Source organism: Luteimonas viscosa (assembly GCF_008244685.1).
Classification (GTDB): domain Bacteria; phylum Pseudomonadota; class Gammaproteobacteria; order Xanthomonadales; family Xanthomonadaceae; genus Luteimonas; species Luteimonas viscosa.
The window spans coordinates 289,248-345,437 of record NZ_VTFT01000001.1; the positions used below are offsets into that span (position 1 = coordinate 289,248).

Here is a 56,190-nt window from a genome sequence, read left to right on the forward strand (position 1 = left end):
GCAGCCACGCGCTGTGCGCGTGGGCGGGAGACGGCGTCGCCGCCTGGGGAGATCCCTCGCCTGCGGCCCGGGATGACGCAACGGCAGCCACGCGCTGTGCGCGTGGGCGGGAGACGGCGTCGCCGCCTGGGGGATCCCTCGCCTGCGGCCCGGGATGACGCAACGGCAGCCACGCGCTGTGCGCGTGGGCGGGAGACGGCGTCGCCGCCTGGGGAGATCCCTCGCCTGCGGCCCGGGATGACGCAACGGCAGCCACGCGCTGTGCGCGTGGGCGGGAGACGGCGTCGCCGCCTGGGGAGATCCCTCGCCTGCGGCTCGGGATGACGCAACGGCAGCCACGCGCTGTGCGCGTGGGCGGGAGACGGCGTCGCCGCCTGGGGAGATCCCTCGCCTGCGGCTCGGGATGACGCAACGGCAGCCACGCGCTGTGCGCGTGGGCCGTTGCGTCACTTCACGCGGCTGACGTAGTCGCCGGAGCGGGTATCGACCTTGATCACTTCGTCCTGGCCGACGAACAGCGGCACGCGCACCACGGCGCCGGTTTCGAGCTTGGCCGGCTTGCCGCCGCCGCCCGAGGTATCGCCGCGCACGCCCGGATCGGTCTCGGTGATCTTCAGTTCGACGAAATTGGGCGGGGTCACCATGATCGGGGTGCCGTTCCACAGCGTGACCACGCAGGTCTCCTCGCCCTTGAGCCACTTCTCGGCGCCGCCCATGCCGGCTTCGTCGGCCTGCACCTGCTCGAAGCTCTCGGGATTCATGAAATGCCAGTACTCGCCGTCGCTGTACAGGTACTGCATGTCGGTGTCGACCACGTCGGCGGCTTCCACCGAATCGGTGGACTTCATGGTGATTTCCTGCACCCGGCCGGACTTGATCAGGCGGTAGCGCACGCGGGTGAAGGCCTGGCCCTTGCCGGGCTTGACGTAGTCCGTCTCGGTGATGATCGCCGGTTCGTTGTTGACCAGGATCTTCTGGCCGTTCTTGACGTCGTTCATGCCCAAAGTGGCCATGGGGTCTCCTGCTGGACCGCCCGCGGGCGGCTAGAATGTGGGAATCGGAAGGTCCGGCGCGGCCGGGCGAAGACATGCAAACCACCATGATACCTGCTGCCCCCGCCCGGCTGCAGCCGACCGGCTGGCAGCAGCACTGGCGCGAAGCCATCCGCGACCCGCGCGAACTGCTGTCACTGCTTGGCCTGCAGGCGCTGGCGGGCGTGTCGGAAGCCGCGGCCGCGCAGTTCCCGCTGCGCGTGCCACGCGGGTTCGCGGCCCGCATGCGCCACGGCGACCCGCACGATCCCCTGCTCCGCCAGGTGCTGCCGCTGGACGCGGAACTGCGCCCGGCCCCCGGTTTTTCGCTGGACGCGGTGGGCGACGCCGCCGCCCGCGCCGGCCACGGCGTGCTCCACAAGTACGCCGGACGTGCGCTGCTGGTCGCCACCGGTAGTTGCGCGATCCATTGCCGCTACTGCTTCCGCCGCCACTTCCCCTATGCCGAGGAAACCGCCGCCGCCGCGGGCTGGCGCGCGGCCGTGGCCGCGATCCGCGCCGACCACTCGCTGCACGAGGTGATCCTGTCGGGCGGCGATCCGCTGTCGCTGGCCACGCCCAAGCTGGCCGAGCTGACCGACGCGCTGGCCGCCATTCCCCACGTCCGCCGCCTGCGCATCCACACCCGGCTGCCGGTGGTGCTGCCGGAACGGGTCGACGACGCCCTGCTCGCCTGGCTGTCGGCGCTGCCCTGGCCGGTCGTGGTGGTACTGCATGCCAACCACGCCAACGAGTTCGGCGCCGGAGTCGACGCGGCGACCGCGGCGCTGCGCGCCCGAGGCGCGACCCTGCTCAACCAGGCTGTCCTGCTGCGCGGGGTCAACGATTCGCTGGAAGCCCAGGCGGCGCTCCATGAACGCGGTTTCGCCGCTGGCGTGCTGCCCTACTACCTGCACCAGCTGGACCGGGTCGCCGGCGCCGCGCACTTCGAGGTTCCCGACGACGAGGCACGCGCCCTGCACGAGGCGATGCGCATGCGCCTGCCCGGCTACCTGCTGCCCCGGCTGGTGCGCGAGGTCGCCGGGGATGGGTCCAAGCGCCCACTGTGAACCCGCCGCGATGGACGCGACCCGCGGCGCCATGGCATAACCCCGCCTTCCACCGGAGGACCGCATGCCGAAGAAGCCCGACAACGCCCTGCGCCTGCTGATCGTCGACGAGCGCGTCGAGGATGCGGAGGCTCTGGTCAGCGGCCTGCGCAATGCCGGGATCGCGGTGCGCCCGGTGCGCGCCGCCACTCCGGATGAACTCGCCGCGGCGCTGACGGGCCCCGCCGACCTCGTGCTGGCGGCGCTGGCGGCGCAGTCGCTGACGTTCGACGACACCATGAACCTGGTCACCGGCACCGGCAAGGACCTGCCGGTGATCGCGATCGCGGAACGACTCGACGAGACCCAGTACGACGAGGTCCTGAGCGCCGGCGCGCGCGCGGTCGCGCTCCGCCACCGGCCGCAGCAGGTCCTGTCGCAGGTCCGCAACGAGTGGGACGACCTCGAGGCGCGCCGCGCCCAGCGCCGCCTGGAGGCGCGCCTGCGCGAGACCGAACGCCGCTGCGACTCGCTGATCGAATCCTCGCGCGACCCCATCGCCTACGTGCACGAAGGCATGCACATCCGCGCCAACAGCGCGTACCTGGAGATGTTCGGCTACGACAGCTTCGAGGACATCGAGGGCATGTCGCTGCTGGACATGGTCGGATCGCAGCACGTGGAGGACTTCAAGCAGTTGCTCAAGTCGCTGGCTCGCGGCGAGCCACCGCCGCCGCGCTACGAACTCGAGGCCCGCGACCTCGAGGGCAACGCGTTCCCGGCCTCGATGGAGTTCACCCAGGCCCAGTACGAGGGCGAACCCTGCCTGCAGGTCGTGCTGCGTCGCCAGGAGTTCGACCCGGAACTGGCCCAGGAACTGGAAGAACTGCGCCAGCGCGACCAGGTGACCGGGCTGCTCAACCGCCCGACGTTCCTGCGGTCGCTGGAAGATGCGGTCGACGATGCCGGCCAGAACCATGGCCAGCACGGCCTGCTGCTGATCGAGCCCGACCACTACCACCGGCTGCTGCAGGACATCGGCCTGGACTCGGCGGATGCACTGCTGGCGGCGATCGGCGAGCGGCTGCAGGCGCTGCTGGGCGACGGCGACCTGGGCGGACGCGCGATCGGCGCGCGATTCTCCGAGCACACCCTGGCGGTGCTGCTGCGCGGCGGCGATTACGCGGGCACCTCGGCGCTGGCCGAGAAGGTCCTCGCCGCGTTCTCGGCGGACGTGTTCTCGATCGGCACGCGCTCGAGCGTGATCACCGCCAGCATCGGCGGCGTGCAGATCGGCGAGAAGATCGCCAGCGTGTCGCAGGTGCTGGCCAAGGCGACCCTGGGCGTGGAATCGTCCAGCGGGGTGGGCGGCAACCGCTACGAAATCTTCGATCCGGCCGCTATGGACCGGGCCGAGGAAGAGCACGTGCGCGCCTGGGTCGCACGCCTGCGCGATGCCCTCGACAACCAGCGGTTCGTGCTGCACTACCAGCCGATCATCAACCTGCAGGGGGATACCGGTGCGACCTACGAGACGCTGATGCGGCTGGACCCGGGCGACGGCCAGCTGGTCTCGCCCACCAACTTCATGCAGATCGCCGAGGAACACGGCCTGCTCGGCGAGATCGACCGTGCGGTGATCGGCCAGGCCATCTCGGTGCTCGGCCAGCGGATCGCTTCGAACCGCCCGACCACGCTGCTGGTCAAGGTGACCCAGGCCGCGCTCGACGACACCGGCCTGGCCGCGTTCATCGGCGACCAGCTGCAGGCGCACGGGGTGCCGGGCGAGTACCTGGTCCTGCAGCTGCCCGAGGCCAAGGTGTTCACCCACCTCAAGGCGACCCAGTCCTTCGCAGATGCGATCGGCCGCTTCGACTGCCGGCTCGCGCTGGAACAGTTCGGCGTCGGCCTGGATTCGTTCCAGCTGCTGGCCCACCTGAAGCCGAACATCCTCAAGATCGACCGCAGCTTCATCGAGGACCTGCCGCGCAACGAGGACAACCAGGCCCGGGTCCGCGACATCGCCAAGCGCGCGCGGGAACTGGGCATCCGCACCATCGCCGAGTACGTGCAGGACGCGGCCAGCATGTCGATCCTGTTCTCGTCGGGCGTGGACTACGTCGAGGGCCACTTCCTGGCCACCGCGAGTCCGGTGATGAACTACGACTTCGAATGATGGGTGATTGGTGACTGGTAATTCGTGATTGGTGATTGGTGATTCGAGAAAGCGAAAGGCGCGGAAGTCCGCGCCTTTCTACGTTTTCATCGATGAGGATTCACCTGGGTCCGGAGAGCCCAATCACCAAACACCAATCACGGCTTCTAGACCGCCACGCCCTCGCGCAGGGTCTCCGGCGGTGCGGCGCGCAGGGCGGCGATGCGCTCCTCCAGCGGCGGGTGGCTCATCAGCAGGCGCTTGAGGCCGTGGCCGATGCCGCCGCTGATGCCGAACGCGGCGATCTGCTTGGGCAGCGTGTTCTGGCCGTGGTTCTGCGCCAGCCGCTCCAGCGCGGCGATCATCTTGTGCCTGCCGGCCAGGGCCGCGCCACCGGCGTCGGCACGGAACTCTCGGTGGCGCGAGAACCACATCGCGATCATGCTCGCGAACAGGCCGAAGATCATGTCCAGCGCGAACACCACGGCGAAATACGCCATCCCGCCCATGTCGCGGCCCATGTACTGGCTCAGCGCACGGGCCACCACCCGCGCGAGCACGATCACGAAGGTGTTGAGCACGCCCTGCAACAGCGCCATCGTCACCATGTCGCCGTTGGCGACGTGCGCGACCTCGTGGCCGAGCACCGCCTCGGCCTCGTCGCGGTCCATCGAGCGCAGCAGGCCGGTGGAGACCGCGACCAGTGCGTTGTTGCGGTTGGCGCCGGTGGCGAAGGCGTTGATCTCTGGCGCGTCGTAGACCGCCACCTCGGGCATGCCGATGCCCGCGGCCTGCGCCTGGCGGCGCACGGTCTCGACCAGCCAGCGCTCGGTCTCGTTGCGCGGCTGCTCGATCACCTGCGCGCCGCTGAAGCGCTTGGCGGTCCATTTCGACAGGAACAGGGAGAGCAGCGAGCCGCCAAAACCGAACAGCGCGGCGAACACCAGCAGCCCGGCGAAGGTCGACGGATTCACGCCCAGGATCGACATGACGACACTGACCAGGGCCAGCACCGCGAGATTGGTGAGGAGGAACAGCGTGATGCGCTTGAACATGTGCGGATTCTCGGGGAGGAAGGCGGGCCGCGGGGGCGCCCGCCGTGGGTAACGGTTAGGGGTGCCGGGGATGAAATTCAAGTCGCGCGCGGCGATCATCAGCGCGGGCGGCGTCCGCCCGCCGAACCGTTCAGCCGCCGTCCATGCCCACGCCTTCCCTCCATCTCGGCCGCTTCGCGCCCTCGCCCACCGGACCGCTGCACCCCGGATCGCTGGTCGCCGCGCTCGGCAGCTGGCTGATGGCGCGGCGCGCAGGTGGCCGGTGGCTGGTGCGGGTCGAGGACCTCGACCCGCCGCGCGAGCAACCCGGTGCGGCACTGGCGCAGTTGCGAACGCTGGCTGCCTTCGGCCTCCACGGCGACGGCCCGGTGCTGTGGCAGGGAGCACGGGGCGCCGCGTATGCCGAAGCGCTGGAGCGGCTCCTGGACGGCGGCGACGCGTTCGTCTGCCACTGCAGTCGCGCCGCGCTGGCGGAGACCGCTGGCATCCACCGGCAGTGCGTGCCGGGCGCACGGCGCCCCGATCCCGCCATCCGCCTGCGTGTCCCTGCCGGCAGCAGCATCGGGTTCGAGGACGCAATCCACGGCCATGTCCACCAGGACGTGGCCAGCACGGTCGGCGATTTCGTCCTGCGCCGCACCGACGGCCTGTGGGCCTACCAGTTGGCGGTGGTGGTCGACGATGCTGCACAGGGCATCACCGACGTGGTCCGCGGCGCCGACCTGCTCGATTCGACGCCGCGCCAGATCCTGCTGCAGCAACGCCTCGGGCTGCCCACGCCACGCTACGCGCACCTGCCGCTGGTGCTCGACGACGCCGGCCGCAAGCTGTCGAAGTCGCAGGCCGCCTTCCCCGTGGACGATCGCGCGCCGATGCCGGCGCTGCACCTTGCCTGGCAGGTACTCGGCCAGGACCCGGGCGCGGTCGATACCGCCCGATCGCCTGACGGCTTCCTCGCGGCCGCGCTCGCCGCCTTCGATCCGGCGCGGATTCCGCGCGCGCCCACCGGCCTCCACGCCGCGATGCACAACACGACTGTCGCCCACGGCGACTAGACTGTCCGTGGTGCCGCGGCGGCGGCGAAACGAAAAGGAAGCGGGACATGACGACACGGGTGGCTCTGGTAACCGGTGGTACCGGCGGAATCGGCACGGCGATCTGCAAGAAGCTCGCGGACCAGGGCCACAAGGTGGCGACCAACTACCGCAGCGAGGAGAAGGCCAGGGCGTGGCAGTCGCAGATGAAGGCCGACGGCTACGAGTTCACCCTGGTCAAGGGCGACGTGACCTCGCCGGCGGAAGCCGAGGCGATGGTGCGCGAGGTCGAACGGGTCCTCGGCCCGGTCGACATCCTGGTCAACAACGCCGGCATCACCCGCGACGGCACCTTCCACAAGATGAAGGCCGAACAGTGGAACGACGTCATCAACACCAACCTCAACTCGGTGTTCAACGTCACCCGGCCGGTGATCGAGGGCATGCGTGACCGCAAGTGGGGCCGGATCATCCAGATCAGCTCGATCAACGGGCTCAAGGGCCAGTACGGCCAGGCCAACTACGCGGCGGCGAAGGCGGGCATGCACGGCTTCACCATTTCCCTGGCGCGCGAGAACGCCAAGCTGGGCATCACCGTGAACACGGTTTCGCCCGGCTACGTCGCCACCGACATGGTGATGGCGGTGCCCGAGGAAGTGCGCGCCAAGATCGCCGCCGACATCCCCACCGGGCGCCTCGGCAAGCCCGAGGAGATCGCCTACGCGGTGGCCTTCCTGGTCGACGACCAGGCCGCCTGGATCACCGGTTCCAACCTCGACATCAACGGCGGCCACCACATGGGCTGGTAGTCGCGCCCCTGCCGACCGCGGCGACAGCGAGAAGGCCGGTCATGCCGGCCTTTTTGTTGCGCATCCTGGTCCCGGACGCGTCCGTATGTTGCGCAGCACGCCTGCCCGCCCGACCGCACGACTAGACGCGGGCCGGGAGGCCTGAACGCGTCGGCTTGCAAGCCGTGCTGCGCTGCGCCATGCTGCGCGGCACCATCCTTCGGGCATCCGTTCCAATGGCTTCGACCCGGATCATCAAGAAGTACCCCAACCGCCGCCTGTACGACACCGAGATCTCGAGCTACATCACGATCGAGGACGTGCGCCAGCTGATCGTCGACGGCGAGGAGTTCGAGGTCCGCGACGCCAAGTCCGGCGACGACCTCACCCGTTCGGTCCTGCTGCAGATCATCGCCGAGCACGAGTCCGACGGCGAGCCGGTGCTGTCCACCCAGCTGCTGAGCCAGATCATCCGCTTCTACGGAGATTCGCTGCAGGGGTTCATGGGCAGCTACCTGGAACGTTCGATGCAGGCGTTCCTGGACCAGCAGCAGCAGTTCCGGCAGCAGATGGGCGGCATGCTCGGACAGACGCCGTGGGCGATGATGAACCAGCTGACCGAACGCAACATGGAACTCTGGAAGGAGTTCCAGAAGAACCTGACCGGCAGCGTCGGCCAGAAGCCGGATCCGGAGCGTCGCCCGCCGGACCCCAAGCGCGGCCGCTGACCGTCCGCGCCGCGGGGGCGTCCGATGGCCGCCCGATCCTTCTTCCCTTCCCCCCCATTCATCCCATGAACAAGCGCGTAGCCGTCGTCACCGGCGGCATCGGTGGACTCGGCACGGCCATCTGCATCGCCCTGGCGCGCGCCGGTCGCCGCGTCGTCGCCGCCGACCTGGGCGGCCATCCCGAGCGGGTGGCGCGCTTCGCCCATGAGGTCGAGGGCCACGACATCCACTTCGCGGCGCTGGACGTGTCCGACTTCGAGGCCTGCGAAGTCTTCGTGCGCGATACGGAGGCGGCGCACGGCCCGCTGGGCATCCTGGTCAATGCCGCCGGCATCACCCGCGACACCACGCTGCGCAAGATGGAGCGCGCGCAGTGGGACGCGGTGCTGTCGGTCAACCTCGACAGCGTGTTCAACCTGTGCCGGCACGCGATCGGGGGCATGGCCGAACGCGGCTTCGGCCGCATCGTCAACATCAGTTCGGTCAACGGCCAGACCGGCCAGTTCGGCCAGACCAACTATTCCGCCGCCAAGGCCGGCATGCACGGCTTCACCATGGCGCTGGCCCGCGAGGTGGCGCGCAAGGGCGTGACCGTCAATTCAATCTCCCCCGGATACTGCGAGACCGCGCTGGTGGCGGCGATTCCCGACGAGATCCGCCAGGACATCGTGGACAAGGTCCCGGTCGGCCGCCTCGGCCATCCGGACGAGATCGCGCGCACCGTCGAGTTCCTGAGCGACGACGCGGCCGGCTACATCACCGGCGCCAACATCCCGGTCAACGGCGGCCTGTACATGGCGTTCTGAGGCCGCCGGCGCGTCGGCGCGCCGGGTCCGACTGCCGCGCCGTTTGCCCGTCGATTACGGTCCAGGTCGCGAACACGCGCCAGGCACCTGCCCCGGGGTTGCGCGAGCGGGTATCGGGCCGATGCGCTGCAAGCCAGCGTGCGTCCGGCAACACCGACGTGCCGTGCGCCACCAGCGGGCGTACCGATCAATACAGGCAATGCCAGCGAGAGGGGCGGACGTGGCGCGCTAACGCGCGGCGCCCCCCGACTCCGTGCAGAAGCGCTTGCGGTACTCCAGCGCCTTGGGCATCAGCGACTGCAGGTTGGCGATGCGGGTGCCGGGGTTCGGATGGGTGGACGAGAACTCCGGCGGCGCCTGGCCGCCGCTGGCCGCGCCCATCCGCTCCCACAGCGGCACCGATTCCTGCGGGTCGAAGCAGGCCGCGGCGGCCAGCATCAACCCCACCTCGTCGGCCTGGGTTTCGTGCTTGCGCGCGTACGGCAGCAGGTAACCGTAACCCATCGCCGCCATGATCATCTGCTGCTGCTGAGGGTCCATGCCGCTCATCGCGCCGGCCATCTGCCCGACCTGGCTGAGCTTCTGCTGGGCCATGCGCTGGGCGCCGTGGCGCAGCAGCGCATGCGCGATCTCGTGGCCCATCACCACCGCCATCGCGTTCTCGTTCTGCGCCACCGGCACCAGGCCGGTGTAAACCGCCATCTTGCCGCCGGGCAGGCAGAAGGCATTGGCCTGCTCGGACTGGATGACGTTGACCTCCCACTCGAAACCGCGCGAGAACGTCGGCGCCGGCAGGTCGTGCTCGGCCGCGAGCGCGGCCTCCACCTCCGGCACCTTGGCGATCAGGCGCCGGGCGATGTCGCGCACCTGGCGGGCGATCTGGGAATTGGGGTCGACCGGCTGCTCCTGCGAGAGGATTTCCTCGTAGGCCTGCAGCCCGAGCGCCTTCTCGTCCTCGATCGACAGGCCCTTGTCGATCAGCACCGACTCGCCGGTGACCGCATCGACCGCCTGGTTGGAGAAGTAGTAGTAGACGCCGTAGCCGGCGAACAGCAGCAGGATGATGAAGCGCGGGTTGATGCCGCGCTTGCGCCCTGCGGGCTGTTGTCCGTGGCGGCCACCGAACGGGTCACGTCGCATCTCCCTGCCTCCGCTGCATCACAAGTCGCGCACGACGCGGAAGCCGAGTCGGGCATTGGTGGTGTCCACGTTCGCCGGGGCGCGCCACGCCGAGCGCGTCTGCGCCGGCGAGCTCGCCCAGGAACCTCCACGGATGACCTGGTCGCGGCAGCCGGGGTTAATCCAGGCCGAACCGTCCTTCGGTGCCCGCCGGTAGCCATCATGCCAGCAGTCGGCCATCCACTCGCTGACGTTGCCAGCCAGGTCGTGAAGGCCCCATGCATTCGGCGCCATCCGTCCGACCGGGGCCGGGCCCCAGTAGCCGTCTCCGTATCCGCTGAACGCGTTGGTCCAGGTCTTGCCCGCCGGCGAGCGGTCGAGCGCGCCGGTGGTGTTGGCCGCGCGCGGCGGCGGTTCGCCGTTTCCCCAGGGGTAGCGCCCGCTGCCGCCGGCGCGCAGCGCGTACTCGAATTCCGCCTCGCTCGGCAGCCGGTAGCGCTTGCCGGTCTGCGTCGCCAGCCACTCCGCGTAGGCCTGCGCATCGCGCGCGCTGACATGGACCACGGGCAGGCCGTCGTCCGCAGGGCGGCCCAGGTAGTCCGAATGCCAGTCCACGCCACTGCGGCGCACGAAGTTGCCGCTGCGCTCGTCGTAGACCATCGAGAAGCCGCGCCGCGCGGCGCGGGTGCGGTACCCGGTCGCGGCGATGAAGCGTCGGAACTGGCCGACGGTCACCTCGCGGATCGACATGCCGAAGCCGCGCTCGAAGCGGATCGGGTGCGCCGGGCGTTCGTAGTCGCTGGCGCCCGGTTCGCCGTCGGGCGCGCCCATCGTGAACGCCCCGTGGGGGACCACCGCCATCTGCGGGCCGCGCCCCCCGGTACCGAGCGCATCGGTGAACACCTGCCCCGGCGCATACAGGCCGTAATGGACCGCCAGGGTGATGCGTTCGCGCAACTCGGTGGCCGCCGGGTCGCCGGGTCGGGCGATGCGCAGCATCTCGGCCAGGTGGCGACGTGCGACGTCGACGCCGCCGAATTTCGGCAGCGCGGCGATGCCGAGGTCGCGCAGCCGCGCGATGCGGGTGGCGCGCAGCCCCGAGATGCGCGCGTGCGCATCGGCCACAGTTTCCAGTCCGGAATCCGGCCGCACCTCGGCCGCGTGCGCCAGCCAGCGCAGCGCCGCGTCGAAATCGGCGGATTCCGCCGCGTCCTCGGCCCGCCGGATCAACGCACTTTCCACCGCGGCCATTCCCTGCATGGCCCTGGGCTGCGCCGGCTGCAGCTCGAGCGCCTCGCGGAACGCGGCCAGCGCGCCACCCCCTTCCTCGCCGAGCTCCCCCTGCGCGAGCGCGCGTTCGCCGGCTTCGTCGAGCGCCCGGACGCGTTCGGCCACGTCGACCCGTTGCAGGAAGTCGAGCACCTTGCCGTCGCTGCCGTCGACGGTGCGCGCCACCGCCGCAAGCCTGCGGGCGCGATCGAGCGCGACCGGGTCGTCGCCGGCATCCGCAAGCGCCGCGTCGCCCTGGTCGAGCACGAGCCGCAGGGCGCGGCGCAGGCCCGCTTCGGCGAAACCGCTGTGCTCGGGCAGTGTCGACAGCGCCAGGTAGATCGGAATCGCGGCGTCGGCATCCTCGTGCAGGTGCCCATCCGCGAGTGCGGCGGTCGCCTTGCGCCGGAGCTCGTCCAGGTTCGCGCCTTCGAGTGCGACCGCCGGCACCTGCCAGGTCAGGCTCCCGGCCACGCTGTCGTCGCCGCTGATGGTGACGCTGCCGGCGCCTCCCGCGAGCGTGGCGTCGTCCGCGGCGACGGCTTGCGTGCCCGGGGCTTCCGGACCCGCCTGATCGCGCGCGCAGCCGGCGCAACACAGGGCGCCAACCGCCAGCGCGATCCAGGTCCCACGCAGAACGGACTTCCTCGACGGCATCCATACCAGATTAAGCCATCGCGACGCGCGGCGCGTGGCTCGAGGGCTCCCGCGGTCGCGGGCGTTGCAGGATTGCCATCGCGACCCGCCCACCGGTAGGCTGCCTTCCCATGTCGTCATCGCCAGTGTTCTGGGTCGCAGACCCCGCCGTCCTCCGTTCGCACCTCGCCACCGCGACCACGCGGGTCGCGATCGATACCGAGTTCATCCGCGAGCGGACCTACTGGCCGCAGCTGTCGCTGGTGCAGGTCGCGATCGAGGCGCCCGCGCCGGGAGCGCCGACGATCCTGCTGGTCGACATGCTCGCGGGCGGCATGGCCGACGCGCTGGCGCCGCTGCTGTCGGACCGGTCCATCGTCAAGGTCATGCACAGCGCCAGCGAGGATCTGGTCGCGCTGCGCCAGACCTGCGGCGTGGTGCCCGATCCGCTGTTCGACACCCAGATCGCATCGGCGCTGGCGGGCGTCGGCGCCGGCCTGGGCTACCAGCGGCTGGTGCAGGACCTGCTCGGGATCGCGGTCGACAAGGGCGAGACCCGCTCCGACTGGATGAAGCGCCCGCTCTCGCCGGCGCAGCTCGACTACGCCGCGGAGGACGTGCGCCACCTGTTCGCGCTGCACGACGTGCTGTCGGCGAAGCTGCGCGCGCTCGGACGAGAGGAATGGTTCGCCGAGGATTGCGCACGGCTGCTGGACGGCGCGCGCAACGACGAGGGCGAGCGCTGGCCGCACCTGTCCCTGCGCAGCGCGCAGTTCCTCGACGATGCCGCCCGGCGACGCCTGCTGCGGCTGCTGCGCTGGCGCGACGCGCAGGCGCGGCGCAGCGACCGGCCGCGCAACTGGGTGCTGGACAACGAGCTGGCGACCACACTGGCGCGCGAGGCGCCAGCCGACCGCGCCGCGCTCGAGCGCCTGTTCGACGCGCACCCCAAGGCCCCGCGCAAGCTCGCCGGGTCGGTGTGGAGCGCCCTGGAGACGCCGCTGCCGGACGAGGACGAGGCCCCGGAGCCGCGCACCAGCGAGCGCGACCGCAAGGCGCTGCGGCGGCTGCAGGACGCAGTCTCCGCGCGCAGCGTCGAACTGGGGCTGCCCGATGGCGTGCTGGCTTCGCGGCGCTGGCTGGAATCGCTGCTCGACGGCGAGGACTGGCCCGGCGTGCTCTCGGGCTGGCGCCGCGCCCAGCTCGAACCGTCGCTGTCGCCGCTGCTGGAGGCGGCTGGCGACACCGCCCCCACATCCGTATAATCGCGTCCGCCATGGGGCCATAGCTCAGCTGGGAGAGCGCGTCGTTCGCAATGACGAGGTCGGGAGTTCGATCCTCCCTGGCTCCACCAATCGACTTGCATTGAACAAGGCCGGGAAACCGGCCTTTTTCATGCCTGCACCCAGGCCGGCGCTCGCCATCGGCCGCTTCAGCTGGCGACAGGCCCGCGGCCGCTATCCTCGCTGCGCTCCCCGACGATGATCCGCATGCGCCCGATCCTGCCCGCGCCCTCCCCGTTCCCGCTCGCGCCGCTGCTGTTCCTGCTGCTGGCGGCCTGCGCCGGTCGCGATGCGCCGCGCGCGGACATGCCGCCGGCGCCCGTCCCGGTCGCACCCGCGGCACCGCCGCCCCCGCGCATCGGCCTGGCGCTCGGTGGCGGCGCGGCCAAGGGCTTCGCCCATATCGGCGCGATCAAGATGCTGGAGGCCAACGGCATCCGCGCCGACGTGGTCGCCGGCACCAGTGCCGGCAGCGTGGTGGGCGCGCTGTATGCCAGCGGCATGGATCCGTTCCGCATCCAGGAACGCGCGGTGGCGCTGGACGAATCGACCCTGCGCGACGTGCGCCTGTTCTCCGGCGGCCTGGTGCAGGGCCAGGCGCTGCAGGACTACGTGAACGCGGAGGTCGGCAGGCTGCCGATCGAACGGATGAAGAAGCCCTTCGCGGCGGTGGCGACGCGCCTGGACACCGGCGACCGCGTGGTCTTCGTGCGCGGCAACACCGGCCAGGCGGTGCGCGCATCGAGCAGCGTGCCGGGGGTGTTCGAACCGACCCGCATCGGCGGGCGCAGCTACGTCGACGGCGGCGTGGTCAGTCCGGTGCCGGTGGATGCGGCGCGCCAGCTCGGCGCCGACATCGTCATCGCCATCGACATCTCCAGCAAGGCCGGCGGCAGCACGCCGACCGGCATGGCCGGCATCGTCAACCAGTCGATCACGATCATGGGCCAGACGCTGGGACGGCAGGAGCTAGCGCGCGCCGACGTGGTCATCCGGCCGCAGGTCAATGAGATCGGCCCCGTGAGCTTCGAGCAGCGCAACGCCGCGATCCTCGAGGGCGAGCGCGCGGCGGTGGCCGCCCTGCCCCAGATCCGCGCCCGGATCGCCGCGGTCGAACAGGCACGCCGCGACGGGCAGGCGCGTCGGGCCGCCGCGCGAGCCGCGGAAAACGCGCCCGTCGACATCGACTGCGGCGACAGCTGGGTGCGGCGGCTCAATCCGTTCGCCAAGGACAAGCCCTGCGGCTGATCCCGCCGGCTTGATCCACGTCAAGCCGGCCGCAACTGCCGCGCGTGCAGCGCCCGGCGCGGGCGCCGGCTTGACGCCGATCAAGTGCTTCCCGACGCCCCGGCTCCACGATGCCTCCAGACACCCGAGGACATCGAGGAGAGCCTCATGAAACTGCTGCAGACAACCCTTCTGGCATCGGCCCTGGCCCTCGCGGCCGCCGGCGCGCCTTCGCCCGCCCATGCGGTCGACGCGCTGGAACTGGTCAACCGCACGCTCGACCAGGCATCCGACCTGGCAGCCCTGCCCCGCCAGCAGGTCCAGCTCAAGCGCCCGCCGCTGGTGCACGAGCACGACCAGGTCGCCAAGGGCGGCCCGAAGGTCGTGCAGTTCACCCTGCCGATCGTCGAGAAGGAAATCACCATCGACGGCGAGGGCACGAAGATGCATGCGATGACCTTCGGCGGCTCGATCCCCGGCCCGCTGATGGTGGTGCACGAGGGCGACTACGTGGAAGTCACCCTGGTCAACCTGGCCAGCAACACGATGCCCCACAACATCGACTTCCACGCCGCCACCGGTGCCATGGGCGGCGGCGACCTGACGGTGGTCCAGCCGGGCGAGGAAGTCACGCTGCGCTGGAAGGCCACGCGCCCCGGCACCTTCGTCTACCACTGCGCCCCGGGCGGCCCGATGACCCCCTGGCACGTGGTCGCCGGCATGCACGGCACGATCATGGTGCTGCCGCGCGACGGCCTGAAGGACGGCGAAGGCAAGGCGCTCCGCTACGACCGCGCCTATTACGTCGGCGAGACCGAGTTCTACATCCCGCGCGACGCCGACGGCAATTTCAAGGCCTACGGGTCGCATGCCGAATCGCTGCCCGACACGCTCGCGGCGATGCGCGGACTGGTGCCCTCGCACGTGGTCTTCAATGGCGCCGCCGGGGCCCTGACGGGCGAGAACGCGATGAAGAGCAAGGTCGGCGAGACCGTGCTGGTGGTGCATTCGCAAGCCAACCGCGACACCCGCCCGCACCTGATCGGCGGCCATGGCGACTACGTCTGGGAGGAAGGCAAGTTCAACAACGCCCCGCTCAAGGACCTGGAGACCTGGTTCATCCGCGGCGGTTCGGCGGGCGCCGCGCTGTATACCTTCCACCAGCCCGGCATGTACGCCTACGTCAACCACAACCTGATCGAGGCGGTGCTGCTCGGTGCGGCGGCCCACTTCAAGGTCGAGGGCGACAAGTGGAACCACGACCTGATGACCACGCCCTCGGCAGTCGGCGCGATCGCGCCGGATACGGACCTTTCCCTGCCGTCCAGCAACTGATCCGGCGTCTCCCCGTCGCCGGAAGCCCCCGCGCAAGCGGGGGCTTTTTTGTTCTTCTCCCCAAACGAGGGAGAAATGGGCGCGCGATGGAACACTCTCTTTTCGGGGCTCCGGATGGACGCCGCGCCCTGGCGCCCGGGGATCGCTTTCCGCTCGGTCAGGGCATCCTGCCCTGACTCGCGCGCAAGACATCCATGTCTTGCTTGCCGCGATCCCCGGGCGCCAGGGCACGGCTCATCGCTGCTCGTGCTGCGATGCTCCGAAAGCAGCAGTTCCAGAACGGCAAAGCGATGTGCCGGTGCCGCGAAGCATCGGACCCCGGGCGCCCCCCCGCGCCTACGCTGCTCCGCGCAACGGCAGCCCCTATCGAAAGTCTTCGACCGCGGTTGGACACTTGGAAGGCATCGCCGCACGCGCCCCCCGAAGGCGCGGAACTGACGCCGACGCGCCGCAGTGTTCCGGGCAGGGGTTGCGCAAGCGGCACAGGGATGTGCCGCGGCCGTGAGTGCGGACAGGGACGTCTGCCCGAGCGGTGCGCGACCCCTGCCCGGGGCACTGCGGCCCCTCCGAAGTCGCACGCGACCGGGAGCCGGCCTCCCACCAGCCATCAGAATGATGGCCCGATCCCGTTGTCCAGGAGAACAATGCTCCCGGCAAACAAGGCGCTTCCCCGGGGCACGCTGACCGCCTACCCTCCCCCGCGCACCTCGGGCGAACGGATCATGACCTCCACCTTCATCGCGATCATCGACTTCGTCGGCACCTTCGCGTTCGCGATCAGCGGCGCGCTGGTGGCGGTGCGCCATCGCCTCGACCTGTTCGGCGTGCTGGTGCTGGCGTTCGCTGCGGCCACCGCCGGCGGCATCGTCCGCGACGTGCTGCTGGGCGCGACCCCGCCGGTGTCGGTGCTCGACTGGCGCTATCTCGCGATCTCCAGCGCGGCGGGCCTGCTGACCTTCTACCGCCACGAACGGGTCGAGCGGATGCGCAACCCGGTGCAACTGTCGGACGCGGTCGGCTTGTCGCTGTTCGCCGTACTCGGCGCGGACAAGGCGCTCGAGGCCGGACTCGGCCCGACCGGCGCGATCATGCTCGGCATCCTGTCGGGCGTCGGCGGCGGGATCGTGCGCGACGTGCTGGTGGCGCAGGTTCCGAGCGTGCTGCAGCGCGAGCTGTACGCGATCGCGGCGTTCGCCGGCGCGACGGTGGTGGTGGTCGGCGATGCGCTGGACCTGCCGCCCGCGCCCGTCGCCGTCGGCGGCGCCGCAGCCTGCTTCGTGCTGCGCTGGCTGGCCATCCGCCGCGGATGGCGGCTGCCGGTGTCGCGCGGGGGCGGTCCCGGGTGACCGCGACGTGCCAGCCGGGTTCGCTGGATCCCCGCACTCCATCCGTCCTGCGCAACTTGTCGAGCGCGTCTGCCCGACAACCGCGACTGCCCTGGCGGCCGCGTCTGGCGGCGCTACGCACTCATGGCCGAGCCGCTGCCTCCGCGGCGGCTGCCACCGGCGGCAATGCGCGCACGATCAGCGCCGCCAGCGCGATGAACACGCCCGAGATCGCCAGGCACGCGCCGATCCCCGCCACCTGGAACACCCAGCCCGACAGCACCGTGCCCAGCAGGCGGCCCATCGCGTTGGCCATGTAGTAGAAGCCCACGTCCAGCGACACACCGTCGCGCGCCGCATGGCCGACGATCAGGTAGCTGTGCAGGGACGAATTGACCGCGAACAGCACACCGAACACCGCCAGCCCACCCACCAGCACCGGCTGCGGCGACAGGCCCGCCGTCAGCATTCCCGCCATCGCCAGCGGCACCAGTGCCAGCGCCGCGCCCCACGCGAACGCAGCGCGACCGCCGGGCATGCGCGCGTCATGGCGACCGGTGAGGTAAGGCGCCAATGACTGCACGATGCCGTAGCCGATGATCCAGGCGGCCATGAACCCGCCCACGCGCCAGAAGTCCCAGCCCAGCGTGGTCGCCAGGAACACCGGCAGCGCCACCACGAACCACACGTCGCGCGCCCCGAACAGGAACATCCGCGCCGCCGACAGCAGGTTGATCGCACGGCTCTTGGAGAGGATGTCGCGGAACTTCGGCCGCGCGCTGGCCTTGCCCAGATCGCCCTTGAGCAATACCAGGCTCGCCAGCCACACCAGCAGCAGTGCAGCGGCCATGATCGCCACCGCAGGCGCGAAGCCGACCATCGTCAGCAGCACGCCCCCCAGGAAGAAGCCGACGCCCTTGAGCGCGTTCTTCGAACCGGTGAGCGCCGCCACCCAGCGATACAGCGTGCCCGGCCGGTCGTCCGCCACCAGCAGCTTGATGCTGCTCTTGGCGCTCATCTTGTTGAGGTCCTTGGCGATGCCCGACAGCGCCTGCGCCGCCATCACCCACACCACGGTCAGCCACGCGGCCGGCACCAGCAGCATGCCCAGCGCCAGCACCTGCAGCGCCAGGCCGATGTGCATGGTGCGATCGAGCCCGATCCGCGCGCCCAGCCAGCCGCCGACGAGGTTGGTGACCACGCCGAAGATCTCGTAGAACAGGAACAGCATCGCGATCTGCAGCGGGCTGTAACCCAACTGGTGGAAATGCAGCACCACCAGCATGCGCAGCGCGCCGTCGGTGAGGGTGAACGCCCAGTAGTTGCCGGTGACCAGCAGGTACCGGCGCACGTCCGGCGACAGCCGCGCGGGCATGCCTCAACCCGCCTTGCCGACCAGCCGCACCAGTTCCATGGTGCGGTTCACGTAGCCCCACTCGTTGTCGTACCAGGCGTAGATCTTCACCTGGGTGCCGTTGACCACCAGGGTCGACAGTGCGTCGACGATCGCCGAGCGCGGGTCGTGCAGGAAGTCGATCGACACCAGCGGCCGCGTCTCGTAGCCGAGGATACCGGCCAGTTCGCCTTCCGCCGCGGCGCGCAGCAGTCCGTTGACCTCCTCCACCGTGGTCGCGCGCTCGACCTCGAACACGCAGTCGGTGAGCGAGGCGTTGGTCAGCGGCACGCGTACGGCGTGGCCGTCGAGGCGACCGCGCAGTTCGGGGAAGATCTCGGCGATCGCGGTCGCCGAGCCGGTCGACGTCGGGATCAGGCTGCTGCCGCAGGCGCGCGCGCGGCGCAGGTCCTTGTGCGGCGCGTCGACGATCACCTGGGTGTTGGTGAGGCTGTGGATCGTGGTCAGGCTGCCGTGGCGGATGCCGATGCCTTCGTGGATCGCCTTGACCACCGGCGCGAGGCAGTTGGTGGTGCAGGACGCGGCCGAGACGATCCGGTGCCGCGCCGGATCGAAGCGCTGGTGGTTGACCCCCATGACGATGTCGAGCGTGCCGGCGGCCTTGATCGGCGCGGTCACCACCACCCGCTGCACGCCCTGGTCGAGGTAGGGCTGCAGCGAGTCGGGCTTGCGGAACCTGCCCGAGGCCTCGATCGCCACGTCGCATGCCGACCAGTCGCTGGCGGCGATGTCGTGGTTGCGGCTGACCGGGATGCGCACGCCGTCGATCACGAGTGCGCCATCCTCCGCGTGCACGTCGCGATCCCAGCGTCCATGCACCGAATCGAACTGCACCAGGTGCGCCAGCGTGGCCGGATCGCCGGCGGGGTCGTTGATGTGGACGAAGGACAGGTCCGGGTCGGCCCAGGCCGCGCGCAGGGCCAGCCGCCCCATCCGTCCGAAGCCGTTGATGCCGATGCGAATGCTCATGCGATGTCCGATGGAATGGTTGGATGGAAACTGGAACGGGACGTCGTCGCGGCCTGCGCAGCTAGCCGGGAGGACGTGGCACGGACGCCCGGTCGCGCGCCTCGTACCAGCCGCGCGAGCCGTTGACCACGCGCACCAGCGACAGCATCACCGGCACTTCGACCAGCACGCCCACCACCGTCGCCAGCGCCGCGCCCGACTCCACGCCGAACAGCACGATCGCCGTCGCGACGGCGAGCTCGAAGAAGTTGCTGGCGCCGATCAGCGCCGAGGGACCACCGACGCAGTGCGGCGTGCCGAATCGGCGGTTGAGCCAGTAACCCACGCCGAACGTGAGGTAGGCCTGGACCAGGATCGGCACCGCCAGCAGCACGATCACCACCGGCTGGCGCAGGATCTGCCCGCCCTGGAAGCCGAACAGCAGCACCAGCGTCGCCAGCAGCGCGCCGATCGACCAGGGGCCGAGCCGCGCCAGCGTACGCTCAAGCGCGGCTATGCCTCCCCGGCGCAGCAGCGCACGCCGCAGCCAGACCGCGGCGGCGAGCGGAATCAGGATGTAGATCGCGACCGACAGCAGCAGCGTGTCCCAGGGCACCCGGATCGCGGAGATGCCCAGCAGCAGCGCGACGATCGGCGCGAACGCGACCACCATCACCGCGTCGTTGAGGGCCACCTGCGACAGCGTGAATTCCGGATCGCCGCCCGACAGGTGGCTCCACACGAACACCATCGCCGTGCACGGCGCAGCACCGAGCAGGATCAGCCCCGCCACGTACTCGTCGACCTGTTCCGTCGGCAGCCAGCGCGCGAACAGCACCCGCAGGAACAGCCACGCCAGCAGCGCCATCAGGAACGGCTTGAACAGCCAGTTCACCCCGAGCGTGACCCCGATGCCCCGCCACTGCCGGCCCACCTTCCCCATCGAGGTGAAGTCGACCTTCAGCAGCATCGGCACGATCATCAGCCACACCAGCACCGCGACCGGCAGGTTCACACTCGCCAGTTCCATTCCGCCCAGCGTCGTGAAGGCGCCGGGCAGCAGCCATCCGGCCGTGGTGCCGACCACGATGCACGCCAGCACCCACAGGCTCAGGTGCCGCTCGAACGGTCCCATGCCCTGAGCCGGCGTCGCCGCGGGATCCGGCTGCATCACGCTGCGGACACCTTGCGCCGCGCCGCGCTGCGCGATGACGCCGCTGGCCGGCAGGCGTCGGCGTTGCCGCCGCAGCAGTTGTGGGTGAGGAACCCGATCAGTGCGCCCATCGCCTCGAAGTCGGCGCGATAGCGGATCGAACGCCCCTGCGGCATCGCGACCACGAGGCCGGCCGCGCCGAGCTCCTTGAGGTGGAACGAGAGCGTCGCCGGCGGCACCGCCAGCGCCTCGGCGATCGCGCCTGCCGCCAAACCCTCGGGACCGGCCTCGACCAGCAGGCGGAACACCGCCAGCCGGGTGTCCTGGCCGAGCGCGGCGAGCGCGGTGGTTGCGTCTTTCATTTCCATGTTTCTAGAATAGTCGAACAATATTGCATGGACAAGACAGCGATGACCCACCCCGACCTGCCCAACCTCCTCCCCGCCGCGCTCGAACTCCCCGACCCCGCCCGCCTGGATCCATCGGGCCCGGGACACCCGCCCCGGATCCTCCTGCTCTACGGCTCGCTGCGGCCCGCATCCTTCAGCCGCAAGCTCGCGCTGGAGGCGCAGCGGCTGCTGCGCGCGCTGGGCGCCGAGACCCGCGTGTTCGATCCGCACGACCTGCCGTTGCTGGACAGCACCTCGGCAGACCACCCGAAGGTGCAGGAGCTGCGGCGCCTGTCGCTGTGGTCGGAAGGCCAGGTCTGGGTGAGCCCGGAGCGCCACGGCAGCCCCACGGCGGTGTTCAAGAACCAGATCGACTGGCTGCCGCTGGAGGAAGGCGGCGTGCGTCCCACCCAGGGCCGCACGCTTGCGGTGATGCAGGTCTGCGGCGGGTCGCAGTCGTTCAACGTGGTCAACGCGCTGCGCGTGCTCGGCCGCTGGATGCGCATGGTCACCATCCCCAACCAGTCGTCGGTGCCCAAGGCCTGGCAGGAATTCGACGAGAGCGGGCGGATGAAGCCTTCGCCGTACTACGATCGCGTGGTCGACGTGATGGAGGAGCTGGTGAAGTTCACCCTCATGGTCCGTGGCCGCAGCAACTACCTCACCAGCCGCTACAGCGAGCGCAAGGGTGCGGTTGCGGCCACGGCCCTCGCGCAGGCCTCGGGCGCGGTCGAAAGCGCACCGGTCGTGCCGGCGCCGCCGGCCTTGGCGGCGCAAGCGGCGGCCGGCCCGGCCTGCTGTCGCTGACGGATTGCATGATGCGCACCGTGATCTACCACAACCCCGCCTGCGGCACATCGCGCAACACGCTGGCGCTGATCCGCCACGCCGGCATCGAGCCGCAGGTCATCGAATACCTGCACGAGCCGCCCACGCGCGAACGCCTGCGCGAGCTGATCGCCGGCGCCGGCCTGTCCGTACGCGAGGCGCTGCGCCGCAAGGGCACGCCGTGGCTGGAGATGGGGCTCGACGATCCTTCGCTCGACGACGATGCCCTGCTCGATGCGATGCTCGCCGAACCGGTTCTGATCAACCGTCCGTTCGTGGAAACCGACCGCGGCATCCGCCTGTGCCGGCCGTCGGAGGTGGTGCTCGACCTGCTGCCGCCGGTGGCCCGCCCCTTCACCAAGGAGGACGGCGAGGTGGTGATCGACGCGCAGGGGCGACGGGTGCTTTGAAACACGCCGCGCCCCTTCCGCGAACCGCGACCCCACCGCCGGGCTCCGCCCGTGAAGTGTTCCGGGCCTTCCTGCGGCTGGGCCTGACCTCGTTCGGCGGCCCCATCGCCCATATCGGCTACCTGCGCCACGAATGCGTGGCGCGTCGCGGCTGGCTGGGCGAAGCGCGCTTCGCGCACCTGGTGGCGGTGTGCCAGTTCCTGCCCGGCCCGGCCAGCAGCCAGCTCGGCTTCGCGCTCGGCCTGCAGCGCGCCGGATGGCGTGGCGCCTTCGCCGCGTTCGTGGCCTTCACCCTGCCCTCGGCGCTGTGCCTGTTCGTGCTGGCGCTGCTGCTTCCAGGTCTCGCAGGCAACGCCTGGATGCCGGCGGTGGTGCAGGGGCTGAAGCTGCTCGCCGTGGCCGTGGTCGCTCATGGCCTGGCCGGGATGGCGCGACGCGTGGTCCCGGACCTGCCGCGCATCGGCATCGGCATCGCCGCCGCGGCGCTGGTGCTGGCGACTGCCGGCGCCTGGCCGCAACTGGCCGCGATCGTGCTGGGCAGCGGCGCCGGGCTCGTACTGTGCCGAGGCGTCGCATCGCAGGACTTCGAGCCCCTACCCCTGCCGCACGGGCGTCGCACGGCTGCGATGCTGCTGGCCGTCTGGCTGGCGCTGCTGCTGACCGCGCTCGCGCTGCCGGTGACGTCGGCGCCCGATGCGGGTGGCGTCTTCGCAGCGTTCTACCGCGCCGGCGCGCTCGTGTTCGGCGGCGGGCACGTGGTGTTGCCGTTGTTGCAGGAAGCCGTGGTCGCGCCGGGCTGGGTCGACGGCGACGTGTTCCTGGCCGGTTACGGCGCCGCCCAGGCGGTGCCGGGGCCGATGTTCACCCTGGCCGCGTTCCTCGGCGCGGACATTCCCCTGGGCATGCCGGCCGCGGCCGCCGCCGCCCTCGCGCTGGTCGCCATCTTCCTGCCGGGCCTGTTGCTGCTCGCGGCCGTGCTGCCGTTCTGGGCCGCGCTGGTGCGCCGGCCGTTCGCCGCCCGCGCCGTGGCGGGCATCAACGCCGCCGTGGTCGGGCTGCTGGCGGCGGCCTTCTACGATCCGGTCTGGCGCGAAGGCATCCGCGGCCCGGGCGACCTGCTGGTGGCGGCGGTGGCGCTGGGACTGCTCGCCAGCGGACGCGTGCCGGTGCTCGCCGTGGTCGCCTGGTGCGTGGGCGCATCCGTGGCGTTGCAGGCATTCTGAACCGGTCGCGCCGCGACTTCAGCGGTACGACCGGACCGCGTGCGCTGTCGCGCCGTCAGCGCAACAGCAGCACGGGGATGCGGCAGGTGCGCAGCATCGTGGTGGTGGTGCTGCCGACGATCAGCCGGCGGATGCGCGAATGGCCGTAGGCGCCCATCACCAGCAGGTCGATGCGCTCGTCCTGCACCAGTCCGGCGATGACGTCGTCGGGTTCGCCGGCGACGATGCGTCCCGCGTTGTCCAGCCCCGCCCGCGACAGCGTGTCCAGCGCCCATCGCAGCTGCGCCTGCGCGGCGTCGCCATCCTTGCCCACGGTCACCACGTCGACATGCAGGCCGCGGAACAGCGGGCTGGCGGCGACCATCTCGATGCCCTTGCGCGTGGTCGCGCTGCCGTCGAAGGCGACCAGCACGCGGGCGATGTCGGCGAACGCGCGCGACGCCACCAGGATCGGCCGATGCACCGCACGCACCACCCGCTCGAGCTCGCTGCCGAGGTGGCCCTGGGCGAAGTCGACGTGCTCGCCGCGCTTGCCCAGCACGTACAGGCGCACGCCGTCCTCGAGGTCGAGCAGGGTGTCGACCAGGCCGCCGTGGCGCAGGCGGGTTTCCGCCTCGATGCCGCGCTGCGCGGTGGCGATCGACTGCGCATGGCGCAGCAGCAGCCGTCCGCGCTCCTGCGCCAGCTTGCCCTGCGCTTCGTCCACCGCGACCAGTTGCTCGAGCAGCGCCTCCTGCGTGCCCAGGGCGAGGTTGCCGCTGAGATCGCTGAAGCGCGCGCCGTCGGCCTGCCGCTCCAGCACGTGCACGAACTCCAGCGGCGCCTCCAGGCGCGCGGCGGCCCAGACGGCATGGCTGCAGACGCTGTCGGTGTAGGCCGAGGTGTCGATCGCGGCCAGTACCCGGCCGCCGATGTTGAGGTGGGACTGTCCAGCCGTTGCCGTGGTCATCATCGTCTCCTCAGTGCCCGCCCATCAGGCGCTCCGCGTCGGGCTTGTCGTGCACGCCCAGCCGCTCGACCAGGGTGCTGCTGGCATCGTTCAATCCCAGGATCTCGACCTCGGTGCCCTCGCGGCGGTATTTCAGCACGACCTTGTCGAGCGCGCCGACCGCGCTCAGGTCCCAGAAGTGGGCGCCGCCGACATCGATGCGCACGCGCTCCACCGCCTCCTTGAAATCGAACCCCGCCACGAACTGCTCGGCCGACGCGAAGAACACCTGGCCGGTGACCGTGTAATGGCGCGTGCGGCCCCCGTCGGCCGCGGTCGAACCGATATGCAGCACCTGGCCGACCTTGCGCGCGAAGAACAGCGCCGACAGCAGCACGCCGGTGAGCACGCCCTTGGCCAGGTCGTGGGTGAACACCGTCACCACCACGGTGCCGATCATCACCATGCTGGAACTCTTCGGATGCGTGCGCAGGTTGCGGATCGAGCTCCAGTTGAAGGTGCCGATCGAGACCATGATCATCACCGCGACCAGTGCGGCCATCGGGATCTGCTTCACCCAGGGTCCGGCGAACACCACCAGTACCAGCAGCACGCTGCCCGCGACCAGCGCCGACAGCCGTCCACGACCGCCGGATTTCACGTTGATCACCGACTGCCCGATCATCGCGCAGCCGGCCATGCCGCCGAGGAAACCTGAGGCGATGTTGGCCACGCCCTGCCCCGCGCATTCGCGGTTCTTGTCGCTGGGCGTATCGGTCAGGTCGTCGACGATCTGCGCGGTGAGCAGCGACTCCAGCAGGCCCACCACCGCCAGCGTGGCCGACACCGGCAGGATGATCCACAGCGTCTCCAGCGTCAGCGGCACCTCGGGGAACAGGAACAGCGGCAGGCTGTCGGGCAGTTCGCCCATGTCGCCGACCACGCGGATGTCCGCCTGCATCGCGATCGCGACCGCGGTGAGGACGACGATCGCGACCAGCGGCGAGGGAACCGCACGGGTCAGGTAAGGCAGCCCGTAGATGATCGCAAGGCCGGCGGCGCAGAACACGTAGACCAGCCACGGAACGCCGATCAGTTCGGGCAACTGCGCCATGAAGATCAGGATCGCCAGCGCGTTGACGAAGCCGGTGATCACCGAGCGCGAGACGAAGCGCATCAGCGCACCCAGCTTCAGCAGGCCGGCGACGATCTGCAGCACGCCGGTCAGCAGGGTCGCGGCCAGCAGGTACTGCAGGCCGTGGTCCTTGACCAGGCCGACCATCACCAGCGCCATCGCACCGGTGGCGGCCGAGATCATGCCCGGGCGCCCGCCGGTGAAGGAGATCACCACCGCGATGCAGAACGACGCGTACAGGCCCACCTTGGGGTCGACGCCGGCGATGATCGAAAACGCGATGGCCTCGGGAATCAGCGCCAGGGCCACGACGAGGCCGGCGAGCACGTCGCCGCGCACGTTGCCGAACCATTCCTGGCGGAATCGCGAAGACGAGAAGGCAGACGAAAACAAGGACACTCCACTTCCCGGCCACCGCCGGAACAGGCACACCAGTCTCGGGACACGCGACAGGCCGCATTGCAGGGCTTGCGCGCGCAGCGTCTGCGTGGATCCTGGCTAGGGTGGCGTCATCTGTGTCGGGATGGCTCGCGCGTGCCTTACGGGAGCGGGAGCGGGAGCGGGAAAGTAGTGGGCGCGCATTGTATCGCGTTGCGTTGCCGGCTGCGGCGTGGCCATCGTGCCGACGGCCCGGGGCGGCGCCAGGCGACGATACCGCCCGAGGCGCGGACGCCGACGCCGGGTCTCCGGGAGCCCGGCACTCAGCCCAGCAGGTACAGCACGCCCAGCGGGTGATGCGTGCGCGCGACGAAATAGACCTGTGCGAACAGCAGCAGCGCGCCGGCGAAGCAGGCCGCACGCACGGCCCGGGTACGACCGCGGCGCAGGGCGAACACGCCCAGCACCACGTAGGCGACGATCAGCACCACCTTCACTGCCAGCCAGCCGTTGGCGTAGAACGCGCCGGGCAGGATCGTGAGCAGCATCATCGCCGCGGTGAGCAGCGCGGTGTCCACGGTGTAGCTGAGCCAGCGCACGGGCGCCGCGTTCGGCCAGCGCATGCCGGCAAGGAGCGCCAGGCCGCGCAGCGCGAACAGCGCGCCGCTGAGCAAGGCCAGGCCGATGTGGACGTGCCTGATCTGCGGGTAGAACTCGATCATCGGCAAGGAACCTCTGGCAGGAGGCGGACCGTTGTCCCCTCTTCCGCCGACGCGACAGGGATGCGTCCGCACGGAGGACGACCAGGCAGGGACGGCCGCCGCCGGTACGCCCGGAGCTGGCCCGTCCCCCGAGCGCGTGGCAAAGGGAGGATCCAGGGATGCCCAACCTGCGGAATCGGCGTGCGCCGGCCGGGGGCCGCGCGGCCACGCGTTGCCGTCTTCATCCCGGTTTGCCGTCGACGCGCGGGGACAGGTAGATCAGGCCGATGCGCAGCACCCAGGGCGAAAGCACCAGCAACCAGCCCAGTGCCGCCAGTGCCTGCCACAGCAGCACATCCGGCATCAGCTCGGCGGCGATGCGCAGCGCCGCCACCGCCTGGATGCCGACGAAGGCGAACCATGCCAGGCCGTTCATCGCCAGCGGTCGCCCGGAGTGTCCCTGGGTGACGCGGCTCACCATCGCCACCAGCACGCTGCCGAACAGGCCGATGAACAGCGCATGCGCCGGCGCGCGCCCGAGCACGAAGACGTCGGTCGCCAGGTACGCCAGGCTCTGCAGCGAGAACAGCGCGAAGGTCAGCGGCCACCACAGCAGGCCGACGAACAGCACCGACAGCAGGCCCGGGGCATTGCCGCGCGGCCACCAGCGCCACAGCACGAACAACGACAGCGCCAGCATCGGCACGTCGACCAGCCACAGCCACGCGTAGGCATGCAGCAATTCGAGCGCAAGTTGCGCCATGGCCAATGCCCAGATCGCGGCCAGCAACCACATCGGCCGCCATGCGACGTAGCCGGGCACGGCGTTGCCGGCGAAGAACGGGAACATCCGGTGGGCGACGGTCAGGTACACCGGCAGCAGCAGGCCGAAGGTGCCGAGCTTGATGGCGAAGAACACCCACCATGGCGAGCCGGTCGCCAGGAAACCACCGAAGCAGGCTACGCCGACCAGTCCAAGCAGCATCGCCGCGAAACACGAGCGCGCATGCCAGGTCCGTCCGCGTTCGGCGAGCAACAGCCGGCCGAGGATCCACACACCCGCGCCCCAGCCGGCCAGCGTCATCAGCACGCCCACCACCAGCGCGACCTCCAGCCCGAGCGCACCCAGCAGCATCGCCAGTTGCCCCCCGAACAGGCCCACGCCCACCGGCGCATAGCGCCAGCGCGCGATGTCCGGCAATCCCATCCAGCGCGGGAACACCGTCAGCAGGAAGCCGAAGAAGAAGCTGGGCAGCACCTGGAACTGCATCACGAACGCATGTAGCCAGCCAGCGTATGTCGCCGCTTGCGGCACCTGCAGCAACCCCGGCCAGCGCTGCGCGGCGAGCCAGGCGGCCCACCATCCCATCGCCAGCAGCAGGTTGCCGGCGCCGATGAAGAACATCAGCCGGTGCGGGGCGGCGGCGAGCAGCCGTGGCGATGGCCTGGAAACGGAAGTGATCATGCCGGGCATGTTGGGCGACGCGGCGGAAGGCGACGTTGACACAGGTCAAGACCCCGGCAGCACGGGATTCATGCGCGCGCGGGCCGATCCGCGCCCGTCGTCGACGCTCCTCGCGCGGGCATCTCGGCGACTTCGTAGCCACCCGCAACCAGCGTCCCGTCGGGTTCCACCACCATGCGCACGCGAGTCGTTCCGCGGTAGAAGCTGGCGCGCCAGCGACCGGCGTCCTCGCCGGTGCCGCGCTCGCACAGCACCGCGATCCGCCGCTCGTCCATGAGCCGGCGGAACGCGTCCACGTCCAGGCCGAAGCCGCCGGCGACCAGCGCCGCGTCGATCTCCACCTCCGGCCTGTCGACCAGGTCCAATGCGATCGTGCGGCCCGTCGATCCTTCCATCCCTGCATCCTCCGTCACGGGTTCAGGCGCCCGCCGCCGCCTCGCGCAGCGGCAGGGCGCGCCGCTTCGGCACGATCCACAGCCGCAACATGAACCAGGCCAGCGCCAGCGCACCGATGCTGAAGATCGTGTCGCCCGGCACCCGCATCCACACCAGCAGGTCGATCAGCGGCTGCTGCATGAACTCGGCCGAGCGTGCGTACCAGTAGCCATGCTCCAGCGCCGCGTTGAGCTGCAGCACGCCGATCGGCAGCAGGGTCAGCAGCGCCATCCCGGCCAGGCCGATGTTGAAGGCCCAGAACGAGACCGAGAGCGCGCGCTCGTTCCATTCGACATCGGGCTTGAGCCCGCGCAGGCAGAACAGCATCAGCCCCACGCCCAGCATGCCGTAGACCCCGAACAGCGCGGTATGCCCGTGCAGCGGCGTCAGGTTCAGGCCCTGCATGTAGTACAGCGGCAGCGGCGGGTTGATCAGGAATCCGAACAGGCCCGCGCCCACCAGGTTCCAGAACGCGACCGCGATGAAGAACATGATCGGCCATTTGTAGCGGGTCATCCACGGCGTCGCCTTGCCCAGCCTGTAGCTGTGGTAGGCCTCGAAGCCGACATAGGCCAGCGGCACCACCTCCAGCGCGGAGAAGCTCGCGCCCAGGGCGATGACCGCGGTCGGCGTGCCGGTGAAGTACAGGTGGTGCAGCGTGCCCAGCACGCCGCCGGCGAGGAACACGATGGTGGCGAACAGCACCGCGATCGTCGCCGTCTTCACCTGCAGCAGCCCCAGCCGGGTGAACAGGAAGGCGATCACCGCCACCGCGAACACCTCGAAGAAGCCCTCCACCCACAGGTGCACCACCCACCAGCGCCAGTACTCCACCATCGACAGGTGGGTGTGCTCGCCCCACATCAGCCCGGCGGCGTAGAACACGCCGATCGCCACCACCGACAGGAACAGCAGCAGCACGATCGATTTCGACTCGCCACCGCCGACGATCGCCGGCCACAGCGCGCGCCCCACCAGCAGCAGCCACAGGCCGAGGCCGACGAACAGGAACCATTGCCAGAAGCGGCCGATGTCGACGTATTCCCAGCCCTGGTGGCCGAACCAGAAGTTGTGCGCCAGGCCCAGCTTCTGCATCACCGCGAACCACTGCCCGGCGAACGAACCGACCACGATCACGATCAGGCACACCCACAGCACGTTGACCCCCAGCCGCTGGAACTTCGGCTCGTGCCCCGAGATCGCCGGGCCGATGTACAGGCCCATGCCCAGCCACGCGGTCGCGATCCACAGCACCGCCAGCTGCGTGTGCCAGGTGCGGGTGAGCGAATACGGCAGGATCTCCGACAGCGCGAAGCCGTACGCCTGCTGGCCTTCGATCTGGTAGTGCGCGGTGGTGGCGCCGAGCAGGATCTGCACCAGGAACAGCGCCATCACCACCCAGAAGTACTTGGCGGTGGCGCGCATCGACGGCGTGACCCTGATGTCGGCCAGCGGATCGGAAGCGGGCAGTACCGGCGCCATCTCCTCGCCGTGGTTGACCGCGTAGTGCCAGCCGAGCAGGCCCACGCCCGCGATCAGGAACAGCACGCTGAACACCGTCCACAGCAGCGCGCTGGGCGGCGGCGTGTTGCCGACCAGCTTGTCGGCCGGCCAGTTCGCGGTATAGCTGATCTCCTGGCCGGGGCGCTGCGTCACCTGCGACCACGACACCCACCAGAAGAACGCGGTCATCGCCTGGCGGTTCTCGGCGCCGTCCACGGTGTCGTTGCGCATGGCATAGGCCTCGCGCAGGGCCGCGGTCTCCGGTTCGTTGCCGAACAGGCTGACGTAGTGCGCGGCGACCTGCGCCATCGCCTCGGCGCGGTCCGGATCGACCGTGATCGTCTGCGTGTCCGCGTTCCAGGTGTTCGGGCGCAGCAGCGCCTGCACCCGGGCCGCGTAGGCGGCCTGCGTCGGGCCGTCGAGCGCTTTGTAGCTGGCGAGACCGTGTTCGCGCGCGGCCCAGCGGTCGAGGATCGCCTCGGCTTCACGATGCAGCCAGTCCGCGCCCCAGTCCGGCGCGACGTAGGCGCCGTGGCCCCAGATCGAACCGAGCTGCTGGCCGCCGATCGACTGCCAGACCTGCCGGCCGCGCTCGATGTCGGCGCGGGTGTGGAGCACCTCGCCGTCGCTGGACACCACGCGCTCCGGCATCGGCGGTGCCTGGCGGTGGACCTCGCTGCCGACCCAGAGCAGGACGGCGAAGGAACTGATCAACAGGACCGCCAGTCCTGTCCAGAGCTTGCGTGTGGAATCCATGTCGCGGCCTCTACGGAGTTCGCGGCATGGTCTTGCGGTCGCGCACGGGCCACCTTGACCTGCGTCAAGCGTGAACGAGCCGGCGCCTTCGGGGCGGTGCGGTCGACCGTCGGCAGGCCATCGCCTTCACTCGGGCTCGCACTCCGGTTCCGACCCGAGCGCCACCATCCTCACCCCAGACTCTCCCGCCAGCGGGAGAGGGAGCAGGATGTCACCCCGGTCCCGGCCGACTCCCGCACCCCGGATGCGGCCTTTGGCCTTATCCGGGCTACGCATCGATGTTCCCTTCCACCGCATTGCGGGGCATTGCGCCCTTCACGGGTGGAAGGTGCCGAAGGCGGATGGGGGCGCGCCGCAGGTGCGACAGCGCTGCTGTCTGGGGCGACACCGACCCTCGCACCCGAACCGCCTCTCCCGCAAGCGGGAGAAGGGCGGCTGCCAGGTCGGCATGCCCGCCCGGGGCACATGCCAGCCCCCTGGGGGCGATGCGTCAGTCGCGCAGGACGTGGTGCGCCAGTTCCTCGAGCACGGACGGCTTGAGCAGCTCCATGTCGCGCCGGTCCACCTTCAGCACGCCCTCGTCCTGCAGTTTGCGCAGGACCCGGCTCACCGTTTCCGGCGCCAGGCGCAGGTAGTTGGCGATGTCGGTGCGGGCCATGGTCAGGCGCATGCGCGTGGGCGAGAAACCACGTTCGGCGAAGCGCCGCGACAACAGGACGATGAACGCGGCCAGCCGCTCGTCGGCGGTGAAGTTGCCCGACAGCAGCGAGGCCTTGCCGATGTCCTGGCTGAGCAGGTTGAACAGGTGCCGCTGCAGGCCGGGCATGCGCCCGGCGAGGGTGGCCATCATCGGGAACGAGAACCGGCACAGCATCACCGTGTCCAGCGCCACCGCGTTGCATGGGTAGCGCGAGGTGGCGATCGCGTTGAGCCCGATCACCTCGCCCGGCAGGAAGAACCCCAGCACCTGCTCGCGGCCGTTGGCGTCGTTCACGTAGGTCTTGACCGTGCCCGCGCGCACCGCGGCGATCGCGTTGAACGGGTCGCCCTCGCGGAAGATGTGATCGCCTTCACGGAACGGGCCGACATGCTCGACCAGCACGTGCAGGTCGCGCAGCAGGCTCTTGTCGTAACCCTCGGACAGGCAGGCCGCGGAGAAGGCGCAGGTACTGCAGAAGCTGAACTCGTCGCCATCGTCGGCGATCGGTGTGCCGGGAGATGCCTTCAGTGGGGATTCCTGCACGCTCGCTGCCTTGATTCCGTCGCCTCAGATGGTCCGGGAATAGCGCACTCCCTCGCTCTGGGCGCCCAGGTACCGGTCGAAACACATGGCGATGATACGCAACAGCGCCCTTCCGCGGGGCGTGGCGCGGATCGTGCCCGGCGGGCACTGCACCAGGCCGTCCTCCTGCAGCGGCCGCAGGGCGGCCAGCGCGTCGCTGAAATACTCGCCGAAGCGGATGCCGTAGGTCTTCTCCACCTGGCGCGTATCGATCTCGCCCTGGCACATCAGCTGCTGGATCAGGTCCGCGCGCAGCACGTCGTCGTTGCCGAGCATCAGCCCGCGCCAGATCGGCAGCCGGCCCTCGTCGATCGCCGCCTCCCACGACGGCAGGTCGCGGTGGTTCTGGGTGAAGCTGTCGCCGACGTGGCTGATCGCGCTCACGCCGAAGCCGACCAGGTCGGTCTGCGCATGGGTGGTGTAGCCCATGAAGTTGCGGTGCAGGCCGCCCTCGCGCTGCGCGCGCGCCAGTTCGTCCCCGGGCAGGGCGAAGTGGTCCATGCCGATGTAGACATAGCCGGCGGCGCCGAGCCGCTCCACCGCCAGTTCCAGCAGCGCCAGCTTGCCCTCGGCGCCGGGCAGGTCGTCGTCGCGGATCTGCCGCTGCGCCTTGAACAGCCGCGGCATGTGCGCATAGCCGTAGATCGCCAGCCGGTCGGGGCGCGCGGCGACGACCGTGTCGAGGGTCCGCCCGAAGCCCTCCGGGGTCTGCTTCGGCAGGCCGTAGATCAGGTCGACGTTGACCGAGCGCATGCCGAAGCGGCGGCAGGCGTCGATGATCGCCAGGGTCTCGTCGATCCCCTGCTCGCGGTTGATCGCCTTCTGCACCTCGGGATCGAAGTCCTGCACGCCCAGGCTGGTGCGGTTGAAGCCGATCGCCGAGAGCACCTCGATGTCCTCGGGAGTGACGAAGCGCGGATCCAGTTCGATCGAGAAGTCGCGGTCGAGCGCGTTGCTGAAGCTGAACTGGCGGCCGAGGCTGCCGACCAGCTCGCCCAGCAGGCGCGGTGCGAGGAAGTTCGGGGTGCCGCCGCCCAGGTGCAGCTGGATCACCTCGCGGTCGCGGTCGAACAGCGGCGCGACCAGCGCCACCTCGCGCTGCAGCCGGTCCAGGTAGATCCGCCCCTTGGCCTCGTCGCGGGTGATCACCCGGTTGCAGCCGCAGTAGAAGCACGGGCTCTGGCAGTACGGGATGTGGACGTAGAGCGAGAGCTGGCGCGGAATCGGATCGTCGTTGCTGCGCCGGGCGAGGTCGCAGAAGTCCGCCTCGCCGAAGCCCTCGGCGAAGTTCGGCGCGGTGGGATACGAGGTGTAACGCGGCCCCGGCCGGTCGTAGCGGCGCAGCAGGTCGGCGTCGAAGCGCCAGCTCGGCTGCGGGGGAACTGGGGATGGGGTGGTCTGCATGGGGTGAGTATCCGCAGCCGCCGGCGCGTCCGCCTTGACCCGGATCAAGCCACGTTGGCGACGACCGGTGCCCGAACCCTTCCACGATCGCGCCTGGCGCGCTTTGATCTGGATCAACGACGGTTCCGCGCCGCGTGCATACTCTGCGCGACATTCGGACCCGGGGAAGGCTCCATGCAGCAGGCCGCGACAACGACCTACAACGACAAGGTGGTGCGCCAGTTCGCGGTGATGACCGTGGTCTGGGGCATCGTCGGCATGCTGGTGGGCGTGATCATCGCGGCCCAGCTGTACTGGCCCGACCTGACCCACGGCATCGAATGGCTCGGCTACGGCCGGCTGCGGCCCCTGCACACCAACGCGGTGATCTTCGCCTTCGGCGGCTGCGCGCTGTTCGCCACCAGCCTGCACGTGGTCCAGCGCACCTGCCACGTGCGGCTGCTCTCGGACAAGCTGGCGGCGTTCGTGTTCTGGGGCTGGCAACTGGTGATCGTGCTGGCCGCGGTCACCCTGCCGCTGGGCTGGACCCAGGGCAAGGAGTACGCCGAGCTGGAATGGCCGATCGACATCCTGATCGCGGTGGTCTGGGTCGCCTACGCGGTGCTGTTCCTCGGCACCATCGCGATCCGCAAGGTCAAGCACATCTACGTGGCGAACTGGTTCTACGCCTCGTTCATCATCGCCGTGGCGCTGCTGCACATCGTCAACAACATCTCGATCCCGGTCGGGATCGGCAAGTCCTACAGCATCTACACCGGCGCGGTCGACGCCATGGTGCAGTGGTGGTACGGCCACAACGCGGTCGGCTTCTTCCTGACCGCCGGCTTCCTCGGGATGATGTACTACTTCGTGCCCAAGCAGGCCGGGCGGCCCGTGTACTCGTACCGGCTGTCGATCGTGCACTTCTGGGCGCTGATCGCGGTCTACATGTGGGCCGGCCCGCACCACCTGCACTACACCGCCCTGCCCGACTGGGCGCAGAGCCTGGGCATGGTGTTCTCGCTGATCCTGCTGGCCCCCAGCTGGGGCGGCGCGATCAACGGCATCATGACCCTGTCGGGCGTGTGGCACAAACTGCGCACCGACCCGATCCTGAAGTTCCTCATCGTCGCGATCAGCTTCTACATGATCGCCACCTTCGAGGGACCGATGATGTCGATCAAGACGGTCAACTCGCTGTCGCACTACACCGACTGGACGGTCGGCCACGTGCACGCCGGCGCGCTGGGCTGGGTGGCGATGATCTCGATCGGCTCGATCTACGCGTTGCTGCCGCGACTGCTGGGCCTGCGCGAGATGTACTCGACCAAGTGGATCGACCTGCATTTCTGGATGCACACCATCGGCGTGGTGCTGTACATCGCCTCGATGTGGATCGCCGGGGTGATGCAGGGCCTGATGTGGCGCGCGACCAACGACGACGGCACCCTGACCTACAGCTTCGTCGAAGCGCTCAACGCCACCTATCCCTACTACTTCGTGCGCCTGCTCGGCGGCGTGGTGGTGCTGTCGGGCATGTTCCTGATGGCCTTCAACCTGTGGAAGACCTACCGCCAGGGCCAGGCGGTCGCCGCCGACCAGCCGGTGCTGCCGCCCGATCCGTCCCAAGCCCTGGCGCCGGTGGCGCAGGCACGCGCAGGAGCGCAGGCATGAGCGGGAACCACAACGCCCACGAGAAGGTCGAGAAGAACATCGGCCTGATGGCGGTGCTGATCGCGGTGGTGGTGTCGTTCGGCGGGCTGGCCGAGATCGTGCCGCTGATGTACCAGGCCGAGGCGATCGAGCCGCTGCCGGGCGTGGAGCCCTACCCGGCGCTGGAGCTCGCGGGCCGCGACGTCTACGTGCGCGAGGGCTGCTACAACTGCCACTCGCAGATGGTGCGCACGCTGCGCTTCGAGTCCGAACGCTACGGCCACTATTCGCTGGCCGGCGAATCGGTCTACGACCGGCCGTTCCAGTGGGGCAGCAAGCGCACCGGCCCCGACCTCGCCCGCGTCGGCGGCCGCTATTCGGACGACTGGCACCGGGTGCACCTGATCAACCCGCGCGACGTGGTGCCCGAGTCGAACATGCCGGCCTATCCCTGGCTGGCCACCCGCACCGTCGACCGCGACCAGGTCGCCCACCGGATGCGCGCGCTGCAGGGCATCGGCGATCCCTACACGGATGAAGACATCGCCCAGGCACCGGAAGCCGTCGCCGGCAAGACCGAGCTCGATGCGGTGGTGGCCTACCTCCAGGGCCTCGGACGGCACGCGCCACAGGCGGGAGAAGCGCCATGATCTCAGGCATCGTCACAGGCGTGCTGCTGCTGTGCTTCGTCGGCGGATGGATCTGGGCCTGGAGTCCGCGGCGCAAGCGCGAGTTCGAAGACGCGGCGCGACTGCCGCTGGACGATGAGCAGGAGTCCCCCCGATGAGCAGCGCGTGGTCGTGGTACGTGATCGTCCTGGTGGTGCTCAACATCGGCGGCTGCGTCTGGCTGCTGTGGTGGACCGCGCGCCGACGCCCGGGCGACCCGAAGCCGGAGGACACCAGCCACGTCTGGGACGGCGACGTCACCGAGTACAACAAGCCGTTGCCGAAGTGGTGGATCAACCTGTTCTACATCACCATCGTCTTCAGCATCGGCTACCTGGTCTGGTTCCCCGGCTTCGGCAGCTTCGCCGGCACCAGCGGCTGGACCTCGGCCGGCGCGCACGACGCGGAAAAGGCGCGCCGCGACCGCCAGCTCGAGGAAACCTTCGGCGTCTACGCCGACCAGCCGTTCGAGCGCCTGGCGCAGGATCCGGCGGCGATGGAACTGGGCCGCTCGATCTTCGCCAACACCTGCGCAGCCTGCCACGGCTCGTCGGCCCAGGGTGCACCAGGCTACCCGAACCTGACCGACGCGACCTGGAACTGGGGCGGCGACCCGGATCGGATCCTGCAATCGGTGCTCGACGGCCGCCAGGGCGTGATGCCGCCGCTCGGCACCGTGCTCGAGGGCATCGGCGGCGACGTCGCGGTCACCCAGGCCGCCACCTACGTGCGCGCGCTGCGCTCCGAGGACATCGAGGCGACCCTGCGCTCCGACTACATGGCCGCGCGCGGCAAGAAGTACTACGACAGCCTGTGCATCGCCTGCCACGGTCCCGACGGCAAGGGCAACCAGGACCTCGGCGCACCCGACCTGACCGTACGCAACACGCTCTATCCCAATACGCTCGACAGCATCCGCACGACGATCATCGACGGCCGCCACGGCGTGATGCCCGCGCACCGCGACCTGCTCGGCGAAACCCGCGCGCGCCTGGTGGCGGCCTACGTCTGGTCGCTGTCGCAATCCTCCGCCACCGCTGCCGCGCAGGCCCCGCCGGAACGGCAATGACCGACTTCACCGAGCCGCGTTTCGACCACCCGCCGCGCCCCATGGCGCAGCGGGTGGGTGCGATCGCATGGCCGAGCTTCTTCGCCGCGGGCGTGTGCACGATGGTGTTCTTCGCCTTCATCGATCCGATCGAACTGCGCGACATGACCTTCCCCGGAGTGCCGGTCACGCGCGAACTGGGCTACACCATCGGATTCTTCATGTTCTGGCTGGCGACGGCGTCGTCGAGCCTGTTCACCTGGATCCTGCTGCGACCGGCGAGCCGATTCAACCGGGCACTGCCGCCCGGGTGATGGCGACGATGGCGAGGTGCCTCCGGGCCCGGTGCGCAGTGGGACATTCTGTCGCTTTCTCCGCGCCGGGCGATCCCCATACTGGAGCGGGCCCATACGCGGGCCCTCGCTTCCAGCCACACCGGGCAACGACCGGTGGAGCCATCCAGATGAACCTCCTGCCCCCGATTCCGAATACGCGCAGCCTCCCCACCCGGACCACCGGACCGGCGCGATGAGCCGCGACATCCCCATCGACGTGGTCGACGACGGCGGCAGCTCGCTTTACGTCAAGGAGCGCAAGGTCTACCCGCGCGACGTCTCCGGACCGCTCAACCGCCTGCGCGTGGCGGCCGTGGTCTGGCTGCTGGGCATGTTCTACGTGTTCCCGTGGCTGCGCTGGGACGGCCGCCAGGCGGTGCTGTTCGACCTGCCGGCACGCAAGTTCCACGTCTTCGGCCTGACCTTCTGGCCGCAGGACTTCCTGTTCCTGGCCCTGCTGCTGATCATCGCCGCGCTGGCGCTGTTCTTCTTCACCGCCCTGGCCGGCCGGCTGTTCTGCGGCTACGCCTGCCCGCAGACGGTGTGGACCGAGGTGTTCCTGTGGATGGAACGCTGGACCGAGGGCGACCGGCCGAAGCGGATGAAGCTCGACGCCGCGCCCTGGAGTCGCGAGAAGGTGCTGCGCAAGGGGGCGAAACACACGCTGTGGCTGCTGTTCGCGCTGTGGACCGGCTTCACCTTCGTCGGCTTCTTCACCCCGATCACCGAGCTTGGCTCGCGCCTGGCCACGTTGTCGTGGGGCGGCTGGGAAACCTTCTGGGTGCTGTTCTACGCGCTGGCCACCTGGGGCAACGCCGGGTTCCTGCGCGAACAGGTGTGCAAGTACATGTGCCCCTACGCGCGCTTCCAGAGCGCGATGTTCGACCGCAACACCCTGATCATCGCCTACGACCCGCTACGCGGGGAGCCGCGCGGGCCGCGCAAGCGTGGCCTGTCGAGCGTGCTCGAGCGCGCGCGCGGACTGCTCGACAAGGCCGCCGCCTACGACTACGTGTTCCGTGCCGGCCGGCATCCTTCCGCAGCCTCCCAGTTGGTGCACGCCAAGGGCACCATCACCTGGGACGGCGACCTGGGCGAAGTGGCGCCGCTGCCGAAGTTCGCACCCGAACAGCTGGGCGACTGCATCGACTGCACGATCTGCGTGCAGGTCTGCCCCACCGGCATCGACATCCGCAACGGGCTGCAGTACGAGTGCATCGCCTGCGGCGCCTGCATCGACGCCTGCGACGAAGTGATGGACAAGATGGGCTACCCGCACGGCCTGATCCGCTACTCGACGCAGAACGCGATCGACGGCAAGTCGACCCGGGTGCTGCGCCCGCGCATCATCGTCTACGGCCTGCTCCTGCTCGGGTTCATGATCGCCTGGGCGGTGGGCGTGGGTACCCGCAGCGACCTGATCGTCGAGGCCCTGCGCGACCGCAACGCCCTGTACCGCGAAACCGCCGACGGCATGGTCGAGAACGACTACACGCTCAAGCTGGTGAACAAGTCCGACCGCGACCGGACGTTCCGGGTCGCGATCGAGGCGCCGCCGGGCATCGAACTGCGCGACAATGACAGCCTCCTGCACGCCAGGGCCGGGGCGGTGGTGTCGGTGCCGGTGGTGGTGGTCTCGCGCGACGGCGCGGGCGGGCGCAACGACATCCGCTTCGTCGTCGAGGACGCCGATGGCGGCAGCCGCAAGGTGATCGACAGCAGCTTCTTCGGACCGATGTGATGAGCAATAGCGACAGGAAGCCCTGGTGGAAGATGCCGATCATGTGGCTGGTGGTCGGGCTGCCGCTGGCGTCGGTCGTGGCCGGCATCGGCCTGGTGGTGATCGCCACCCGCAGCGGCGGCGCCGACGTGGTGCGCGACGACGTCCGCCGCATCTCGCAGATCCAGACCGCCAACCTCGGGCCCGACGAGAATGCGCGCGCGCTCGGCCTGAGCGCGGTGCTGCGCGCGGACGAAGGCGTGCTGGAGGTCATTCCCGCCACCGGTGATTTCGCCCGCAAGGCCACGCTGCATCTGGCGCTGCAGCATCCCAGCCGCGGCACTGAAGACCTCGAGCTCGACCTGCCGCCGAGCGCCACCGGCTGGCGCACCGAGCAGGCGATCGACGACGGTCACGACTGGATCGTCGAACTCTCCGCCGCCGATGGCAGCTGGCGCCTGCACGGCCGCCTGCCCAAACAGCAGCACGCGACGCGCCTGGCCCCGTCGTTGGCGCAATAGGCCGTCCGCATGGACGCCGTGCCGGCGCCCTGCCTGCATTGTGGCGAACCTTTGCCGCAGGCCGCCGCGCATCGCGTCGTCGATGCCGACGGCGGACGCTATTGCTGCGACGGCTGCGCCGCGGCGGCGCGCTGGATCCGGGATGCCGATCTCGGCGACTACTATCGCCTGCGCACCGCCGCCGCCGGGCGCGTCGGCAACGAACGCGTGGACCTGTCCGCCTGGGACCGCGAAGACCTGCTGCGCGAGCACGCGCACGCGATCGACGGCGGTCACCGCATCACCCTGCTCACCGACGGCATGCGCTGCGCGGCCTGCGCCTGGCTGATCCAGAAGGCGCTGGCGCGCGAGCCGGGCGTGCGCGACGTCACCGCGAACGCCGTCACCGGCCGCATCCGCATCGACTGGGACCCGGCACGCACGCCGCTGTCGCGGGTGCTGCAGCGGCTCGCGGCGCTGGGTTACCGGCCCTACCTCGCCGGCGGCGACGCGCGCGAGCGCGCCCGCATCGCCGAGCGCAACCGCTGGCTGTTGCGCCTGGGCGTGGCCGGGCTCGGCACCCTGCAGGCGATGATGCTGGCCGAGGCGCTGTACCTGGACTTCGACAACCAGATGCCGGCCGCCACCCGAGACTTCTTCCGCTGGATCGCGTTCCTGCTGTCGACGCCGGTGGTGTTCTATTCCGGCTGGCCGTTCCTGTCGGGCATGTGGCGGGAACTGCGCGCACGCCATGTGGGCATGGACACGCTGATCGCCACCTCCACCCTGCTGGCGTACTTCGCCAGCCTGGTCGAGACGCTCCGCGGCGGCGCGCACGTGTGGTTCGATGCCGCGGTGATGTTCGTGTTCCTGCTGCTGGCCGCGCGCATGCTCGAGCAGCGCGCGCGCAACGTCGCCAGCGCCCAGGTCGACGCGCTGGCGCGCGCGCGGCCCGCGTTCGCGACCCGCGAGACCGCCGACGGCGGCCGCGAGTCGGTGGCGCTGGCCGACCTGCGTCCCGGCGACGTGGCCTGCATCGCGGTGGGCGAACCGGTGCCCGCCGACGGCGTGCTGCTCGACGCGGAGACCTGGCTCGAGGAATCGCTGCTGACCGGCGAGCCCGGCGCGGTGCGCAAGGCACGCGGGGACCAGGTCTACGCCGGCACCGTCAACCGCGAGACGCCCGCGCGCATCCGCATCGCCTGCACCGGCGCGCAGACCCGGCTCTCGCAGCTGACCCGGATGGTCGAGGACGCGCAGGCGCATCGCCCGCGGCTGGCGCGGATGGCCGACCGGGTCGGCGGCCGTTTCGTGGTCGGCCTGCTGTTCGTCGCCGTGCTCGTCTACGCCGGATGGCGCCTTTACGATCCGTCGCGCGCGTTCGAGGTGACGCTGGCGCTGCTGGTGATCAGCTGTCCCTGCGCGCTGTCGCTGGCGGTTCCCACCGCGCTCGCGGCCGCGCATGGCGCGCTGGCGCGTGTCGGCGTGCTGGCCACGCGCGCCGACGCGATGGAAACGCTGGCCGGCGCGACCGACATCGTGTTCGACAAGACCGGTACGCTCAGCGACGACCGTCCGGTCCTGGCGGACGTCGAGACGTTCGACGGATTCGCCCGGGGCGACGCCCTGGCCATCGCCGCCGCGCTGGAACGCGATGCCAACCATCCGCTCGCCGCCGCGTTCGCGCATGCCGAGGCCGGACTGCCTGCGGCGGGCGTACGGGCGGTCGCCGGCCGGGGCATCGAGGGCGAGATCGCCGGGCGCGGCTGGAGACTCGGCCGCGCCGAATTCGCCTGCGACGGCGAGGACGACGGCGCGCTGTGGCTCGGCGACGGCCGGGCCGCGACGGCACGCTTCACGTTGCGCGAATCGATCCGTGCGGACGCGCCGGACGCGCTGGCCGCATTGCGTGGACTCGGCCTGCGCATCCATCTCGCCAGCGGCGATGCCGCCGCGCCAGTGTCGTCGCTGGCGCGGGCGCTCGACATCGGCGAGGCCCATGCCCGCCAGCGTCCCGAGGACAAGCTCGCGCTGGTGCGGCGGCTGCAGTCGGAGGGCCGGATCGTGGCGATGGTCGGCGACGGCCTCAACGACGCGCCGGTGCTGGCCGGAGCCGACGTCTCGCTGGCGATGGACACCGGCGCGGCCCTGGCGCAGCGCGCGGCGGACCTGGTGATGACCGGGCCGACCCTGATGCGCATTCCCGCCGCGGTGCGACTGGCGCGCCGCAGCCGCCGCGTGATCGGCCAGAACTTCGCCTGGGCGCTGGGCTACAACCTGCTGGCGGTGCCGCTGGCGGCCGCGGGGCTGGTGACGCCGTGGATCGCGGCGCTGGGCATGGCAGGATCGTCGCTGGTGGTCACCCTGAACGCCCTGCGCCTGACCCGGAGCCCGGCATGAGGATCCTGCTGCTGCTGGTGCCGATCAGCCTGGTGCTGCTGGGGCTGGCGGTCTGGGCCTTCGTCTGGGCGGTGCGGCGCGGCCAGTTCGACGACCTCGATACGCCCGGTCTCGACATCCTCGCCGAGGACGAGGACGAGCTGCGCGAAACCCGAGCCGCGCGCGAACGCGCCGGCGCGCCCGGGACCCGCGATGCCGATTGACTGGCTGGTGCTGCTGGCCGCCCTGACCAGCGGCCTGCTCGGCGGCCTGCACTGCGCCGCGATGTGCGGCGGCATCGCCACCGGCCTGTCGGCGACCGCGCCGGGCGGCGGCTGGGCCGGCGCGCTGCAGCTCAACCTCGGGCGGGTCGGCGGCTACGTGCTGGCGGGGCTGATCGTGGGCTCGTTCGGACACGGGCTGGTCACGGTGCTGCGCGATCCCTGGATCGGTATCGGGCTGCGGGCGCTGGCCGGGGCGGCGCTGGTGGTGGTGGCGCTGCGCCTGCTGGGCGTACGCGCCCTGCCCGGCTTCCTGTCCCGCCCCGGCGCCCGTGCCTGGTCGTGGCTGCAGCCGCTGCAGCGGCGCCTGCTGCCGGCCGACACGCTGCCGCGGCGGATCGGCATCGGCGCGCTCTGGGGCTGGCTGCCGTGCGGCCTGAGCTTCAGTCTGCTGACGGTGGCCTGGCTGCAGGCGCATCCGCGCAACAGCGCGCTGACGATGCTCGCCTTCGGCCTCGGCACCCTGCCGGTGATGCTGCCGCTGACCTGGTCGGGCCAGCGCATGGGGCGCTGGCTGCAGCGACCCGGGCTGCGGACGGGAGCCGCGCTGGTGGTACTGGCGATGGGACTGCTGACGATCGCCGCGCCCTGGCTGATGCGGGTGCCGGCGCTGCACGGCCTGCTGTCGGCCCTGGGCTGCCAGCCCCTGCCCTAGGCGTGTCGCGCCCAGAGCAGGTACGGGGACAACGCGCCCGTCGCGCTCCCTCGGGGGGCACGGACCGCCCGTCCTGCCCAGGTCCGCGAGCGCCGATGTCACGCCTTCCAGCGCCCACCCGGCCGCCGGCGACGGATCAGCCGGCGTCCGCGGCGCCCCCTTCGGGCCGATAGCGCGCCTGCAGGTTCGCCGCCACCCGCCGGGCCATCTCGTCGGCGAGGTGCTGCATCGCCGGATTGCCCAGTTCCGCCGTGGTGGTCGCGAACAGCGCCAGCCATCGCTCGAACATCGCCGCGTCCAGGCCCGGCAGCGCGTTGTGGCGCTGCACCGGAGCCCCGCTGAAGCGACGCGTGCCGCGCAACATCGCCGACCAGAAGTCGACCAGTTGCGCCAGGTGCGCCGGCCAGTCGTCGACATGGGTGGCGAACACCGGCCCCAGCAGCGGGTCGGCGCGCACCCGGGCGTAGAACGCGTGCACCATTCGCGTCACCTGTTCCTCGGTACACAGGTCCGGGCCGGGCAAGGGCGATGGCGGTTCGGAGGTCGACATTGATCGGCAAGGGGTGGCGGGAGAGAAGACGCCCGGGCGAAAGCGTCAATGCACTGCGGACGGGCCGCGGCGCACCGTCGCCATCGCGCAGGCGACGCCCAACCGGCATTCAGCCCCGGGATAGCGGCTGGGCGCCGTGCAACGCTAGTCTCACATGCGGCGCATCCGCATCGGCTGATCCAGATCAAGGCGCCGCGCCCCGCGAACCGCGAGCATGGCGTCAACCAGAAAGACACACGACCCAACGGAGCCCTACCCCATGAACATCCGCAAATCCCTCATCGCACTGGCCCTGCTCGGTTGCGCCGGCGTGGTCCAGGCCGCCCCCAATTGCACGATCAAGCTCAAGGGCGGCGACAACATGCAGTACGACCAGAAGAGCGTCAGCGTCTCGGCCGCCTGCAAGAGCATCTCCATCGAGCTGGAGCACACCGGCAAGCTGCCGGTCGCGGCGATGGGCCACAACGTGGTGGTCACGGCCACCCCCGACGCCGACGCCGTCGCCAGGGACGGGCTCAAGGCCGGTGCCGCGGGCGGTTACCTGCCGGCCGGCGACGCGCGCGTGCTGGCGTCGACGAAGATGATCGGCGGCGGCCAGACCGCGACCGCCTCGCTTCCCGGCAACAAGCTCAAGGCCGGCGGCGCCTACACCTTCTTCTGCTCGTTCCCCGGCCACTCCTCGCTGATGCGCGGCACGGTGGTGGTCACGCCCTGAGGAACGGCGGCAGTCGGCCGCGACCGGTTCCACCCATCGACAGGCCCGCGGATCACCGCGGGCCTGTTCGCGTTTTTGGCTTGTTCCTTGCCGGCATGCGAAAATCGCGGCACTTGGCCCCCGTAGCTCAGCTGGATAGAGCGTCCCCCTCCTAAGGGGAAGGTCGTGCGTTCGAATCGCGCCGGGGGCACCACCCATGCAAGGCCATCGCCGTCCGCCCCCGCGGGCGTCGCGATGCACAGGAGTTCCCGCCATGACCCACCCCGTCCTCAGCGCACTCGGCCTCGGCGCCGACGAATCCGGCACCTACCTCGGCAACGGCGAGTGGTCGAAGACCACCGATGCCGGCGTGCTCGAGCCCGTCAACCCCACCACCGGCGAGGTGCTGGGGCGCGTGCAGGCCTCGTCGCAGGCCGACTACGAGCTGATCGTCGAGCGCGCGCAGGCCGCGTTCAAGGTCTGGCGCACCACCCCGGCGCCGCGCCGCGGCGAAGCGATCCGCCTGTGCGCCGATGCGCTGCGCGCGCACAAGGACGCGCTCGGTTCGCTGGTGGCGCTGGAGATGGGCAAGTCCAAGCCCGAGGGCGACGGCGAGGTCCAGGAGATGATCGACATCGGCGAATTCGCCGTCGGCCTGTCGCGCCAGCTCTACGGCCTGACCATGCACAGCGAGCGCCCCGGCCACCGCATGTACGAGCAGTGGCATCCGATCGGCCTGGTCGGGATCATCAGCGCGTTCAATTTCCCGGTCGCGGTGTGGGCATGGAACGCGTTCGTCGCCGGCGTGTGCGGCGACATCTGCATCTGGAAGCCGTCGCCGAAGACGCCGCTGTCGGCGATCGCGTCGATGAAGATCTGCAACGAGGCGCTGCGCAAGGCCGGCTTCCCGGACATCTTCTTCCTGTTCAACGACGGCGGCACGGAGCTGGCGCAGCAGTTCGTCGACGACAGGCGCATCGCCCTGGTCAGCTTCACCGGCTCGACCCGGGTCGGCCGCCAGGTCGGCGAGCGCGTCGCGCGGCGCATGGGCCGCAGCCTGCTGGAGCTGGGCGGCAACAACGCGATCATCGTCGACGAGACCGCCGACCTGAAGCTCGCGATCCCGGCCATCGTGTTCGGCGCGGTCGGCACCGCCGGCCAGCGCTGCACCAGCACGCGACGGCTGTTCGTGCACGAATCCATTTACGACGACGTGCTCGGCAAGCTGGTCGCCGCCTACGAGCAGGTCGGATCGAGGATCGGCGATCCGACCGATCCGGCCAACCTGATGGGCCCGCTCAACAGCCGCGACGCGGTCGATGCCTACCTCGAGGCCGTGGAGAAGGCCAAAGCGGCCGGCGGCACCATCGAGACCGGCGGCGCCGCGCTGACCGACCGCAAGGGCTACTTCGTGCTGCCGACGATCGTCACCGGGCTCTCGAACGACGCCGACATCGTCCAGCACGAAACCTTCGCGCCGATCCTGTACGTGATGAAGTACCGCGAGCTCGACGACGCCATCGCCATGCAGAACGCGGTGCCGCAGGGGCTGTCGTCGGCGATCTTCACCACCAACCTCAAGCGCGCCGAGGCGTTCCTCGCGGCCTGGGGCTCCGACTGCGGCATCGCCAACGTCAACATCGGCACCTCCGGTGCCGAGATCGGCGGCGCCTTCGGCGGCGAAAAGGAGACCGGCGGCGGCCGCGAGTCGGGTTCGGACGCGTGGAAGGCGTACATGCGCCGGCAGACCAACACCATCAACTACTCCGACGCGCTGCCGCTCGCCCAGGGCATCAAGTTCGACCTCTGACCGCGGGCGCACGCGCCATGCGCATCGCCGCGCTCTCGGACGTCCACGGCAACCTGCACGCGCTGCAGGCGGTGCTGGCCGACCTCCGCCGCCGCGGCTGCGACGCGATCGTGAACCTGGGCGACATCGCCTCCGGCCCGCTTTGGCCGGCGGAGACGGTGGCGCTGCTGATGGGCACGCCGGCGCTGACCATCCGCGGCAACCACGAGCGCCAGCTGCTGGGCGACGATGTCGCCGCGATGGGCGAGTCCGATCGCTTCGCGCATGCGGCGCTGACGCCGGACCAGTTGGCATGGATCGCCGCCCTGCCCGCGCAGGCGCGGCTGGACGAGGTGCACCTGCTGCACGGCACGCCCGGCAGCGACGTCGGCTACCTGATGGAACGGGTCGAACCCGGTGGCTCACGCGCCGCGCGCGCCGACGAGGTCGCCGCCGCGCTGGGAGATATCGAGGCGCATGTCGTCCTGTGCGGGCATACCCATGTGCCGCGCGTCCTCCGGCTGGACGACGGCCGCCTGTGCGTCAACCCCGGCAGCGTGGGCCTGCAGGCGTTCCGCGGCCGGCAGCCCTGGCCGCACGTGATGCAGAGCGGGACTCCCGCTGCGCGATATGCGATGCTGCAGCGCGACAGCGGCAACTGGCGCGCGGAACTGCTCGCCGTCGACTACGATCCTTCCCCGGCCGCCGGCCTGGCGCAGGAGCGTGGCTGCGACGAGTGGGTGCAGGCCTTGCGCAACGGCCGCCTGCCGGCATGACTTTCCCCCGAACGCCTCGGCCACGCGCCAGGAGTGCCGCCCCATGAACACCCCGCCCCGCCAGACCAGCGCCCTCGCCATCACCAGCCTCGTTTCCGGCATCCTCGGCTGGACCCTGGTGCCATGGATCGGCAGCATCGTCGCCATCGTCACCGGCCACCTGGCACGCGGCGAGATCCGGCGCGAGCCAGAGCGCGTGGACGGCGACGGCCTCGCGATCGCGGGCCTGGTGCTGGGCTACGCGATGCTCGCCTTCAGCGTGGTCGGGATCTTCGTGCTGCTCGTGTTCTTCGGTGGACTGGTCTGGCTGGGGTTCAACACCTGAGATGTACGGCCTGGTGCGACCGCTGCTGTTCGGGCTGGAAGCCGAGCGCGCGCACGCGCTCGGATTGCGCTCGCTCGACACGCTGCACGGCCTCGGCCTGTCGCGCCTGCTCGGCGCGCGGCCCCGCCCGTTCCCGACCAATGCATTCGGGCTGACCTTTCCCAACCCGGTCGGGCTCGCCGCCGGCCTGGACAAGAACGGCGCGCACGTCGAGGCGCTGTTCGCGCTCGGCTTCGGCTTCGTCGAGATCGGCACGGTCACCCCGCGCCCGCAACCGGGCAACCCGCAGCCGCGCCTGTTCCGGCTGCCGCGCTATCGCGCCCTGATCAACCGGCTCGGGTTCAACAACGACGGCGTCGATGCGCTGGTGCGCAACGTCGAACGCGTGCGCGTGCGCGGCGGTCCGCTGGGCATCAACATCGGCAAGAACAGGGACACGCCCAACGAGTCGGCCGACCGCGACTACCTCCACTGCCTGGAGCGCGTGTACCCGCTGGCGGACTACGTGACCGTCAACATCTCCTCGCCCAACACCGCCGGCCTGCGCGAGCTGCAGGAGGAACAGGCGCTGCGGCGCCTGGTCGGCACCCTGCGCGAGGCGCAGGAACGGCTCGGATCGAAACACGGCAGGCGCGTGCCGATGCTGGTCAAGATCGCGCCGGACATGTCCGACGACGACGTGCACGCGGCCGCGCGGGTGCTGGCGGACCTGCAGGTCGACGGCGTGATCGCCACCAATACCACCGTGTCGCGGATCTCGGTGCAGGACGATCCGCGATCGCGCGAGACCGGGGGGCTTTCCGGCGAGCCGCTGATGAACAAGTCGACGGCGGTCCTGCGCATGCTGCGCACGCGCATGCCCGAGGCGATCCCGCTGGTGGGCGTCGGCGGCATCCTTTCGGGCGCCGACGCGGTCAAGAAGATGGCCGCCGGCGCCTCGCTGGTGCAGGTGTACACCGGGCTGATCTACCGCGGGTCCGAACTGATCGGGGAATGCGTTGAGGCCATCCGCCGGCGCAAGGAAGCCCCGAGCCGCGGCAACCTGCCGAACCTGTGAGCCGGCCATGAGCGACGCCTTCCGCGTGACCCGTGGCGCCGACCTGCGCGCGCGCAACAGCTTCGGCGTCTCCGCGCGCGCGCCGCTGCTGCTGGAAGTCGACCACGCGGCGGCGCTCGTCGATGCGCTCGCCGCCCTGCCCGCCGGTCCACTGCTGGTGCTTGGCGGCGGCAGCAACCTGCTCTTCGCCGGCGATCCCGAAGGCGCGGCGCTGTCGCTGCGCGCCGCCAGCCGGCGCATCCTCTCCGACGATGGCGGGCATGCGATCGTCCGCGCCGACGCCGGCGCGGACTGGCACGGGTTCGTGCGCTGGACGCTCGCCCAGGGCCTGTTCGGCATGGAGAATCTGGCGCTGATCCCGGGCACCGTCGGTGCGGCGCCGATCCAGAACATCGGCGCCTATGGGGTCGAGCTGCGCGAGTTCGTGCACGTGGTCGAGGCCTTCGAGACCGCGACCGGGCGCATCCGGCGGCTGCCGCGCGACGAATGCGCGTTCGCCTACCGCGACAGCCTGTTCAAGCGCGAGCGCGACCGCTTCATCGTCAGCGCCGTCGAGTTCAGGCTGTCGCGCGCGCCCGCGGTGCGCATCGACTACGCCGGCGTGCGCGAGGCGCTGGCCGCCGACGGCACCACCGCTCCCACCCCGGTGCAGGTGTTCGACGCGGTCTGCGCCCTGCGCCGGCGCAAGCTGCCCGACCCGGCCGTCATCGGCAATGCCGGCAGCTTCTTCAAGAATCCGATCGTGCCGCTGGCGCAGGCGCAGGCGCTCGCCGCAGCGCATCCGGGCCTGCCGCAGTTCCCGGGTGCGGACGCCGACGGCCGCAAGCTGTCGGCCGCATGGCTGATCGACGCCTGCGGCTGGAAGGGCCATCGCGACGGCGATGCCGGCGTGTCCATGCAGCATGCGCTGGTGCTGGTCAACCATGGCGCGGCGACCGGCGCGCAGTTGCTGGCACTGGCGCGTCGGATCGCGGCCTCGGTGTCGGAACGCTTCGGCGTCGCGCTCGAGCCCGAGCCGCGCATCGTCGGCGACCACTGGTGACCGGCGTGCTCTCCCGCTGGTGGCCATCCTCGGTATACGGCCGCGCCGCGCTGCTGATGCTGGGCAGCACGCTGTCGTTCGCGATGATGGCCCTTGCGATCCGCTACGCGACGGCGACGGTGCCGACCACCGAGATCGCGTTCTTCCGCAACCTGTTCGGTCTCGCCGCCCTGATGCCGCTGATCCTGCGTCGCGGCCGCGCGCTGCCCCGCACCCGCCACGTCGGGCGCTACCTGGTGCGCACCAGCATCGGACTGGTGGCGATGCTGTGCGGCTTCTGGGCGGTCGGGCACCTGCCGCTGGCGCAGGCGGTGTCGCTGTCCTACGCGACGCCGCTGTTCGTCACCATCGGCGCCGCGCTGTGGTTGAACGAGAACGTGCGCATCCGCCGCTGGCTGGCGGTGGCGGCCGGCTTCCTCGGAGTGATGGTGATCCTGCGGCCGGGCACCGGCTTCACGCCGGGCATGATCGTCGCACTGCTCGGCGCGTTCTTCAGCGGCATCGTCGCCCTCCAGATCAAGCAGCTCTCGCGTTTCGACGCGCCGGACACGGTGGTGTTCTATACCTACGTGTTCTGGGTGCCGATGTCGCTGGTGCCCGCGCTGTTCCAGTGGGTGTGGCCCGACCCGATGGCCTGGCTGTGGCTGGTGGCGACCGGCGTGATGGGCACGTTCGGGCAACTGCTGTGGACGCGCGCGATCGCCCTGGGCGAGGTCTCGGCGCTGCAACCGATCAGCTTCGTGCAGTTGCCGGTGCTGGTGGTGTTCGGCTGGTGGCTGTTCGGCGAGACGATCGATGCCTGGACCCTGGCAGGCGCGGCGATCGTGCTCGGTGCCAATGGCTACATCGCCCACCGCGAGACGATGCTGCTGCGCCGTTCGGCGACGCAGGCCCCGGTGGAGGCGGCGAAACCCAGCGAGTGACGCCGAAGCGGACTAACGCAACGCCGCTGGCGCATCCGCCTGCGCGGTGTCGCGGAGTTCCGCGGCGAGGCTCGCGGCCTGGTCCGCGAAACGCAGCGCCGGACCGCCAGCGGCGCGGGCCTGCCGCTGCACCGCCTCCAGCAGCGCCAGCGCCTGCCCGCTGCGTGCGGTCGCGGCGAACAGGTCGGCGAGCCGGATACGGGCCGCCAGCGTGTCGGGATGGTCGGCGCCGAGCACGCGCGTGCGCGCGTCGATGAGGTCGCGGAATGCCCGCTCGGCTTCCGCGCTGCGCCCCATCTTCGCCAGCAGCGAGGCGCGGGCCAGTTGCGAACGCAGGGTCTGCGGATGGTCCGGCCCCAGCACCCGCGCACGCGCGTCCACCACCGCGTTGAGCTCCGGCCAGGCCTCGTCGAGGCGGCCGAGATCGGAGAGGTCGGTGGCGAGGTTGGAGCGGTTGCTGAGGGTGGTCGGGTGGTTGGCGCCGAGCAGGCGGGTGTTGACCTCGACCAGGCGCCGGTTGAGTTCGCTGGCGGCCTGGTAGTTGCCGGCGTCGGCGTGGAAGGCGGCGAGGTTGCCCATCGCCCGCCGGGTCTCGTCGTGGTCCTCGCCGTGCCGTTCGAGCTGCAAGGCCAGGATGCGTTGGAACTGCGCAACCGCTCGCTCCGGATTGCCGGTCGCGCCTTCGTTGATCGCGACATTCGTCGCGACCCGCAAGGCAAGCGGGTGTCTCGGACCGAGCGCGCCCTGCAGGCGCTGCAGCAGCGGTTGCTGCAGGGACAACGCGCGCTCGCGGTCGCCCAGCGCGGCGATCGCTTCGCTCTCCGCCATTTCCAGCCGCACGCCCAGCTCATCGGTTTCGGACCAGTCCCCGGACAGCGGCAGCACCGGTCGCAGCAGGTCCTGGGCCCGCTGCGCCTGTCCGGCGCGCAGCAGCGCCAGCGCCTGGCCTTCGACCGCCTGCAACGTACGGCGGTCGCGTGGACCGAGCGCCCGCCGGCGATGGTCCGCCACCTGTGCGAACCCTGCGGCCGCGCCCTCGTACATGCCCAGTGCCAGCCGCACCCTGGCCACCGACTCGCGCAGGTCGGCGGCCAGACCCGGTTCCGCGCCGAAGTCGCGTTCGATCGCGCGCTCGGCACCGGCGAGCACGTTGCCATCCAGCAACTGGCGGGCGATGTCGGTGGTGCTGGCGCGATCCAGCTCGCGGGTGAACGCCTCCGCGTCGCCCGGATTCGCGCGCGAGACCTGTCCGCGCAAGGCCTCGCCCATGCCACGCCCCATCGCCTCGATGTCGATCCCCTCCAGCGTCGCCTGCTGGAACGCGACCACCTTTTCCAGCTCCCCACTGCGCTGCTCGGCAATTGCGCGTTGCGCCCGCGCCTGCATCAGGCCGTGCAGCGACAGCGCCAGCCCGCCCAGCAGCGCAACCAGCGCGATCGTCGCGGCGGCGATGCCGGGGCGGTGGCGTCGGGCGAACTTGCGCCAGGCGTACAGGCGCGAGGCCGGCACCGCCTGCACCGGTCGCCCGGAGAGGAAGCGGCGCAGGTCGTCGGCGAGCGCGGCGGCGGATGCATAGCGATCGCCGCGATCGTGCTGCATCGCCTTCGCGACCACCCAGTCGAGCTCGCCGCGCAGCACCCGCCGCATCGCTCCGAGCCGCTGCCCGCGCGCCTGCGCGATGCGCGCCGCATCGCCCGGCGGCAGCGTCGCGAGCTGCGCCGAAGGCAGCCGCAGCGTGCGGTTGCGATCGGTCACGGTCTCTCCGGCCACGGTCGGGCGCTGGCCGGTGAGCAGTTCGCACAGCACCACGCCCAGCGAGTAGACGTCGCTGCGGGTATCGAGCAGGGCGGGGTCGCCGGCGGCCTGTTCCGGGCTCATGTAGTCCGGGGTGCCGGCGACCTCGTGCGCGCCCGCCAGGCTCGATGCGGTGGCGATGCCGAAATCGATGATCTTCGGATGCGCGCGGCCGTCGACCTCGTCGACCAGCAGGTTGCCCGGCTTGAGGTCGCGATGGATCACGCCCTTCTGGTGCGCGTGCTGCACGCCTTCGCAGACTTCGATGAACAGTTCGAGCCTGCGTGCGAGCGGCAGCGCCTTCGCCTCGCAGTAGGACACGATCGGCTGCCCGTCGATGAACTCCATCGCGAAGAACGGGTGTCCGTCAGCGGTGGTGTCGGCGTCGTAGATCTGCGCGATCGCCGGATGCCGCATCTGCGCCAGCACCTGGCGTTCGATCTCGAAATGGGCCTTGCGGCGCGCGTCGAGCGTGCGCCCGCGCAGAAGCTTCAGCGCCACCGTCCTGCGTACCGGCTCGAGCTGCTCGGCGCGATAGACCTCGCCCATGCCGCCGCGCCCGAGCAGCGCGTCGACGCGGTAACGGCCCAGGCGCGTCCCGCGCGCGAGGCTGTCGCCGTTGGCGACCGCGCCGGCGGGCGCACGCGTTTCCAGCAGTTCGGTCCGGTCCGGATCCCGTTCGTCGATCGTCATGGCGCCCCCTGTCGGCCCCGCGGCATCGCCCATGGTAGCGGAAAGGCCCGGGCGCTCCGGTACACTGCAAGGCCACCTGCTGTCGCCGCCATGTCCGCCTCCGACGATCCGGCCAACACCACGCAGCGCACGATGCTCAGCGGCGGTCCGCACCGGCCGGGGCCGCGCACGGCCTGCATCGTGGTGATCCTCGGCGAAGGCCTGGGCCGGCGCATCGACCTGGCCGACGCGCCGCTGCTGGTCGGTCGCTCGCAGGAAGCCGACCTCGTCATCAGCCACAAGAGCGTCTCGCGCGAGCACTGCCGGATCTGGTTCGACGGCGGCGCCTACCGCATCCGCGACCTCGGCGCGACCAACCGGACCCGGGTCAACGACCTGCCTGTGGAGGAAACCACGCTGGTTGACGGCGACCACATCGTGGTCGGCGAGAGCCTGCTCAAGTTCATCGGCCAGAGCAACGTCGAGGCGCGCTACCACGAGGAGATCTACCAGCTCGCCACCCACGACGCGCTGACCGACCTGTGCAACCGCCGCCACTTCATGGAAATGCTCGACAAGGAGATCGCGCGCGCCCTGCGCCACGATCGCGAGCTGGCGCTGTGCATCGTCGACGTCGACCTGTTCAAGCCGGTCAACGACACCTATGGCCACATCGCCGGCGACGAGGTGTTGCGCCACATCGCGGCGATCGTGCGCCAGCACGTGCGTGGCGACGATATCGCCGCGCGCATCGGCGGCGAGGAGTTCGCGGTCCTCCTGCCCGAGGGCGGCAGCGCCGCCGCGCAGGCGCTGGCCGAGCGGCTGCGCGCCGCGGTCGCCGGTGCGACGTTCTCGCCGGGCGGCGTGCCGCAGCGGATCACGGTCAGCGTCGGGGTCGCCACCCTCGCGCTCCCCGGGGGCACCCGCTCGGCGCTGCTGGCGGCCGCGGACGCGGCGCTGTACCGGGCCAAGCACGAAGGCCGCAACCGGGTCTGCACCACCGGCTGAGCCGCAGCGGCGGATGGCCCGGGGCCCTGTGCCGGCGACCGAAAGTGCGAAGGGCCGGTTGCCCGGCCCCTCGCCATGCGTTTCAGACCGTGCTGCCAGCGGTCACGGCGTGACCGTCAGCCGGATCGCACCGGCCACTTTCGGCTTGACCGGATCGTTGCTGCCGACGCAGTAGAACGCATCATGCGCCCCCCCCGGTAGCCCCGTGCTGGCCACCGCGATGCTCGACGCGCGCGCCGCGCCCGCCGCCAGCGTGCCCATCGGAGGATTCACCGCGCCGATCCACGGCGCGCCGCAGGCCACTTCACCCACGATCCGCATCGACAGTCCCGGGAACGCGGTGTTCGCCGTCCAGCTGCCGGCGCCCGCCGTGGTCACGTTGAGCCCGGCGAAACCACCGCTGCCCAGCGAAGCGGACGCGTACCAGGCCCAGCGGTTGGCGAACGTCGAATTGGTATGCACCAGCAGCCAGTAGCGTCCCGGTGCGAGGTCGACGGCCTGACCCGCGGCGGCGAGGTCGAGCGTGATCGCCCCACCGGTGGTGTCCACGCCCGGCGCAGTCGCCGCCGCCGTGTAGGTCCAGGCCGCCGCGCCGGGCGAGCGCAGCGGATCGCCGGATGGCAGCCCGCCTGCATCGGGGTAGATCGCCCAGGTGAGGGTCGGCGAGACCGCCGCCAGCGCCGCACCGCTCACCACGAAGCCCTCCGCGCGCAGCGACAGGATCCGCGTCGGTGCCGCGAGGCTGAAGTCGTCGGCGTTGAACTGCGCCGCGAACCCGGCGACCGCGGGATCCGCGTAGCGCGTCCCGCGATAGCCCGAGGTCGAGTTCTGTCCCAGCGCATCGGCGAGCAGGGCCATGCCCGTGCCGCTGTTGTCGAAGCCGTAGCTCAGCGGCGAACCGCCGGCATTGGTCACCGTGGTCGTGGCCCGCCCCGAACGCCCGGGCTGCAGCGCCAGCGACACCAGCTCGGGCAGCTGGATCACCGGTGGCGGCACGATCACCGCGATCGGCAGGTGCAGCGCAGGCGGCGCGGACTGCGCGTTGCCGGCGACCGGCGTCAGCAGCAGCTGGCCGAAGTTCCAGCTGCCATCGGCCGGCAGTGCGCTGCCGTCGACCACCACACGCACCGAGACCGTGCCACCGGCCGGCACCTTGAGGTTGGCCGGCGTCACGCGGGCCGGCAGGCCTTCGACCCGCGCGCGGTAGCCCTGCGCCTTGCCCAGGGTGTTGCGGAAGGTGCGCACGAACACGCACTGCGGCGCGCAGTTGCGCCGGATCATGTTGGGCTGGTTGAGCGTGGCGGGGTCGCCGCCGGTGGCGGGATTGGCCGCCAGGTAGTTCGCCGCCGACTCGTGCAGCACCAGCCCTGCCGCGATCGCGCGATCGACGCGGATACGGCCCGAGCCGCCGGCATGCGGATCCGCGGGCGTGACGCCATCTTCCAGCAGCACGGTGCGGTCCGCGGTCATCGCCAGGGCCGACTTGATCTCCGGCGGCGTCCAGGTGGGCCGCGCCTGCCGGATCAGGCCCGCCGAACCGGCCTGGTGGGGCGACGCCATCGAGGTGCCGTTGTACAGGCCCACGTCGTTCTCGAAGCCGGTGATGGTGGTCCCGGCCACCGCGGCGAGGATCCGCACGCCCGGTGCGGTCACGTCGGGCTTGAGCAGGTCGAACGTGCCGGCCGGGCCGCGCGAACTCGAGGCCGCCAGCACGTCGGGCTGGTTCTCGAGGATGATCGCCGGGTACGGTATGCCGGCGGTCGCCGCCGGATTGGCGGCGGCGAAATCGCGCAGCGCATCGCCGTCGGCCTGCAGGATGCCGAAGGCCGGGATCGTCGTCCCGGGCACCGAGGGAATGATCCCGCCCGCGGCATTGTTGGCGACGACCGTCGCCACCGCCCCGGCCGCGGCGGCGTTGTTGACCTTGATCGAGAACGCGCAGCTGCCGCGGCGCACGACCGCGATCGCGCCGGCGAAGGCATCGGCCGGGAACGCGGCGCAACCGTCGTCGACCGTATCGATGCCGGGGCTGACCACCAGCGGCGTGGTGCCGGGGATCGCCGCGGTCTGCTGCACACCGCTGCCGCCGGGATTCATCTCGATCGCGGCCAGCGCGTCGGGCACCGGCTGCGGGCCGGTGACTTCCAGGACCACGACGAAATCGCCGCGTCCGTGCTGGGCCGATGCGGTCGAAGACACCCACGGCTCGACATGGCCGAGCGTGTTCGGCGCGGGGCCGCTGTTGCCCGCCGAGGCGGCGATGTAGATGCCGGCATCGACCGCGCCGAGGAAGGCCTGCGAAACCGCTTCGCTCCACGGCGACGAACCGCCGCCGATCGAATAGTTGATCACGTCGACGACGCCGTCGGCGATCGCCTGGTTCACCGCCGCCACCGCGGACACGTTCGGGCACAGTCCCTGCCCGGTCGCGGTGTTGGTGTAGCAGATGTCGAAGGCGACGATGTTGGCCCGCGGCGCGACCCCGGAGATGCGCCGGGTGTTGCCCAGCATGTCGACGTCGCGGCGGTTGCCGGCCGCGGTCGAGGCGACGTGGCTGCCGTGGCCGTTGCTGTCGCCGAAACCCGGCTCCTCGCGGATGTTGGCGGCGCCGCAGGTATTGCCCGGGGCGGCGCACACGAAGTCGTAGCCGCCGATCAGCTTGTCGTTGCAGCGCCCCTCGTCGATGCCGCCGGCCGCGCAGGTGCCGAGATGGTTGCCGGCGCCGAGCGGATTGACGTGCACGTGGCCGTCGATCGGGTCGACCGCGGCGAACGACGGGCTGCCGAAGTTGATGCCGGAATCGAGGATGCCGAACACCACGCCCTCGCCCTGGTGACCGGTGCCACCGCCGGTCGCGGCGCCGTTCCACACCGCGGGTGCGCCGATCAGGGCCGGTCCGGTATCGGTATCGAGCGGGTACTCGCGGTATTCGTCCACCAGCGCCACGTCGGCCAGCCTGCGGATGCGGTCCGCCTCGGCCTCGCCCAGTTCGACCACGATGCCGTTGATCGCGTGCTGGAAGCGCTGGCTCACCTGCGGCTGACGGCCGATCGCCCGTCCCATGTCGCGTTCGATCTGCGCCTGGCGATCCTGCAGGTAGCGCACATAGGCGCGCGCCTGGGCGCTGCGCATGTCGGGCCGCGCCACGCC

50 protein-coding genes and 2 tRNA genes (1 of these 52 cut by a window edge) are annotated in these 56,190 nt (G+C 70.6%); 33 read left to right on the plus strand and 19 right to left on the minus strand.

Going from position 1 to position 56,190, the window contains the following annotated elements; genetic code table 11:
* Positions 1 to 446 precede the first annotated feature (446 nt).
* Positions 447 to 1,013 (minus strand): elongation factor P, encoded by a 567-nt coding sequence (gene efp / locus FZO89_RS01380; RefSeq protein WP_149101584.1) that lies wholly within the window; start codon positions 1,011 to 1,013, stop codon positions 447 to 449.
* Positions 1,014 to 1,087: 74 nt separating this feature from the next.
* Here efp and epmB point away from each other — a divergent pair, with 74 nt between their 5' ends.
* Together epmB and FZO89_RS01390 are read left to right on the plus strand one after the other, a co-directional pair.
* Positions 1,088 to 2,101, plus strand: coding sequence for an EF-P beta-lysylation protein EpmB (gene epmB, locus FZO89_RS01385; protein ID WP_149101585.1), 1,014 nt, complete (start codon positions 1,088 to 1,090; stop codon positions 2,099 to 2,101).
* A gap of 64 nt (positions 2,102 to 2,165) precedes the next feature.
* Complete coding sequence (locus FZO89_RS01390) at positions 2,166 to 4,256, plus strand: EAL domain-containing protein (protein ID WP_149101586.1); 2,091 nt, start codon at positions 2,166 to 2,168, stop codon at positions 4,254 to 4,256.
* Positions 4,257 to 4,402: 146 nt separating this feature from the next.
* On the opposite strand, the gene htpX is transcribed toward FZO89_RS01390, so the two are convergent.
* Complete coding sequence (gene htpX, locus FZO89_RS01395) at positions 4,403 to 5,290, minus strand: protease HtpX (protein WP_149101587.1); 888 nt, start codon at positions 5,288 to 5,290, stop codon at positions 4,403 to 4,405.
* A 143-nt stretch (positions 5,291 to 5,433) separates the two neighbouring features.
* On the opposite strand from htpX, the gene gluQRS reads away from it, so the two are divergent.
* The 4 genes from gluQRS (at position 5,434) to phbB (FZO89_RS01415) (ending at position 8,646) form a co-directional block, all read left to right on the plus strand.
* The gene (gene gluQRS / locus FZO89_RS01400; protein ID WP_149101588.1) at positions 5,434 to 6,345 is read left to right on the plus strand and encodes a tRNA glutamyl-Q(34) synthetase GluQRS; all 912 of its coding nucleotides are present in this window, start codon (positions 5,434 to 5,436) and stop codon (positions 6,343 to 6,345) included.
* 47 nt (positions 6,346 to 6,392) lie between these two features.
* Positions 6,393 to 7,133 carry a beta-ketoacyl-ACP reductase gene (gene phbB / locus FZO89_RS01405; RefSeq protein WP_149101589.1) on the plus strand — a complete coding sequence of 247 codons (741 nt, stop codon included), beginning with the start codon at positions 6,393 to 6,395 and terminating at the stop codon, positions 7,131 to 7,133.
* A gap of 215 nt (positions 7,134 to 7,348) precedes the next feature.
* Positions 7,349 to 7,840, plus strand: coding sequence for a polyhydroxyalkanoate synthesis repressor PhaR (gene phaR / locus FZO89_RS01410; RefSeq protein ID WP_149101590.1), 492 nt, complete (start codon positions 7,349 to 7,351; stop codon positions 7,838 to 7,840).
* 65 nt (positions 7,841 to 7,905) lie between these two features.
* Positions 7,906 to 8,646, plus strand: a complete 741-nt coding sequence (gene phbB / locus FZO89_RS01415) for an acetoacetyl-CoA reductase (protein WP_149101591.1) — start codon at positions 7,906 to 7,908, stop codon at positions 8,644 to 8,646.
* A gap of 228 nt (positions 8,647 to 8,874) precedes the next feature.
* Here the strand turns inward: phbB (FZO89_RS01415) and FZO89_RS01420 are convergent, their stop codons facing one another.
* The gene (locus tag FZO89_RS01420; protein ID WP_149101592.1) at positions 8,875 to 9,786 is read right to left on the minus strand and encodes a M48 family metallopeptidase; all 912 of its coding nucleotides are present in this window, start codon (positions 9,784 to 9,786) and stop codon (positions 8,875 to 8,877) included.
* 18 nt (positions 9,787 to 9,804) lie between these two features.
* The gene (locus FZO89_RS01425; protein WP_149101593.1) at positions 9,805 to 11,691 is read right to left on the minus strand and encodes an SUMF1/EgtB/PvdO family nonheme iron enzyme; all 1,887 of its coding nucleotides are present in this window, start codon (positions 11,689 to 11,691) and stop codon (positions 9,805 to 9,807) included.
* A 110-nt stretch (positions 11,692 to 11,801) separates the two neighbouring features.
* Between FZO89_RS01425 and rnd the strand changes: the two genes are divergently transcribed.
* The 5 genes from rnd to FZO89_RS01450 all read left to right on the plus strand — a co-directional run bounded on the left by rnd (position 11,802) and on the right by FZO89_RS01450 (position 16,861).
* Positions 11,802 to 12,935 (plus strand): ribonuclease D, encoded by a 1,134-nt coding sequence (gene rnd, locus FZO89_RS01430; RefSeq protein ID WP_149101594.1) that lies wholly within the window; start codon positions 11,802 to 11,804, stop codon positions 12,933 to 12,935.
* Between the two features lie 13 nt (positions 12,936 to 12,948).
* Positions 12,949 to 13,024, plus strand: a tRNA-Ala gene (locus tag FZO89_RS01435).
* A gap of 136 nt (positions 13,025 to 13,160) precedes the next feature.
* Positions 13,161 to 14,201, plus strand: a complete 1,041-nt coding sequence (locus FZO89_RS01440; protein WP_222928070.1) for a patatin-like phospholipase family protein — start codon at positions 13,161 to 13,163, stop codon at positions 14,199 to 14,201.
* A 147-nt stretch (positions 14,202 to 14,348) separates the two neighbouring features.
* Positions 14,349 to 15,515 (plus strand): copper-containing nitrite reductase, encoded by a 1,167-nt coding sequence (gene nirK / locus FZO89_RS01445; protein ID WP_149101596.1) that lies wholly within the window; start codon positions 14,349 to 14,351, stop codon positions 15,513 to 15,515.
* A 722-nt stretch (positions 15,516 to 16,237) separates the two neighbouring features.
* Positions 16,238 to 16,861 carry a trimeric intracellular cation channel family protein gene (locus FZO89_RS01450; protein ID WP_149101597.1) on the plus strand — a complete coding sequence of 208 codons (624 nt, stop codon included), beginning with the start codon at positions 16,238 to 16,240 and terminating at the stop codon, positions 16,859 to 16,861.
* A gap of 121 nt (positions 16,862 to 16,982) precedes the next feature.
* On the opposite strand, the gene arsJ is transcribed toward FZO89_RS01450, so the two are convergent.
* The 4 genes from arsJ to FZO89_RS01470 form a co-directional block, all read right to left on the minus strand.
* Positions 16,983 to 18,215, minus strand: a complete 1,233-nt coding sequence (gene arsJ, locus FZO89_RS01455) for an organoarsenical effux MFS transporter ArsJ (protein WP_149101598.1) — start codon at positions 18,213 to 18,215, stop codon at positions 16,983 to 16,985.
* A 3-nt stretch (positions 18,216 to 18,218) separates the two neighbouring features.
* Positions 18,219 to 19,223 (minus strand): ArsJ-associated glyceraldehyde-3-phosphate dehydrogenase, encoded by a 1,005-nt coding sequence (locus FZO89_RS01460; protein WP_149101599.1) that lies wholly within the window; start codon positions 19,221 to 19,223, stop codon positions 18,219 to 18,221.
* A gap of 61 nt (positions 19,224 to 19,284) precedes the next feature.
* Entirely contained in the window at positions 19,285 to 20,337 is a 1,053-nt protein-coding gene (gene arsB / locus FZO89_RS01465; RefSeq protein ID WP_149103979.1) for an ACR3 family arsenite efflux transporter, read from the minus strand.
* 35 nt (positions 20,338 to 20,372) lie between these two features.
* Positions 20,373 to 20,723 (minus strand): ArsR/SmtB family transcription factor, encoded by a 351-nt coding sequence (locus FZO89_RS01470; protein WP_149101600.1) that lies wholly within the window; start codon positions 20,721 to 20,723, stop codon positions 20,373 to 20,375.
* Positions 20,724 to 20,765: 42 nt separating this feature from the next.
* Here FZO89_RS01470 and arsH point away from each other — a divergent pair, with 42 nt between their 5' ends.
* From arsH to chrA, 3 genes are read left to right on the plus strand one after another with little or no spacing between them, the layout of a single operon-like run.
* Entirely contained in the window at positions 20,766 to 21,551 is a 786-nt protein-coding gene (gene arsH / locus FZO89_RS01475) for an arsenical resistance protein ArsH (protein WP_149103980.1), read from the plus strand.
* A gap of 11 nt (positions 21,552 to 21,562) precedes the next feature.
* Complete coding sequence (gene arsC, locus FZO89_RS01480) at positions 21,563 to 21,982, plus strand: arsenate reductase (glutaredoxin) (protein ID WP_149101601.1); 420 nt, start codon at positions 21,563 to 21,565, stop codon at positions 21,980 to 21,982.
* 56 nt (positions 21,983 to 22,038) lie between these two features.
* Complete coding sequence (gene chrA, locus FZO89_RS01485; RefSeq protein ID WP_262378473.1) at positions 22,039 to 23,205, plus strand: chromate efflux transporter; 1,167 nt, start codon at positions 22,039 to 22,041, stop codon at positions 23,203 to 23,205.
* Between the two features lie 55 nt (positions 23,206 to 23,260).
* Here chrA and FZO89_RS01490 read toward each other — a convergent pair whose 3' ends face one another.
* The 8 genes from FZO89_RS01490 to hemN form a co-directional block, all read right to left on the minus strand.
* Positions 23,261 to 24,154, minus strand: a complete 894-nt coding sequence (locus tag FZO89_RS01490) for a universal stress protein (protein WP_262378474.1) — start codon at positions 24,152 to 24,154, stop codon at positions 23,261 to 23,263.
* Positions 24,155 to 24,164: 10 nt separating this feature from the next.
* Complete coding sequence (locus tag FZO89_RS01495; protein WP_149101603.1) at positions 24,165 to 25,661, minus strand: SulP family inorganic anion transporter; 1,497 nt, start codon at positions 25,659 to 25,661, stop codon at positions 24,165 to 24,167.
* A gap of 308 nt (positions 25,662 to 25,969) precedes the next feature.
* The gene (locus tag FZO89_RS01500; protein WP_149101604.1) at positions 25,970 to 26,368 is read right to left on the minus strand and encodes a SirB2 family protein; all 399 of its coding nucleotides are present in this window, start codon (positions 26,366 to 26,368) and stop codon (positions 25,970 to 25,972) included.
* 220 nt (positions 26,369 to 26,588) lie between these two features.
* Entirely contained in the window at positions 26,589 to 27,812 is a 1,224-nt protein-coding gene (locus FZO89_RS01505) for an NnrS family protein (RefSeq protein WP_149101605.1), read from the minus strand.
* A gap of 68 nt (positions 27,813 to 27,880) precedes the next feature.
* The gene (locus FZO89_RS01510) at positions 27,881 to 28,207 is read right to left on the minus strand and encodes a DUF6522 family protein (RefSeq protein ID WP_187471000.1); all 327 of its coding nucleotides are present in this window, start codon (positions 28,205 to 28,207) and stop codon (positions 27,881 to 27,883) included.
* Positions 28,208 to 28,229: 22 nt separating this feature from the next.
* Positions 28,230 to 30,506, minus strand: a complete 2,277-nt coding sequence (locus tag FZO89_RS01515) for a nitric-oxide reductase large subunit (RefSeq protein ID WP_149101606.1) — start codon at positions 30,504 to 30,506, stop codon at positions 28,230 to 28,232.
* Positions 30,507 to 30,996: 490 nt separating this feature from the next.
* On the minus strand, positions 30,997 to 31,749 hold the full coding sequence (locus FZO89_RS01520; protein ID WP_262378475.1) for a cyclic nucleotide-binding domain-containing protein: 753 nt from the start codon (positions 31,747 to 31,749) through the stop codon (positions 30,997 to 30,999).
* A gap of 24 nt (positions 31,750 to 31,773) precedes the next feature.
* Positions 31,774 to 33,192 carry an oxygen-independent coproporphyrinogen III oxidase gene (hemN, locus tag FZO89_RS01525; protein WP_149101607.1) on the minus strand — a complete coding sequence of 473 codons (1,419 nt, stop codon included), beginning with the start codon at positions 33,190 to 33,192 and terminating at the stop codon, positions 31,774 to 31,776.
* Positions 33,193 to 33,366: 174 nt separating this feature from the next.
* On the opposite strand from hemN, the gene ccoN reads away from it, so the two are divergent.
* From ccoN to FZO89_RS01575, 10 genes are all read left to right on the plus strand, one after another.
* Positions 33,367 to 34,845: a cytochrome-c oxidase, cbb3-type subunit I gene (ccoN, locus tag FZO89_RS01530; RefSeq protein WP_149101608.1), complete on the plus strand. Its 1,479-nt coding sequence runs from the start codon at positions 33,367 to 33,369 to the stop codon at positions 34,843 to 34,845.
* The gene (ccoO, locus tag FZO89_RS01535; RefSeq protein ID WP_149101609.1) at positions 34,842 to 35,474 is read left to right on the plus strand and encodes a cytochrome-c oxidase, cbb3-type subunit II; all 633 of its coding nucleotides are present in this window, start codon (positions 34,842 to 34,844) and stop codon (positions 35,472 to 35,474) included. The genes ccoN and ccoO overlap by 4 nt, the downstream gene beginning before the upstream one ends.
* A complete protein-coding gene (locus FZO89_RS01540; protein WP_149101610.1) occupies positions 35,471 to 35,611 on the plus strand; it encodes a cbb3-type cytochrome oxidase subunit 3 in 141 nt (46 codons plus the stop codon). Before ccoO ends, FZO89_RS01540 begins: the two co-directional genes overlap by 4 nt.
* Positions 35,608 to 36,561, plus strand: a complete 954-nt coding sequence (gene ccoP, locus FZO89_RS01545) for a cytochrome-c oxidase, cbb3-type subunit III (protein ID WP_149101611.1) — start codon at positions 35,608 to 35,610, stop codon at positions 36,559 to 36,561. Before FZO89_RS01540 ends, ccoP begins: the two co-directional genes overlap by 4 nt.
* Entirely contained in the window at positions 36,558 to 36,854 is a 297-nt protein-coding gene (locus FZO89_RS01550) for a hypothetical protein (RefSeq protein WP_149101612.1), read from the plus strand. The genes ccoP and FZO89_RS01550 overlap by 4 nt, the downstream gene beginning before the upstream one ends.
* A gap of 214 nt (positions 36,855 to 37,068) precedes the next feature.
* Positions 37,069 to 38,616: a 4Fe-4S dicluster domain-containing protein gene (locus FZO89_RS01555; protein ID WP_149101613.1), complete on the plus strand. Its 1,548-nt coding sequence runs from the start codon at positions 37,069 to 37,071 to the stop codon at positions 38,614 to 38,616.
* On the plus strand, positions 38,616 to 39,116 hold the full coding sequence (locus tag FZO89_RS01560; protein ID WP_149101614.1) for a FixH family protein: 501 nt from the start codon (positions 38,616 to 38,618) through the stop codon (positions 39,114 to 39,116). Before FZO89_RS01555 ends, FZO89_RS01560 begins: the two co-directional genes overlap by 1 nt.
* 9 nt (positions 39,117 to 39,125) lie before the next feature.
* Positions 39,126 to 41,495, plus strand: a complete 2,370-nt coding sequence (locus FZO89_RS01565; protein WP_149101615.1) for a heavy metal translocating P-type ATPase — start codon at positions 39,126 to 39,128, stop codon at positions 41,493 to 41,495.
* On the plus strand, positions 41,492 to 41,698 hold the full coding sequence (gene ccoS / locus FZO89_RS01570; protein ID WP_149101616.1) for a cbb3-type cytochrome oxidase assembly protein CcoS: 207 nt from the start codon (positions 41,492 to 41,494) through the stop codon (positions 41,696 to 41,698). Before FZO89_RS01565 ends, ccoS begins: the two co-directional genes overlap by 4 nt.
* Positions 41,688 to 42,410: a sulfite exporter TauE/SafE family protein gene (locus tag FZO89_RS01575; protein ID WP_149101617.1), complete on the plus strand. Its 723-nt coding sequence runs from the start codon at positions 41,688 to 41,690 to the stop codon at positions 42,408 to 42,410. The genes ccoS and FZO89_RS01575 overlap by 11 nt, the downstream gene beginning before the upstream one ends.
* Positions 42,411 to 42,546: 136 nt before the next feature.
* Here the strand turns inward: FZO89_RS01575 and FZO89_RS01580 are convergent, their stop codons facing one another.
* Complete coding sequence (locus FZO89_RS01580) at positions 42,547 to 42,960, minus strand: group III truncated hemoglobin (RefSeq protein ID WP_149101618.1); 414 nt, start codon at positions 42,958 to 42,960, stop codon at positions 42,547 to 42,549.
* Between the two features lie 259 nt (positions 42,961 to 43,219).
* On the opposite strand from FZO89_RS01580, the gene azu reads away from it, so the two are divergent.
* From azu to FZO89_RS01620, 8 genes are all read left to right on the plus strand, one after another.
* Positions 43,220 to 43,675, plus strand: a complete 456-nt coding sequence (azu, locus tag FZO89_RS01585) for an azurin (protein ID WP_149101619.1) — start codon at positions 43,220 to 43,222, stop codon at positions 43,673 to 43,675.
* Positions 43,676 to 43,791: 116 nt separating this feature from the next.
* Positions 43,792 to 43,868: transfer RNA gene (locus FZO89_RS01590), tRNA-Arg, on the plus strand.
* A 60-nt stretch (positions 43,869 to 43,928) separates the two neighbouring features.
* A complete protein-coding gene (gene amaB, locus FZO89_RS01595) occupies positions 43,929 to 45,464 on the plus strand; it encodes an L-piperidine-6-carboxylate dehydrogenase (protein ID WP_149101620.1) in 1,536 nt (511 codons plus the stop codon).
* Positions 45,465 to 45,481: 17 nt separating this feature from the next.
* The gene (locus FZO89_RS01600) at positions 45,482 to 46,219 is read left to right on the plus strand and encodes a metallophosphoesterase family protein (protein WP_149101621.1); all 738 of its coding nucleotides are present in this window, start codon (positions 45,482 to 45,484) and stop codon (positions 46,217 to 46,219) included.
* A 43-nt stretch (positions 46,220 to 46,262) separates the two neighbouring features.
* A complete protein-coding gene (locus tag FZO89_RS01605; RefSeq protein ID WP_149101622.1) occupies positions 46,263 to 46,544 on the plus strand; it encodes a DUF4190 domain-containing protein in 282 nt (93 codons plus the stop codon).
* Between the two features lies 1 nt (position 46,545).
* The gene (locus tag FZO89_RS01610; protein WP_149101623.1) at positions 46,546 to 47,601 is read left to right on the plus strand and encodes a quinone-dependent dihydroorotate dehydrogenase; all 1,056 of its coding nucleotides are present in this window, start codon (positions 46,546 to 46,548) and stop codon (positions 47,599 to 47,601) included.
* Between the two features lie 7 nt (positions 47,602 to 47,608).
* Positions 47,609 to 48,643, plus strand: a complete 1,035-nt coding sequence (murB, locus tag FZO89_RS01615; RefSeq protein ID WP_149101624.1) for a UDP-N-acetylmuramate dehydrogenase — start codon at positions 47,609 to 47,611, stop codon at positions 48,641 to 48,643.
* Positions 48,644 to 48,699: 56 nt separating this feature from the next.
* Positions 48,700 to 49,566 (plus strand): DMT family transporter, encoded by an 867-nt coding sequence (locus FZO89_RS01620; RefSeq protein WP_149103983.1) that lies wholly within the window; start codon positions 48,700 to 48,702, stop codon positions 49,564 to 49,566.
* A gap of 12 nt (positions 49,567 to 49,578) precedes the next feature.
* Here the strand turns inward: FZO89_RS01620 and FZO89_RS01625 are convergent, their stop codons facing one another.
* Positions 49,579 to 52,053 carry a serine/threonine-protein kinase gene (locus FZO89_RS01625; protein WP_187471001.1) on the minus strand — a complete coding sequence of 825 codons (2,475 nt, stop codon included), beginning with the start codon at positions 52,051 to 52,053 and terminating at the stop codon, positions 49,579 to 49,581.
* Between the two features lie 90 nt (positions 52,054 to 52,143).
* On the opposite strand from FZO89_RS01625, the gene FZO89_RS01630 reads away from it, so the two are divergent.
* A complete protein-coding gene (locus FZO89_RS01630; protein ID WP_149101626.1) occupies positions 52,144 to 53,040 on the plus strand; it encodes a GGDEF domain-containing protein in 897 nt (298 codons plus the stop codon).
* A 102-nt stretch (positions 53,041 to 53,142) separates the two neighbouring features.
* Here FZO89_RS01630 and FZO89_RS01635 read toward each other — a convergent pair whose 3' ends face one another.
* Positions 53,143 to 56,190, minus strand: partial view of a S8 family serine peptidase gene (locus tag FZO89_RS01635; RefSeq protein WP_149101627.1) — the 3' portion only. 318 nt of this gene lie beyond the right edge of the window; only the last 3,048 of its 3,366 coding nucleotides appear in the window; its start codon lies off the right edge, out of view; the stop codon is at positions 53,143 to 53,145.

What these genes read in the sequence shown, in the direction of transcription:
- phbB (WP_149101589.1), top strand. Translation starts at nt 6,393, where the DNA reads ATGACGACACGGGTGGCTCTGGTAACCGGTGGTACCGGCGGAATCGGC.
- htpX (WP_149101587.1), bottom strand. Translation starts at nt 5,290, where the DNA reads ATGTTCAAGCGCATCACGCTGTTCCTCCTCACCAATCTCGCGGTGCTG.
- arsC (WP_149101601.1), top strand. Translation starts at nt 21,563, where the DNA reads ATGCGCACCGTGATCTACCACAACCCCGCCTGCGGCACATCGCGCAAC.
- amaB (WP_149101620.1), top strand. Translation starts at nt 43,929, where the DNA reads ATGACCCACCCCGTCCTCAGCGCACTCGGCCTCGGCGCCGACGAATCC.
- murB (WP_149101624.1), top strand. Translation starts at nt 47,609, where the DNA reads ATGAGCGACGCCTTCCGCGTGACCCGTGGCGCCGACCTGCGCGCGCGC.
- phaR (WP_149101590.1), top strand. Translation starts at nt 7,349, where the DNA reads ATGGCTTCGACCCGGATCATCAAGAAGTACCCCAACCGCCGCCTGTAC.
- arsB (WP_149103979.1), bottom strand. Translation starts at nt 20,337, where the DNA reads ATGGGACCGTTCGAGCGGCACCTGAGCCTGTGGGTGCTGGCGTGCATC.
- FZO89_RS01440 (WP_222928070.1), top strand. Translation starts at nt 13,161, where the DNA reads ATGCGCCCGATCCTGCCCGCGCCCTCCCCGTTCCCGCTCGCGCCGCTG.
- hemN (WP_149101607.1), bottom strand. Translation starts at nt 33,192, where the DNA reads ATGCAGACCACCCCATCCCCAGTTCCCCCGCAGCCGAGCTGGCGCTTC.
- FZO89_RS01425 (WP_149101593.1), bottom strand. Translation starts at nt 11,691, where the DNA reads ATGCCGTCGAGGAAGTCCGTTCTGCGTGGGACCTGGATCGCGCTGGCG.
- FZO89_RS01460 (WP_149101599.1), bottom strand. Translation starts at nt 19,223, where the DNA reads ATGAGCATTCGCATCGGCATCAACGGCTTCGGACGGATGGGGCGGCTG.
- rnd (WP_149101594.1), top strand. Translation starts at nt 11,802, where the DNA reads ATGTCGTCATCGCCAGTGTTCTGGGTCGCAGACCCCGCCGTCCTCCGT.
- FZO89_RS01500 (WP_149101604.1), bottom strand. Translation starts at nt 26,368, where the DNA reads ATGATCGAGTTCTACCCGCAGATCAGGCACGTCCACATCGGCCTGGCC.
- ccoS (WP_149101616.1), top strand. Translation starts at nt 41,492, where the DNA reads ATGAGGATCCTGCTGCTGCTGGTGCCGATCAGCCTGGTGCTGCTGGGG.
- FZO89_RS01470 (WP_149101600.1), bottom strand. Translation starts at nt 20,723, where the DNA reads ATGGAAATGAAAGACGCAACCACCGCGCTCGCCGCGCTCGGCCAGGAC.
- FZO89_RS01505 (WP_149101605.1), bottom strand. Translation starts at nt 27,812, where the DNA reads ATGATCACTTCCGTTTCCAGGCCATCGCCACGGCTGCTCGCCGCCGCC.
- nirK (WP_149101596.1), top strand. Translation starts at nt 14,349, where the DNA reads ATGAAACTGCTGCAGACAACCCTTCTGGCATCGGCCCTGGCCCTCGCG.
- FZO89_RS01580 (WP_149101618.1), bottom strand. Translation starts at nt 42,960, where the DNA reads ATGTCGACCTCCGAACCGCCATCGCCCTTGCCCGGCCCGGACCTGTGT.
- ccoP (WP_149101611.1), top strand. Translation starts at nt 35,608, where the DNA reads ATGAGCAGCGCGTGGTCGTGGTACGTGATCGTCCTGGTGGTGCTCAAC.
- FZO89_RS01515 (WP_149101606.1), bottom strand. Translation starts at nt 30,506, where the DNA reads ATGGATTCCACACGCAAGCTCTGGACAGGACTGGCGGTCCTGTTGATC.
- gluQRS (WP_149101588.1), top strand. Translation starts at nt 5,434, where the DNA reads ATGCCCACGCCTTCCCTCCATCTCGGCCGCTTCGCGCCCTCGCCCACC.
- FZO89_RS01605 (WP_149101622.1), top strand. Translation starts at nt 46,263, where the DNA reads ATGAACACCCCGCCCCGCCAGACCAGCGCCCTCGCCATCACCAGCCTC.
- FZO89_RS01450 (WP_149101597.1), top strand. Translation starts at nt 16,238, where the DNA reads ATGACCTCCACCTTCATCGCGATCATCGACTTCGTCGGCACCTTCGCG.
- ccoO (WP_149101609.1), top strand. Translation starts at nt 34,842, where the DNA reads ATGAGCGGGAACCACAACGCCCACGAGAAGGTCGAGAAGAACATCGGC.
- FZO89_RS01600 (WP_149101621.1), top strand. Translation starts at nt 45,482, where the DNA reads ATGCGCATCGCCGCGCTCTCGGACGTCCACGGCAACCTGCACGCGCTG.
- FZO89_RS01555 (WP_149101613.1), top strand. Translation starts at nt 37,069, where the DNA reads ATGAGCCGCGACATCCCCATCGACGTGGTCGACGACGGCGGCAGCTCG.
- FZO89_RS01625 (WP_187471001.1), bottom strand. Translation starts at nt 52,053, where the DNA reads ATGACGATCGACGAACGGGATCCGGACCGGACCGAACTGCTGGAAACG.
- FZO89_RS01540 (WP_149101610.1), top strand. Translation starts at nt 35,471, where the DNA reads ATGATCTCAGGCATCGTCACAGGCGTGCTGCTGCTGTGCTTCGTCGGC.
- FZO89_RS01560 (WP_149101614.1), top strand. Translation starts at nt 38,616, where the DNA reads ATGAGCAATAGCGACAGGAAGCCCTGGTGGAAGATGCCGATCATGTGG.
- epmB (WP_149101585.1), top strand. Translation starts at nt 1,088, where the DNA reads ATGCAAACCACCATGATACCTGCTGCCCCCGCCCGGCTGCAGCCGACC.
- phbB (WP_149101591.1), top strand. Translation starts at nt 7,906, where the DNA reads ATGAACAAGCGCGTAGCCGTCGTCACCGGCGGCATCGGTGGACTCGGC.
- FZO89_RS01630 (WP_149101626.1), top strand. Translation starts at nt 52,144, where the DNA reads ATGTCCGCCTCCGACGATCCGGCCAACACCACGCAGCGCACGATGCTC.
- FZO89_RS01420 (WP_149101592.1), bottom strand. Translation starts at nt 9,786, where the DNA reads ATGCGACGTGACCCGTTCGGTGGCCGCCACGGACAACAGCCCGCAGGG.
- FZO89_RS01610 (WP_149101623.1), top strand. Translation starts at nt 46,546, where the DNA reads ATGTACGGCCTGGTGCGACCGCTGCTGTTCGGGCTGGAAGCCGAGCGC.
- FZO89_RS01620 (WP_149103983.1), top strand. Translation starts at nt 48,700, where the DNA reads ATGCTGGGCAGCACGCTGTCGTTCGCGATGATGGCCCTTGCGATCCGC.
- FZO89_RS01490 (WP_262378474.1), bottom strand. Translation starts at nt 24,154, where the DNA reads ATGACCACGGCAACGGCTGGACAGTCCCACCTCAACATCGGCGGCCGG.
- FZO89_RS01390 (WP_149101586.1), top strand. Translation starts at nt 2,166, where the DNA reads ATGCCGAAGAAGCCCGACAACGCCCTGCGCCTGCTGATCGTCGACGAG.
- arsH (WP_149103980.1), top strand. Translation starts at nt 20,766, where the DNA reads ATGACCCACCCCGACCTGCCCAACCTCCTCCCCGCCGCGCTCGAACTC.
- FZO89_RS01575 (WP_149101617.1), top strand. Translation starts at nt 41,688, where the DNA reads ATGCCGATTGACTGGCTGGTGCTGCTGGCCGCCCTGACCAGCGGCCTG.
- FZO89_RS01565 (WP_149101615.1), top strand. Translation starts at nt 39,126, where the DNA reads ATGGACGCCGTGCCGGCGCCCTGCCTGCATTGTGGCGAACCTTTGCCG.
- ccoN (WP_149101608.1), top strand. Translation starts at nt 33,367, where the DNA reads ATGCAGCAGGCCGCGACAACGACCTACAACGACAAGGTGGTGCGCCAG.
- FZO89_RS01550 (WP_149101612.1), top strand. Translation starts at nt 36,558, where the DNA reads ATGACCGACTTCACCGAGCCGCGTTTCGACCACCCGCCGCGCCCCATG.
- efp (WP_149101584.1), bottom strand. Translation starts at nt 1,013, where the DNA reads ATGGCCACTTTGGGCATGAACGACGTCAAGAACGGCCAGAAGATCCTG.
- arsJ (WP_149101598.1), bottom strand. Translation starts at nt 18,215, where the DNA reads ATGCCCGCGCGGCTGTCGCCGGACGTGCGCCGGTACCTGCTGGTCACC.
- azu (WP_149101619.1), top strand. Translation starts at nt 43,220, where the DNA reads ATGAACATCCGCAAATCCCTCATCGCACTGGCCCTGCTCGGTTGCGCC.
- FZO89_RS01510 (WP_187471000.1), bottom strand. Translation starts at nt 28,207, where the DNA reads ATGGAAGGATCGACGGGCCGCACGATCGCATTGGACCTGGTCGACAGG.